Here is a 42,906-nt window from a genome sequence, read left to right on the forward strand (position 1 = left end):
CATGATCAGGTAATACAGAGGCCAGATCCTCAGGATACGCCTGATATAAAAGTTTTTAACGGCAATATGATGCGTTTTCTCATATTCTGCCAACAAAAGAAAGGTGATGAGAAATCCACTGAGAACAAAAAACAATGAAACGCCCTGGTGTCCGATAGATTCAAAAAAGTTGTTCCTGAAAAGATTAGGCATTCCCTGCCAAAGTTTGAATTGCTCCACATGATGCAGAATCACGAAAAAGGCTGCCCAAAAGCGGAGACCATTCAGGCCGGGGAAGTATATTTTTCTGCTTTCCATAAAGTATTTTTGTCGAAGAATAAGGAAGAAAAACCTTTCTCACTTTTCCATGCCTGGAAAGAAGGGGAAAGGATTTTGATTAAAACGGGTCAGACTATTTAGTGACCGGTTTTTCCCATTTATTGGTTTCAAAATTGAATTTCTTGATAATCCTGGCAGGGTTTCCTGCAACCACCGAATAGGGTGGTATATCGCGGGTAACCACACTTCCGGAAGCAATGATGCAATGCGTACCAATGTGCAGTCCCTGGATAATCACTGAATTACCGCCAATCCATACATCGTCATCCACCACCGTTTTATTGGCTGAAACGCCTTGTTCCTTGATTGGGCGAGTAACATCTTCAAAATTGTGCGTGAGTCCGGTGATCTGTGCACCGCTTCCGATGGTTACAAAATTTCCTAATGTGACTGGTCCCACCAGTTTAACCCTTGAGGTAACAGCACAACGGTCACCAATAATGATATCCCCCATCCCATTATTGATGATGGTATAATCTTCGATAATGGTTCTGTATCCAATGGAGAATTTCCTGCTGGGAATCAGGTCGAGCCTGGCTTTCCGGCGAATGATGGAGCCTTTTCCACGTTTGATAATAAATGGATAAACCAGGATCCGGGTCCAGAGGCGCGGACGGGTGGCATAAGGATGGATCATCAAGTAATGGATGATCTTTTTCAATTTTGGGTGACTATCAAGCATCTTAGTATTTTTTAAGTTTTGTAAAATGTCTTTTATTAATGATGGTTTTGATTTTACCTTTTTTTCATGTCCAGCATCTTTTGCAATGCATCGGCAAAAGCTTCGGTGCGGCTTTCCCATGAGTTTTCGGAGGCAAAAGCTACTCTTCCTGCCTGTTTTTCCGGGGTGTCCGATTCCACTTCAAGTTTAATCTTTTCAAAATAGCTTTCTTTATCAGGAGCAACGGAAACCAGTCCACTGAATTCAGGCAGGTGGGCAAAGTCAGTCATGACAACAGGTGTTCCTACCGCCAGGTATTCATTTATTTTCAGTGGGTACACATTTTTATTGAGATGGGTACGGGTATAAGGGATGATTCCCACATGGCTGTTGAACATAATCGCAGGGATTTGTTCAGGAGGTACAGGGGGAAGAAGTTTCACATTAGGATATTTGCTGATGGTATCTGCAGCTGCTTTATTCCTGACAGGTCCCACGAAAATGAATTCATAATCGGGAGCCTTTGTGATACAATATTCGATGATCTCAGTCTCAAACCGCTGATCGATACTTCCGGTGTAACATACCACCTTTGGAAGCCCCGGTTTTGACATCCCGTTTACAGCTTCCCTGAATAACCGGAAATCAACCCCGTTTTTCACAACGAATATATTGGGGTGCAGGCTTGCCTTCTGGGATGCCAGGTTATCGGAGGTTACAATTACACCGTCAGTCTTTCCGATATATTCCGTTTCATATACTTTTCCCCTGGGGCCATTGCGTTTTCCATCAATAGAGTCATAGCAATAGTAAACATTCAGCCTTTCATTTAATTTCCCAGCCAGGAAAAGCCCGTAGAATGGCATGAAAGAAGTAATGGAGATGGCATCCTTCATTTTGAGCCTTTTCATAGCCTTTCTGACAGAAGACGCAATAATGAAGCTATTGATCCTGAGCACCATCCTGAAAAGCTTGTCATTCTTGAAATGGTTGAAAGGAATTACAGGTGGCAGGGTCATTTTAACCACTTTCCCATTTTCATGGGTAGCAATTTCCTTAAGCCGGTCCTGAATTCCCAGGATTTGTTTTACCGGTGCTTTTGTCTTTCCCAGTATGCCGGAAATCAAGTCTTTGATTGTGAAAGCATATTCCACATACAGAATCGTATTCTGCTTGCCGAGTCGTGATAACAACTGCACCGAGGAACGCTGATATTCACCGAACCAGGTTGTATTACTTATACAGACCAGATTTTGTCCTTTAATCATTTTATTTCTTATTAAGTGGGCCAATTTCTTTATAAATATCCAGCACCTCTTCAGCCATTCTTTTCCAGGTGAAATAGCGTGCCCGGGTAAATCCCTTTTCAATGTTTGCTGAGCGCAGCTCCTTGTCGTTCAGCAGGTTAATTATAGCATTAGTAATCTCAGAAGGCTTGAAGGGATTCATGATCACAGCTGCATCACCTGCAATTTCCGGCATGGAGGATGTGTTGGAGGTAATAACAGGGGTGCCGCTGGCCATAGCCTCCAGCATTGGAATCCCGAAGCTCTCCCTGAGTGAAGGATAAAGGAAGAGTTCAGACATGCTGTAGATGGCAGGCAGATCAGTATTTACAACATAACCGGTAAGTTTGATCTGGTCGATTAATGCGGGATTTCCTATTTCTTCCAGGATTTTCCCCAGTTCCGAACGATCATAATCAAGCATGAGAAGCTTGATGTCATTTCCTGCTTTCCTCACAAAACTCGAATAGGCCTGTAAGGTTCCCTTTGTATTCTTCTTGGGGTCAGTATTTCCAAGGAAAAAGAAATATTTGTCAGGAAGGCGGTATTTTTTCTTGACCCTTTCAAGTTCAGCAGGATCGGTAACGGGTTTGAAATGTTCACTTACACCGTTATATACCGCGGTGAGCCTGGAATCCCCTTTCATTCCGAAGAAATCGGCAATGCGGTTCTTTTCGAAGTGGGAAACGGTGATAATTTTTTTGCTACTCTTGACAATCCTTGGGACCACCATCTTTCGGTAAATATTGCCGAATTTCTGGTATGAGGAGCCACTTCCCTGCATAATTTTAATGTAGCTGCTTTCCATGTAGATGATATCATGGAGGGTAACCACCAGCGGGATTCCCGTGAAAACGGGTGCAGTATTACTTGTGCAGTGAAGTATGTCGCAACCGGCTTTCCTGGCTGCCTTTGGAAGGGCGATCTGTTCCCATTGGGGATAGAAGCCACCACTTAGTTTTTCAATCCTGAAGTTGGGAGTTTCCTTGATTACCTGGTCATCTTCATCGGGTTTGACAAAAATGACATATTCGTTTTCATGGTCGATCTGCTGGAGGTTACGAATCAGCTCCAGGGCCACCATATCCATCCCATGCTTTTTACTTCGAAATAAACGTTGTCCTTCAATTCCAATCTTCATATGGGTTGGTATTTAAATATTCCTGACCGGTTTTACAGCACCATGTTTGGTATGGATGAACTGTTTATTTGCTCCTTTAATTTTCAGTAGTGAGAGGAACATCAGCAACATGCCTTTTGGCAGACTCTGCAATGCCCTGAGTGTTTCCGTTGTATAAAAGGAACGGGGGATCGAGAAAACGAAAGCTAGAACGCATAGTCCAGCAGAAATGGCCCATGCAATATTCATCCAGCCGGGAATCCCCAGGAGCAGATTGAGTGCAATGAATACAATTCCGAGGAGTAACATGGCACCCAGGAGTAAAATCCTTGGGGGTTGCATGAACTGGAAGGCTTTATCGAAATAATCAACATTTCCTTTCGTAATGAGGGCTTTGATGGAGGCCGTCATATCCTTTTTGAAGTATAAAATCTGTGCCGAAAGCCAACGGCGGCGCTGATTACTGAATGCTTCTGCTTTCTGGATTTTTTCATCCAGTACAACGGCATCATGAAGGTAATTCACTGTGAAACCTGCTTTCAACATGATCAGTTCCAGTTCTTTGTCAAAGCCTCCCACCGCTTTCACAGTGGCCATCATATCCTTAAAAAATTGGTATTGAAAAGCCATTCCTGAGCCAATAATAGCTGAAGACAGCCCTAATGCCCTATGGCCCTTTCTGAAGATATGGTTATTGATTTCTTCACTAACGGCATCGAGGATGGCAAATGCTGTATCCATATTTTTGGCGGCACGGTGTCCCTGCACAGCCACATAATTATATTCGAAAGAAGCATTGATTTTACTCAGGAAATCCAGGGCCATGAGGTTATCAGCATCCAGGATCACGGCAATCTCATAATCATTGGAGAGTTCTTCCATGGCTTTATTCAGGGCCTTCGACTTGGTGCTTTTCTCAAATTTTACTTCCACCACCTTGATGGGCAAAGTCCTTAATTCAGTCAACGTTTCGGGTTGGAAGGAATCAGCAATGATCACTACATCAAAAAGAGATGAAGGGTAATCTTGTTTGAGTGCAGCCCGAGCCACATCAACAATTACATCATCCTCTTTATAACCGGGAATCAGGACAGCAATTTTCCTCATTTTGGGATTCCTGGAATATTCAGGCTGACGATAGAAAAATCCTGCCACTGCAAATACGAATATATACAGTGTCGAAACCGAGAGTCCTGTTAACAGGATGATTTCAAGGATATATAGGAAAGTTATCATCGAGGGATTCATCAGTTATGGTTTGGAATGATTCATTATAAAAGCGGGTTTGAATGTATATCTCCCGGCAATGGGTTCTGAAGATGCCATGATACGGCCCTGGAATAAGCTGCCAGGTGTTTCATCTCCCCTTTAAAAAGATAGGTAAGGATATTTTTAGGGATGGAGACAAAAGTTTGGAACAACAATGCAATGAAGAATTGGGCTCCGGCCACATTCCTTCGCAGGTATAGCAGACGTGCCCTGTTTATGTAGTAGGTCTTAAAAGGACTTAATTTCCCTGTTGAGATGGATTCTTTATGCATTATGAGGGAATTCCCGACATACCAGAGCTCAAAACCTGCTCTCCGTATCCTGGCTCCCCAGTCAAGTTCTTCATAATAAAGGAAATAACTCTCTGCCATCATCCCAACTTTCCTAATCACTTCCATGGGAACCATCATAGCAGCTCCATGAACAAAAGGTGTCGGACTATCCTTATCATACTGGCCCTTATCCTTTTCACCAAATCCTACCCCTTTACTCCTGATGGTATAAGGGTTTATTGGAGTGAAACCGGAATATTGAATCGTATCCGGTTTGGAATAGAACCTGATTTTAGGGCTTACCCCTCCAATGGATGGATTTGACTCACATTTATCGACAAGAGGTTCAAGAAATCCCGGTTCAACTTCAGTATCATTATTGATGAAAAGTACGTACTTACCTTTAGCAATGCGGGTTCCGATATTATTACCCCCTGCAAAACCAAGGTTCACTTTACTTTGAATGAATTGGATTTCAGGGTAATTCTCAATTATCATAGAAGGATCATCATCGGGAGAAGCATTATCAATCACAATTACCTCGATATTAGGATAGGTGATCTTCCTAAGGGAGGCAAGCAACGCACAGGTGACTTCCGGGTGGTTGAAATTGACTGTAATGATTGAAACCAGTGGGTGATCCATCTTATTAATCTTAGTGGTAAAGTCTTTCATTGGGGAAATCTCCCCCGACTTTCCTTATTCATTGTTTATTAATTACTTTCAGTGAAAACTGTAACTATTTCGTTGCTCACATTTAAGAATTTCGGGTTCTTTAACTCTCCCCAATACCTTATGACTCTTTCAAGGTCTTCGAGGCGTAATGGTTTCGAGATATAATCATCCATACCGGAAACAATGCATTTCTCTTTATCCCCCTGCATAGCATTAGCCGTCATGGCAATGATAACAGGCCCATCATGATTCCAGCGTTCTTTAATTTTTTGGGTAGCCTCATATCCATCCATTTCGGGCATTTGTACATCCATGAAAATGAGGTCATAATGTTTCCTTTTCAATGCATCAATGGCTTCATGGCCATTAGCTACCAGGTCGGTTTTAAAACCCAGCACATCAAACAGGTTACGGATCAGTTTCTGATTAATGAAATTGTCTTCAGCAATCAGTATCCTGAAAGGGTATTGTATGGAGATATTCTTCAGATCTTGTTCGAGGTCCTTATGAGCTGAAATGTGGTTGCTTCCCGGGTTAAGGACTGAAACCAGGATTTCTGCCAGGTGAGAATGTTTCACAGGCTTGTTTAGGTAATAGGAAAAGAGCTGCTGCATTTCCGGGTTCTTTTGATTGATGCCGATAGAAGTCAGCATAATCAAAGGCATCTGGGATTTGGAGTATTTCTTGCTGATCTCTTTTGCAAGCATTTCCCCATCCATTTCCGGCATCTGCATATCGAGCAGGCATGCATCAAATTTGTCGCCTTTGTTTAGTAATGCAAGGGCTTTCGGGCCTGATTCCACAGCTATGGAATCAATATTCCAGTTTTTAAGCTGCTGCTGTAATATTTTCCGGTTTGTGGAATTATCATCTACAATCAACAATTTTTTCCCACTCATCTTCATTAGTTGCTCAACATGGTTATTCTCATCCGGTGGCGGGGTAGTAAAGTAGGTTTTGATGGTGAATCTGAAATCGGAGCCGACACCAGGTTCACTGGTAACCCAGATTTTTCCTTCCATGAGGTGCACCAGGTTGGCAGAAATGGCAAGTCCGAGTCCGGAGCCCCCATATTTGCGGGTTGTAGATGCATCAACCTGGGTGAAGGGCATAAAAAGGGCTTCAATTTTTTCCGCTGGAATCCCAATACCTGTGTCACGAACAGAGAATTCAAGAAATATGGAATCATCGGCATGGTCATCCAGGATTACCTGTACAAGGATTTCTCCCATCTCGGTGAATTTGATGGCATTTCCAATCAGGTTCACAAGGATTTGCCTTAGCCTGAATCCATCCCCAAAAATATAAGGCTGGATATTGGGATCGAGATAATAGATAATCTCAAGCCGTTTCTCGAAAATCTTGGGAGCCATGAGGTCCAGCACATCTTCAATACAACTCCTCAGGTCGAATGCACTTTCTTCCAGCTGCATATGGCCTGATTCAATCTTGGAGAAGTCGAGAATTTCATTGATAAGGTTGAGTAAGCTATCTCCTGATGTCTCAATAGTTTCAACATATTCCCTTTGAGTCTCGGAAAGCTTTGTCTGAAGGAGCAAACTGGTCATTCCAATTACTCCGTTCATTGGTGTACGGATTTCATGACTCATGGAAGCCAGGAAGTTGGATTTAGCCCGGTCAGCTGAGCGAGCCAGTTCCATAGCATCTTTCAGTTCCTGCTGTGCCTGGTAACGCCTGATTGCCCCACCGATACTGTTGGCCAGCATTCCCAGCACAGTTTCTTCTGCAGCATTCCACAGGTGTCCGGAAGAACAATCAGCAAAGCCCGTGAATCCCCATAAGGTGTGTTCATCAGGATCGAGGATAGGTACAATAATAATGGACTTCACCCATTGATGTTCGAATAATTCCTTCAGACTTGCACTGAAATCAGCAGGCACCCCTTTTACTGTCATTCCTTTCTGGAGGACCGGGTAAAGGCTGTCGGCTGCATTTGAGTAATAAATTTCTTCATATTCGGCAGTAACAACTTTGTCCCTGAAATCAGGGTGAACCCAGTCGTAAACACGCCTCACTCTCATGGTCTCCTTCTCGCTGTCGTATACATTTTTGAAGATGAAAATCCTGTCGACATTCGATTTATCTACAACAGCATCAAATGATTTCTGGATGGCTTCTTCCAGTTCAACAATAGTAAGCAGCCTGTAGGACGCTTCTGCCAGCCCCTGCAACAGGTCACTCTGTTTGGTCATTTGCAGTTGAATCATCCGCCTTTCGGCATTTTCAAGTTCAAGTTCCTTTCGCTGCTGATTAAAAGTAATAATCAGGTTAGCGATCTGGTTGAACTCATCATTCTTGCTTTGCAATGAACCGAGCATATATGTATCTCCCCGTTTCAGGGTCTCAGAAATGATCATCAGTGGTCGCCTGATCCAACGGAAAAGAATATAGAAGAATATTACAAGGATGGATAGCAAAAGGATCGCCAGGAAATACATCACAAAATCACTGATCTTATGAATCAATGCCAGCTGTTTATTTGGCTTTTGAAAAACCAGTGTACTGATAGTTACTTTATTATGGTCATGAAGTTTAAGTGAGGTATTGATAGACTTCCCGCTTCCAGTGTTGTCGACTTCATAATCAGCATTTTCCATCATTACGATACAGCCGGTATTCTTCGAGAGTTCAGAAAAAAATCGCTGATCCCATAATTTACTGGCATAAAAATAACCTGCTGCAGGAGTAGTCCTGGCAGTATCCAAAGTAGGATGAATAGTGGCAGCTGAAACTTCAAGAATGCCTTCAGGAATTTTCCGGTAATAATGAATGAAACCTGTTTTCTTCAGATTCTTTATAATCTCTTTCTTCTCCTGGTCATTGCCCAGCATTTCCTTTGGGTAAACACCAAAGCCATAGATAAGCTGGTTTTCTATATTGAAGACGCCAACAGAATGAAGTTTGAAAGAGTTGATAATAGAGGCAATATTATCATTAGCCCATCCTCTGTCAATTTGACTGAGGTGAACGATGATGTCATCCCAGTTGGAATAATCCACAACAATCTGGTGCAATTGATCTGTTTTACCTTCAATCGCATTATTTACGATCATCTCCTGCTGATCCAGGGCTGATCGTATTATCAAGTCATTCTGCCTCATCTGTGTCTCCTTAAAGATCACCAGAGAGCCTATGAAGATGACGAAACACCCGATTACCAGGAAAATGATTTTGTTTCGTAGTGTCATTGTTATCAGAGAGTTATGTGAGTAGCTACTGTTTCCGAGTTGAATATTGAAGGCTAGATAAACGGACCCTTTTTCCTCCATTTATCTGTATTGTCATTTAATTAATTCACTATAAGCGGAAATGTAATAGCCTGATTCGAAGGAATCAGGCTATTATGAAAGGATTTCAGGAATCCGGCAGAATAAATCAACAATTAAAATTTACCGGGTATCCTGTTTTAATTAAAATGAGTAGAATATATACCCTATTGACGTACCGGGCATTATAGGTTAAGTTCCTATTTCTGACCCCCTTCGATAGCGGGAACAGTAGCCGGAACCTCTTCTGCATAGGCAGGATTGAGGATATCAGGATTGGTCATTAATGCCATAGTGATATAGATGCACATACCTGTCGGCATTGCCCCCAGAACAGCATTTCCGTATGAGGCCACCATAATACCCAGCAACCCGCAGACAAATGCTGTTAATTTGGTTCTGAGTATTGGGTCACGTATCCTTACCATGATCAGGTAGGACGATTTTATAACAATATAGAATAAGATGAACAGGTGCAAAACCAGTCCAATCACCCCCTGTTCAGCCCAGATCATAACATACCAGCTATCGGTAGCGGTATTTGAAAGGAATGAATAGGGCATAAATCGCCTGGCTTTGGATCCCGCATGGCCGATACCGCCTCCAAAAGGACGGGTGGCAAGGTAGGTCTTGAGTTTTCGTTGGTTCGACAATCGCAATTGCAGGGATGCATCATTGGGGTCAAAAGCTGTCCGCATTCGCCGGATTTGATCCACATTCTGGCCAATGCTGGTGAATTTGAAGAAAACATAGGCTATACCCAGGAATATCATTACACCAGTAGTAATCGCCACTTTTTTCCTAAGTATGGAATAAAGGAAAAACCCGGCAAACGGAACGGTGATTGCTCCCCTGGTTCCGGAGAGAAACATCCCGTATAAGCCTAATACGGCAACGATAAGATAGAAAATCTTTTTCTTTCGCTCCTTTGTTGATCCAAGTAGTATAAAGAAAACGACAGCTGTGTATGCCTGGTTGGCGCCAAACTGACCTGCATCATTCAGGAAGGAGAATACCCGGAGTTTACCGAATACAAGGTGATTGAGCCCTGCACCTGCATCCAGCCAGGCCTGTTCAAAGCGGTCAACTCCCACATATATCTGCCAGAGACCTTTAGCTGATGCCAATATAGACATCACCCCCCAGAGGTAAAGGAAATAATCCAGTCGCTTATTGGTATTAATAAGCAACAATGCTAAAGGGACCATGAAAATCATATAAAGGGAAACCCCTCTCATACTGGCAAAATAGGCTTCATTACTCTGCAGCTCCGGATTGAAATAGCTCATCAGTCCATAACCACCCCATATTGCTGACAGAACAGTGATATCCCGCCTTGCCGGCGACCAGTCTATCTTATCATAAAACCGGTTGAAAAACAAGGCGATATATGATAATACCAGGACTCCATCCATAATAGTCCCATAGGGTATTCCTTTCACATACCGGTTAAGCCCCATCAGCACAAATCCAAGGAAAACAACGGAATAAAGCCCCAGTTGCGGGTATCTGAAAAACATGAAGAGGTAGAAAAACAAGAAAGGGACAACCAGTAAAATAACGCCTGTTGCAAGTCCTTTATTCGCTATCACCCAGGCCAGGGTGATTACCACGGCAAAATAAATCTTCAGACTGCGCGGGGAGCGCAATACATCTGCCCCTGTAAAAGATTCAAATGGATTTTTGTTACCGTCCATGAAACAAAGGTAGCATTTACGATGAAAATTCCGATAGGCTTACACCTTCATGAATTGCAACCAGGTTTCCTTGATTCTGCCATACATAAGTTTGTAGAAATCAAATCCATAGGTAAAGGTATGACTTAGTTTCAGACTGAGTTCCCTGTCAAGGAAATAATACCCAACCCACACTCCTACCATCGTAAAAATGATAGATGCTACTGCAACGGCTTCAAGTGAATGAAATACGAAGATCGCGATCAGGTCACCGATTACATTTGTGATTACCATCACCATCACCTTAATAAAATTGACCGATGGCTTATTGATACTGTCCAATCCTACACCTGTCATCCGGTCGATGGGTAAGATCAGACCATAAATACACAAGATTCTCATAATGGTAACCGCATTGGCCCCTGTTTGAGGATCCGTCTGGAGATATTGGGAACCACCAAGGATCATTACAAAATATTCAGCAAATACAAAGGCAATGATGCTGCCTACAATGAAAAGATAAGTCAAGGCTCCGGAATAGGTATAGAACAGGCTTCTGACTTCATCCAGTTTATGCTGCATACTGGCTTTCGACATTTTCGGGAAAGCGGTCGCCACAAAGCTTCGTAGCGGAATCTGCTGCAGTTCTGTCAATTTCATCGGGATGCTATACAGAGCCACTGCGGCTGTACCCATAGGGCTCAGACTGATAATGAGGGTATCGGCTGAGCGAAGAAGGTTCGTACCGATGAGGGTAAAAGTGGTGTACTTTCCGAAGTCAAGCAATACCTTATTGGATTGGCGCGTGGCTTTTCCAATATAGCGCAGTCCGTCCCAGGCATTAAATATGCAGACCAGGGAAGTAAGCAGGATAATCCCGATTTGAGCCCAGATCAGCTGCTGAAGTGTGAAATCGAAAAAGAGAAAATTAAGCAGGATCACAAGGAAAAAACCTCCAGAATTCAACATTTTGATGAATAAAATCTTCCCGAATTTCATGTCTGCCTGCATGATCACCAGGGCCGTATTATAGGGCAAATTCAGAAACGCCAGGATAGGATACCATTTGAAAAAAAGACCATACCCGGCTTTTTCAATAGGTCCGGAAAATAGCAGATGGCAAGTCCAGATAATGATGGCAATCCCAATAGTAGCAACCAGTCCGATTACTCCATTGGAGCCGATGTATTGCTTACGCTGGGTATCATCCACTCCCGACAGGTAACGGATAATAGCCGTATTGGTGATACCAAAGCGGAACATTTCGATGAAAGCGGCAGAAGAAACATAAAGTACCCATTGTCCAAACAGGGAGGCCTGGAAGGTTCGTGCCAACAAGGCAAATCCGGCAAATCCGAAAAAGGCAAAGGAAAGGTTTCCTGCCAATGACAGAAAGTTCGGTTCCTTCAACAATTTCTTCATCGCGACTTTCATATCAGGGGCATCCTATGGTTGATAACGCGAAAATAGCTGGAATCTAACCATGTTTTTAAGAAATCTTCTTAACCTGCTCCTTTTTCTCGGAAGATCGCCCATTACGGTTTCTATCACTTCAAATTCTACCCCATTGAGTAAGAACCTGGGTTCAATAGAGGTGAATTTCATAATATTCTCAAGGGCTTCACGGTCAGCATGCGACCAGGAACGATTTGCACGACACACCATTAAAGGTGTATGTACTGAAGCAACCAACCCTACAGGATATGGGTAATAGATGATCGGCGGGATTTCAATGATTACAAAATCAGGTTGGAAGGAAAGATGGATATGATTATACCGCAGGATATCCTGGTAACTTTCTACAGAATAATACTCCTGGTTCACTGCATAATCATAGTACTCTTCGCTATCAAGAAGATCAGTAGCAGGCTTAAGGAAAGGACTGTCATAATCCACCCGGGTATCCGGATAGCCAAGCAGGAAGCCAAGAATTGAAAAACGACTTTTAGTTTTAACATACCCTGACCTGGATTTTTCAGGTGTTATTCCCGGGTACTCCAGCTGCTGCATTTCATTCTCACGTAACGACTCTCTTGAAAAACTCAGTACCAGGACTTTCTTCCCTTGTTTCTTCAGTTTGAATGCCAGGTTTCTGGCCAGTACTGATTTCCCTTCGTTGCTGAGCGGACTGTATAAAAGAATGGTGTGGGGTGTTTCCGGCCTGTTGCTTTCCAGTTTGCTCAGGGTGACCTGCTGTATGATCAGTTCAAGCAATCGGTTTGTGACAAATGGGAAATTGATCTTCCGGGTTTTCAGGTAGATCTTGGGGAACATCCCTGCATATTTAAGATTAATCGCTTTTTCAGCCTTCTTCGGGTTTTTCAGGGTATTGTCGAAATACTCTGTTATGAGGATAATGGCAAATACGAAGATGAAACCGAGCATACCGGCAAGAATGATGAGAATCTTGCGCTTGGTTGGATCGGGTGTAAGTGGGAAATAAGGTGGGTCAACAGCCTTAAGGTTCGATGACAATTGGGCATCCTGATCCTTTAGTTTCGCAAGGTTCAAGCCATGCAATAACTCGAGGAACTCCTGCTCCGAAACATTGATTTCCCTTTCGATGCGTTTCAGGTTGGCACCTGCAGGCGCATAAATGGAATATTGCTTCTGAAACTCTGTAATTCGCTCACTCAGAACAAGCAGACCTGCTTTAGTCTCTTCATAGATGAGGACATTTTTAATCCAATCGGCAAGCAGGGAGGCAATCGGTAATCCATTCGGACTATTATTCAATCCATACAAGTTCCCGACAATGCGTTGAATATCTTCCTTAAGTGTTTCAGCCCTTTTCTTTAATTTGGAAAGTTCCTGTGAATTTATGGGATCTTTAATACTTACAGATTCGATGGCTGCAATTCTCTCATTCACCCTCGACAGATCATTCCGCTTTTCGATGATTCCTGCACTGTTGAGCTGGATTTGCTGCTGCAAGCCCATTTTCTCTTCTATCCTTTTAATGGCTGCATCGGCACCTGCAAGCCTGATCCGCTGGTCGTAGTAATCCACTTCAATATTCTCCTTCACCTGGGCTACGGCCTTACTTTGTTCATAGTAGTTGATAATCTTATTGTCTTCGTTGAATTTAAGCAGCTTATCTTCCGCCATACTCAACCTTCCAAGTGCTTGTTTCACCTGGTATTCAAAATATTTTACTACAGCGTCTGACCTGTTTTCTTTCAGGAGTTTGTAATTCCTGATGCAGGCATCGGTAAGAAAGTACAGGGTCTGCTGACAGATTCCGGGGTCATCGGCCTGGTATTTCACTTTCACAAGATCGCTACTCCCTATACGCAGGGGGGTGATCTTAGAGATCGCTTTAATGGAATAGTGCGGATGAGAGAAATTAAGCAGTTTGAAAATGAAATTCGTATCACTGGTGGTAGCGTATTCAATCAGGTTTTTAACGGTCTGATCATAATCTGCCTTATTGATATGCGGAGGCAATTGAATCCATCCATTATCAGCAGTTAAAGAACTCACTGAAAAGGTATCCCTTGCCAGGAGAGGACTAACCTCCTCCTCAGGTTCCACAACAGTTGTTGAATCGTTTTCTGCCTGGTCGCCATGTCGTTTAGATACCCTGAGCACCTGTCCGACTTCCAGTTGATTTCCCCTGAGATCATTGAATTCTTTCAGTTCTTCAACGGTAATGCCATACCTGCTGGCCAGTGAATAGAGGGTTTCCCCGGGATTGACCTCATGGTAGGAAGCATGCAGAACAGTGGTATCTGTTTGATGCACTTCTGCTTCTACTTCCGGTTCTACTTCCTGAGAAGGCATTATAGTTTGCGAATGCCCGTTTTTAACTACCAGTTTATAGATGTATGCCGGTGTACTCTTCTTCAAAGCTATGAACGACTTCTTGGAGATGTATTTAGGATCGTAATGATCGAGCATAAGGTGCTGGGCCAGAAGCCGAATAGCAACATCCTGCTGGGTTTCACGCGATTTGATAATATTGATCAGGTTATCAAAGGCGGTATTATTTGCAAAATAGCTGAAAGATTTGTCCATTTCGATACCACCACCACTGGCGATACCGGTATAGATTGTAGTCTCGGAGCTAAAAGTAAAGGAAGGTTTCCGGGTAAGGTAAATCACCGCCACTGACAATGCAAGTGGTGTAATCATGAGAATCATGAAGTGCTTCCGTATCAGCCTGATCAGATCAATTACTTTCATCGGTTGTCGGAGCTTTTTTGTTAACCTTAAATTCCATCCCGGTTATTTCTTCAAGAGCCATCTTGGCATTAAGAACATCCATTTTGGCAATTTCGAAGTTCAGTTCTGTACCGATGGTTATTTCAGTAAGCCTGGCATACTCAGAAACAGGAATAATCCCGTTAACGAATTCCTTTTCAGCCATCTGCATATTGATTTGGGCTGTCTCAAGCTGCTTCAGCTTTATCTTAAACAATCTTAATCTTAAAATGAGTTCATTATACCCTTTAATCACTTGTGTCCGGACCTGTTCCCTTTGAAGCTGTGACATTTTTTCAGCTTTCTCCACTTCCATTTGCCCGATTTTGATAGTGTTTCGCCTGTTCACTACATCAATAAGAGGGAGTTTCAGGTAAGCACCAAAACCATAACGAATTTCCGAAGAAGACTGGAGTACATAAATTGGGGTTTCCCCATACTCTGTGGTAGAGGTAAGATGGTCGAAGGTTCCATACCTGGCATCGGTAGTAACCCCAAGATTCCTCATCCAATACCTTTTGTCGGATTTGAGATTGCCTTTCATGATCTCCACATCCAGGTCGCGATAAGCGAGGAAGGGATCAGTGAAACAGGCTGAATCGAGTAAAACGCTTAAGGGAGGGATTTCAATATCGAAATCCTCAATCAGGGTAGTATTTTTATCCTTTTCCTGGGCGTACAATCTGATTTGAAAACTTACCGCCAGGCCTACCAACAATATTGTAAAAAGCTTTAATTTCATGTTTGGGTTTACGAATTTCTTGTACTGATTAAACAGTATCCTTCTGGAACAATGCCGGCACTGTCCTAAGTATCAGCTTTATATCATACCAGAAAGAATAATTTCCATTTACAAAGTGATCTGCATATTCATTGTCTAATCGTTTACGTTCATCTTCTGACATTACACCCCCTCTTCCACGAAGTTCTACTTGCCACAGACCGGTGATACCTGCCGGTGCCAGGAACCTCTTCGACATATCATCCTGGGTAAGTTGTTCAGCTTCATATACCGGGAGAGGCCGGTTACCTACTATTGACATATCACCTTTAATGACATTGATCAACTGTGGCAACTCATCAATACTGGTATTCCTGATGACTTTCCCAACTTTGGTAATTCGAGGGTCATTCACAATTTTGATGAATGCTGACTTCGACTTGGCCACTTCCTTTTTCTGGAAATGATACCAATAGTCGCAAATCTTATGCGGACCGATATGAAGAATGGGTGAACACTGATCTCCATTAGGTAATTTAGTGCACCTTGGACAAGGTAAATTGAAGTTGATATCCGACTGCTGGGAAGCAGTGGCATATTGATTATTATCCTTCGCCAGTTTGCTTAATTCAGAATCAGCACCTACGCGCATGGAACGGAGTTTATAAAAATCAAAAGGTTCCCTGCCAACTCTTTTGGAGGTGTAATACACTTTCCCTCTTGATTCGAGCCTGATAGCTAATACAACCAAAAGCAGGATGGGCATTAAAAAGACAAGGGCAAAAGAAGCTACCAGGATATCGAATAATCTTTTCGATGTTGGCATAACATATTCAACATGTTTATGTTCCCTGACAGGATTTTCAGGGATAGCCTTTTTACGGAAATCAATCAGGAATTGAATCCTGCTGATAAATTGATCAGGTTCAGGCAAGGGATAAACAAAAAAGTCGTCTACCCTATCGGTAAAAGCCTTTCTGAATAATTCATCCTTGAATTCAAATGCTGCAAGGATAAATGGGATCCGGTTAAATCCCGGTTCTTTGCGCAAAAGTGAATGAAATTCCAATCCATCACCTCCTGAAAGAGCCGAATCGCAAATTACAGCATCCGGCAGTCGGTTTTGCTGAAGGTAATTGAAGGCTTCCAACGTATGGACCTTATGAATGATCGAAATACGTGGATCAGCCTTGAGATCACGAAGACTCTGGATTGAACTCCCAAGGTAAAGAATTTTAATTGCCGTTTCCATATAGATCGAAATCAGGTGCTATTTGTGTAATATAGTCAACACATTGCCGGGTTACCATTTTACAGCATAATGAATGGGATGAAGATTCTTCCCGATCAACTCCATTAACTCTTCCGGATTGAAAGGCTTGGCCAGGAAATCCTGTGCTCCAAGCCTGTAACATTTTATCCTTTCCTTACTATTTTCAACACCCGAAAGCATGATAATCGGTGTATGTTTTGTAAATCCCCTCTCCCGTACTTTTTCAATGAAAAGGTATCCATCCATATTGGGCATTTGCAGGTCACAGATAATCAGGTCAGGAAGATTGCCTTCAAGCCATTCCAGTGCTTGTATGCCATCGCTTTTACAAACAATAGTGTATTTCTTCGAAAGAAAATTCTCCAGTAATAGACGGATACTTTGTTCGTCATCAATGATCAGAATCGTGTTTCTCATAGCTTGAAGGATTATTCCGGCACAATAAAATAGGGTCTGTTCCCATTTCATTTATTGCTATTGTCCTAATTGGTAATAGAACATCTTGAAAAAAGCCTGATCAATAGGGGTATAAATCGCAAAAAATATTCAAAAACAGTTAAAATCTGAAAAACTTACAGACTGTTTATACTTCATTAAATAATTTCCACTGCCGGGGAAAAAGGAATTCATCCATAGAAAGAAAGAATTCAAGAATCCAGAATTCAAGAATCCAGAATATGAATATACCTGCAAGGAGTTTGTAGATTTATTTGTGTGGTAGAAGTCACTTATGCTGGTATTATTGACCTATTAATATAGTTGTGGTTTTCCAAAGACTGAAATTTTTGGATTAACATCTCAGTTGCATAAAGCGATTAAATTTTTTTTTGCAAATATTTCAGAGGGATTCAACAAGAATGGAAAGAATGACAAGTTGTGATTTTTCAATATAGCACAAGCCTGCCTTGTCGTCAGGAATAGGAATCTCTTGAAGAATTCAGGTACTATCTGATAGAGGCTGAAGTTCTATAAATATGGTGATAAAACCGGATGCAAAGAAAAATTAGCAGAAGTGAGTAAATTATTAAAGTCTTCTAGTCAAGCCATTCTGGATTCTGGATTCTGAATTCTGAATTCTTCTTGTACTACATCTCAATAATTTTTGACAGTTTCTTATTCTCTAAGAAAATATAGCTTTTATCTCTGTTTCAGCATATATAGCCGGGAATCTCATATTACCTTTCAATCGAACTGTAATGAATTATCATCCGGAATCACGGAATTTGCCTAAAAAAGCAGAAAAAATTGTAAGATCATCTCTCTAAAACTATATTTGTTAAAAGTTAAAGAATTTAACCATGAAAGTAGCAATCGTTGGAAGCGGATATGTCGGTCTGGTAACCGGAACCTGCTTTGCCGAAGTCGGTATTGATGTTATCTGTGTCGATATTGACCAGAAAAAAATTGAAAACCTGAAAAACGGTATCATTCCTATCTATGAACCTGGCCTTGAAGAAATGGTTCACAGGAATATGAAGAAGGGAAGGCTAAACTTCACCACCAGTATAGCCGAAGCCCTGGAAGATACAGAAGTGCTTTTCAGCGCAGTTGGAACACCCCCTGACGAAGACGGTAGTGCCGATCTTCAATATGTGATCAGTGTTGCAAGGGATTGCGGCCGCAATATGAAGGATTACCTGCTGGTGGTCACCAAGAGCACCGTTCCTGTTGGTACCGCTAAAAAAGTGAAACAAGCCATCCAGGAAGAACTGGATAAAAGAGGCGTTTCCCTCGACTTTGACGTTGCTTCCAATCCTGAATTCCTTAAAGAAGGTGCTGCTATCGACGACTTCCTGAAACCTGACCGTATTGTTGTCGGACTGGAATCAGAAAGAGCTGAAGAATTGATGAAGAGCCTTTATAAGCCTTTCACACTCAATGGACATCCTGTTATTTTCATGGATATCGTATCCGCCGAAATGACAAAATATGCCGCCAACTCTATGCTGGCCACCAAGATCAGCTTCATGAACGATATCGCAAATCTCTGCGAAATCGTGGGAGCTGATATCAACATGGTTCGCAGAGGGATCGGATCAGATTCCAGGATCGGGAATAAATTCATCTATCCGGGTATCGGATATGGCGGATCCTGTTTCCCAAAAGACGTGAAAGCCCTGATACATACTGCAGCTGATTATAATTATAACCTTAGGGTACTGAGGGCTGTGGAAGATGTAAACTATGACCAGAAAAGTGTTCTCTTCAACAAGGTCATGAAATACTTTAATGGCGACATCAAAGGCAAAACCATCGGAATGTGGGGATTATCGTTCAAACCACAGACAGATGACATGAGGGAAGCACCTTCGCTTGTCCTGATCGAGAAATTCCTCGAAGCAGGAGCACATGTTAAAGCCTATGATCCTGTGGCCATGCACGAAGCTAAAAGAATCCTTGGCGATACCATCGAATTTAACGACGACCAGTACGAAGCACTCATTGATGCAGATTGCATGGTGATGGTGACCGAATGGCCTGAATTTAAATTCCCCAATCTGAATATCATAAAGAAACTGCTGAAACAGCCTTTAGTATTTGATGGAAGAAACATCTACGATGCAGCTGAAATGAAAAGAAAAGGTTTTACCTACTTCTGCATTGGTGTCGACACTGAAAAATAATAAGAGATCAAATATCAACCCATTTGGTGAAAACCTGGCAGTAACCTAGTGTCTGCCGGGTTTTCACTGTTCAATCAACTCCGAAATTATGATCAGGAAAAAAGTATTGGTAACAGGAGGTGCAGGCTTTGTCGGTTCACACCTTTGCGAACGTTTGCTGAATGAAGGCAACGAGGTTGTTTGTCTCGACAACTATTTCACCGGGCAAAAGCAGAATGTGGTTCACCTGCTTGACCATCCTTATTTTGAACTGATCAGGCATGACGTGACGATGCCCTTTTTTATTGAAGTGGATGAAATCTACAACCTGGCTTGTCCGGCCTCCCCTATCCATTACCAGTATAATGCCATCAAGACCATCAAAACAAGTGTGATGGGTGCCATTAATATGCTGGGACTGGCTAAACGGATCCGCTCAAAGATATTACAAGCCTCTACCAGTGAGGTTTATGGTGACCCCCATGTGCATCCGCAGGTAGAAAGCTACTGGGGAAATGTAAACCCCATCGGGGAACGTGCCTGCTATGACGAAGGCAAACGTGCCGCAGAAACTTTATTTGTGAACTACCACCGGCAAAATAATGTCAGGATCAAAATCATCCGCATTTTTAATACTTATGGCCCCCGAATGCATCCCAACGATGGAAGGGTGGTATCCAATTTCATCGTGCAGGCACTGAAAGGCAACGACATTACTATTTATGGCGATGGCAGCCAAACCCGCAGTTTTCAGTATGTTGACGACCTGGTGGAAGGAATGATCAGGATGATGGGGTCAAGAGAAGAATTTACCGGCCCCGTAAATATTGGAAACCCCGGAGAATTTACCATTCTGCAACTGGCCGAAATGGTGATCCGGCTTACGAAATCCTCTTCCAAAATTGTGCGTATGCCTTTACCTCCCGATGATCCAACCCAGCGCCGACCGGATATCAGCCTGGCGAAAAAGGAACTGGACTGGGAACCCAAAGTCCCGCTTGAACAAGGACTGATCAAAACCATTGAATACTTCGATTCCATCATCTGAAAACCTAACCTTCGATGAATATACTGGTTACCGGTTCCAAAGGACAGCTTGGCAATGAAATAAGGGAGATGGCTCCCCTCTTTCCTCAGTATCATTTCCTGTTTACCGATGTGGAAGAACTTGATATTACTGATGAAGCAGCTGTAATTCAGATGTTTGCCGATGCCAAACCGGACTTCCTGATAAATTGTGCGGCATATACGGCAGTTGATAAAGCTGAAACAGACAGGGAGACCGCCTTCAGGATCAATGCTAAAGCCCCGGGAATCCTGGCTGGTGCATGCAACAAAACAGGTTGCATCCTCATTCATATTTCAACTGATTATGTGTTCGATGGCAAAACATGGAGCCCTATTTCAGAAAATGCACCCACAAATCCTGTTTCAGCTTATGCCCAAAGTAAATTTGAAGGAGAAGAAAATATACGGTTAAATGCTTCCAAAGCCCTGATCATCAGAACTTCCTGGCTTTATTCAGCCTTTGGGAACAACTTCGTGAAAACGATCATAAAATATGGCACTGAACGAGGGAAGCTGAATGTGGTTTATGACCAGACCGGCACCCCTACCTATGCCCATGACCTAGCAGCGGCTATCCTGCAGATCCTCCCATCACTGGATCAACTCCAGGGTACTGAGATTTTTCATTACTCCAATGAAGGGGTATGCAGCTGGTATGATTTTGCAGTAGCTATCGTAAGACACACCGCGATTGCATGCCGGATTTCACCTATTGAAACCAAAGATTACCCACTTCCCGCAGTAAGGCCCTGCTATTCAGTTCTTAATAAGGAGAAAATCAGGAACAGGTTTTCAATTGATATCCCTTACTGGGAAGATAGCCTGTTGAAATGCCTCGTTCGACTGGGATATCCTGACTCATCACATTCATAGATTTATAGAAACCGGACACAGGAGGTGAAGCCATTTCAGTGCCGCTAATAACATCAATTTTTTTGATATGATTGACAAGGAAGCTTTCAAGGAAAACATGAAGTACTTTGATAAGGAAATCGTACTTCAAGTCATAGATATATTTCTCGATGGATACAAAGATCGGTTAACGAATCTGCAAACGAATATAAAAGATATTGATTTTCATGGCATTGACAATAATGCTCATAGTCTGAAAGGGGAAGTAGCCTATATGTCGCAGGAACTGGCAGAAATGGCCAGGAAGCTTGAGTACAAAGGAAAAGAGCAGGACAGCGAAGGCCTGCAGGAATTGTTTGAATCACTCGAAAAAGGATGTGCAGAGTTCTCTGTTGAGCTCAGTGAGATGCGATCAGAATTCGTTTAACAATTTTCTCAGGCATTCACCCAGGATTGAATTTCCTCTAACCTCAAGGAGGGGATCTCCAGTTTTAGCTTCTTTCTCAGTCCACTCAATTCATGAAGTGTGCACATGAGTTTAAACACAATAGACACAATAGTTCACAATAGAAAGGCACAATAGGCAATACAAGGAAATCCCTATTGTGTTCTATGTGCCTATTGTGGTTAGGTGATGCGGGCTAACACAATAGACACAAAGTTCACAATTGAATGGCACAATAGGCAATACAAGGAAATCCCTATTGTGTTCTATGTGCCTATTGTGGTTCAAAAAAATTGTGGTGTGCACATGAGCTTAAACACAATAGACACAATAGTTCACAATTGAAAGGCACAATAGGCAATAAGGCGTCCGATATGGGACCTAATAAAATACCTTAAATAACCCTTTGTTACTAAGGTTTGTTAAAGAATAAAGTTGGTTTTTGGATTCATAGCAATCTGTTTCCAATTAGGAAGAAATTGCAACCGCACTAATTGTCAGAAGTCAGGAGTAATAACATACTCAGGCATTCACCCAGGCTTGAATTTCCTCCAACTTTAAAGAAGGAATTTCCAGTTTCAGTTTCTTGCGCAGCCCACTCAATTCATGAAGTAATTTATTGGGATTTGCTGCTTTTACCTCTTCAGGTGATTTGAAGCCTGCTTTCCTTACAACAGGAACCCATTCGGCGGGTATTCCCAATGCCATAAAATCTTCATCAGATGCCAGGTTAACGGCAATTTTCTTTTCCGGACGCATCTGGGGGAAAAAGAGTACATCCTGGATTGAAGCCTGGTTGGTCATGAGCATGGCAAGCCTGTCGATTCCAATTCCAATACCTGCTGTTGGCGGCATACCATATTCCAGTGCACGAAGGAAGTCATAATCGATAAACATGGCCTCATTATCACCCCTTTCCATCAGTTTGATCTGGTCCTCGAACCGTTCACGCTGATCAATCGGGTCATTTAACTCACTATAAGCATTGGCAATCTCTTTCCCATTGATCATAAGTTCGAAACGCTCCACCAATCCGGCCTTTGACCTGTGTTTCTTGGTAAGAGGGCTCATTTCAGTTGGATAATCGATGATAAAGGTGGGCTGTACATAATGATGCTCAGCCTTTTCACCGAAAATGGCATCAACAATCTTTCCTTTGCCCATAGTAGCATCTGCTTCGATGCCCAGTTTGCTGCAAACATCCCTTAAAGCTGTTTCATCCATGGCCGAAATGTCGAAGCCGGTATGCTCATGAATGGCGTCGTATATAGAAATACGTTTAAAAGGAGCCTTGAAGCTAATGGTTTTGTCACCCACAGGGATTTCGGTAGTTCCATGCAGTCCGAGGGCTATTTTCTCCAGCATCTGCTCGGTTTGTTCCATCATCCAGAAATAATCACGATAAGCAACATAAAATTCCAGGATGGTAAATTCCGGGTTATGGGTACGGTCCATGCCTTCATTCCTGAAATCACGACTGAATTCATACACCCAGTCGAAGCCTCCCACGATCAGCCTTTTGAGATATAACTCATTGGCAATGCGAAGGTATAAAGGGATATCCAATGCATTATGATGGGTAATGAAGGGACGGGCGGCGGCTCCACCGGGAATACTCTGGAGTACAGGGGTATCCACTTCCAGGGCTCCTTGCTGATTCAGGAAATCCCTGATAATATTGATCATGCGGGTCCTCTTCACAAAAACATCCTTCACCGCAGGATTAACGATCAGGTCAACATAGCGCTGCCGGTATTTGAATTCAGGATCAGTGACTGCATCAAATGTCTGCCCTTCTGCCTCTTTTACAATAGGCAGTGGTTTGACTGATTTACTCAGCAATTTCAGGCCTTTCACATGAATGGAGATTTCCCCCATCTGGGTGATGAAAACATAACCGGTAACACCTATGATGTCGCCTATATCCATCAAACGCTTGAAGATGGTATTATAAAGGGTTTTATCTTCTTCAAGGCAGATGTCATCCCTTTTGATGTAAAGCTGGATTCGTCCGGTTGCATCCTGAAGATCCACGAATGAAGCAGCTCCCATGATCCTGCGGGTCATGATCCTTCCGGCCAGGCTCACTTCCTGGTATTGGGAAGTATCTGACTGGAAATGCTCGAGTATCTCTTTAGCAGTAGCATTAACTGCGTAACTTTCTGCCGGATAGGGATCTACCCCAAGTTTATAAAGTTCCTGTAATGAATTGCGTCTGAATAATTCCTGTTCACTGAGTTCCAATGCCATTTTTCAAATTTTTTGCAAAGATAGACATCTGGAGCAGATTACATAAGCGGTTTCATTTTGCATTCCGCAAGTTGACCAACGATTCGGAAATTCAAGAGCAATGTGAAGAGATTGTTGAACTGAGGGATAGAACCTTGATCACCAAGATATAAGCTTCCAACAACCTAATTTCACAGGATAGTTAACTGAATTTTTCTTCCTAGCCCGATTTCAAAGATTTTAAATAGAGTTGATAACTGGATATCAGCTTTCCCATTTTCTAACCTGGATATATAACTTTTCTTAGTACCAATTCTTTCTGCTAATTGTTCCTGAGTGATCTTAGCTTCCTTTCTTGCTTCTTTTAGCATTTCGCAGATTACAAAATAATTTGCATTAGCCTCAAAATCATCTCTAAGAGTAGTTCCAATTTTACCATATTTTATATCAAGCAGTTCATCAAATGATCTGGCTTTTTTTATTTCGTCTTTTTTCATTGTCCAATGAGTTAAAGTATTCTTTTTTTAGCCTGGAAGCTTTCTCTATTTCTGATTTGGGAGTTTTCCTGGATTTTTTCTGAAATCCATTGAATAAGACAACAATATTCTCTTGATCAAAACAGCAAAATATTCTGTAGATGTTTGAAGAATATTCAACTCGTATTTCATAAAGGCCATCTGTGTCTTCAATTTGACACAAAAATTTACGAGAAATTTTCCCGACCTGTTTTATGACATTTAATACATATTCGATCTTTTCCTGTACACGAACTGACTGTCCTAAATAAAAATCAATAAAATGAGAACCGTAGAAAATGATCTTTCTTTCTGTAGATTCCATAGAGCAAAGTTAACTTAAAAGTTAATATTTTCAAAATTTTATATTTCCCTATTCCTGGCAGAAAGAAGAAATTTCAGCCGGTTGGTTTTTCAAGCTCCACAATAATCAATGTCACTTTCTTCAGAAAAAGTTCCATCAGAAAAAGAACCAAAAAGTCCAATTTCTTTAACCGAATAGTCTCTATAAAGAGTGGGTTTGAGCTCTTTAAGTTTAATTAATATGTCATTCTTCGAAATCATGATTCAAAGATAAGAAATATATAGATGGCCAACAAAATTGACTTTGATGCATTATATCTGACTTCATCCTGAAGAAAATTACTATGCATTTATACCGTTGCTGAATCATTTTGCGAAACTATGCGCCCCGGTATAACTTTTTTGATGTATTCCCTCAAATATTCAGGATTACGAAAACATAAATAGGAATCCTTATTCAACAATTAGTTCAGAACCCGAATGCTCTAATGCTATTACTTCTTATTTTTGGTCTTGAAAACTATTATGGATGAACCTATTCCCGAAACCGGGCATTCAGCGTTTTCGCAAATACCGCACTGTACTTGTGATCCTGCTGTTCCTGCCTGTCATTTTTATCAATATCCGGTCGAACCACGACTGGGGCGACGACTTCGCCCAATATATCCACCAGGCTGAAAATATAATTAAAGGAATCCCTCAGTCCCAAACCGGGTATGTATACAGCCAGGAAAACTATATCGGACCCACTGCTTATCCCTCCGGCTTTCCCATTCTGCTTGCACCGGTTTATGCCATTTTTGGTAATTCCATGCAGGCTTTTATCTTTTATATTTCCCTTTTTTACCTGGCATTAGCTTTTGCAGTTAACTGGTTCTATAAAAAGCATTTTTCACCACTGGCAGCCATCGTCCTTGCTTTTATACTCATTTATAATCCCCAGTTACTCCTTTTCAAACAGGAAGTAATGTCGGATTTGCCCTTCACTCTTTTCCTGGTGCTGGCATTTTGTTTTTATCCTGAAGTGAAACCCGGGAAAACGAGATCTCTTGTATTGTTTGGAATCCTCACCGGGTTCATCATCATGATCAGATCGGTAGGATTTGTGCTGGTTATGGCTATTGCCGCCGACCAGCTAGTCACCATCCTCCGGAAACGGAGCCAGGCTAAGATCAATCATGAACCTACTCCCCCCTTGCTGAAATCGATGGGATTTCCCCTTTTATTGGTCATGATACCTGTTTTCTTCTATTTCCTGGTTAACTCCCTGATTTTCAGAATTCCCTCAAGCGGAAGCCTGATGGATTACCTCTATTTCTATTATTCAGGTAATTTCCTCTTAACCATCCCCGACAACCTGGAACAGTATGTTGAAGTTTTCAGGTATATGTACACACCTGTTACCGGCGGATTCAGGTTCCTTTCACTGATCCTTGGTTCAGCCTTCCTTACCATGGCATTACTGGGTTTTATCCGGAAGATTTCTACACGACTAGAGGTTTTCGATTACTTCTTTGTCTTTTATATTTTTATCCTTCTCGTTTTCCCGAATAATTATTCTGCCTACCGATTACTTATACCGGTGGGTTTCCTGCTATTATTCTATGCCGCCCAGGGCTTCAAGTCCATCCGGCTGGCTTTCTTCCTGAGCGGGAAAAACAGGGTGAGTTTGCTGGGCCTGCTGATCCTGGCAATGTTCATTCCCGGAATCATTAATGTTACTGCAGGTAAAAATACCATGATGGAAGGGCCTCAGCAGGAAGATGCTGTAGCTGCGTTTAAGTTTATCTCCGGAAATGTGGCGGATTCTTCTGTGATCGTTTTCTTTAAACCCAGGGCTTTAGCCTTGTATACCGGTAAGCAGGGCCTTGCGGATCCTTTCACCGAAGATCCAACTGAAATACATATTCAACTTGTAAAAGCAAGTGCTGATTATATCCTGATCCATGAAGAACTCACCAGGGAATCCATGAAAAGATATACCCGGCTGCTGAAATCAAGAGCTCAACTGGTCTGGAAGAATAAAGGATACCGCCTGCTGAAGATCAACCCTCCAAATCCTGCAGAACAGTACTGAGGATATGATGCGACTTCATCTCCCCGAATGCTGGCAGATGCAGACGGAAATATTCAAGCACCCTTTCAAGCAGAAACATCCTGCTTGCATGATCAAAATAAGGAAAAGGGGTTTCGGGGTCGGTACTTAAAAGCTCCGACAGATACTTACTATACGGGGAAGCAATGTAATACGGATGGTCCGGACACTGACTGCTGAATTCTCCTTCCTGCATATCGAAAAACCCCTCCGCTTCCGAGAAATTGTTCTGCGGTTCAAAGCCAAGGAATCCGGCCAGTCTGAGTGAAAAAAGAATGGGGTATAAAGCGGTTTGCTGACTGCCTGAATCAAGTTCTTCTATGGACTGACTGATGAAAGCAAATAGCTTCTTATCCGGCATTTCACCTCGTATCGACCGGTATAGCAACTCATTCATGAATAACAATACTGAACTCCTGGCAATATCACCTGCTATCACATTGAACTGACGGTGAATGGAGACTTCCTTTATCAGGCGCAGACCCGCATTTTCCTTACCATAAGACACAATATCGAGCACAGAAAGGGGCCCGAACAGGTTCTTCTTGATCTTCGCTCCTTTTTTCCTAACTCCTTTAACGATATAGGACTGGAGCCCGAATTGTTCTGTAAAAGCCTTAACAATAAGGCTTGTCTCAGAATAATCGGCCTGGTAAAGGACAATTCCTGTGGTGGAAATGAGCATTTCCGGGAGTAAGTGTTAGCACTTATTTATTAATAAACAGGATCTTCGCCACCGATTTCTTGGAACCATCGGCATTGGTGATAAATACAATGTAAACCCCAGTCCTGACGCGGTCGCCATCAAGGTCTTTGCCATCCCATACCACGCGTCCGCCTTCTGCCATCGTCTCCCAAACCAGGTTCCCACCCATATCTGTGATTTTTACATTCGATTCAGAAACAAGGTTAGTGATTGCAATAGGGCCGGTATAATCTTCCCGCACAGGGTTTGGATAAACATAAACCGAATCAAGCTCTGCAGCAGGCGGTTGGGAGGCATCCTTATAAGATACAATGCCATTGGCTGTGCCAAAAAACACTTCCCCATCAGAAGCTACCTTAATACCAGTGATGGAATTGGAAAGGAGCGGGCTGTTTTCTTCTGTAAAATGATAAATTTCTTTTGAGCCATCCGCTGACATCAGGAAAACCCCTGATTTATCAGTACCCAGCCACTTTTCATTATTCCCGTTGATCGCAATGGCTGTTACTGCTTCAGTTTCCAACAGCGGATGCAAAAAGCCCTCTTCTTCCACCTGTATGATCTGGGCATCATAATTCCCCCCTTCAAAAACATTCTCCGGGGAATAGATTACCGCTACACCCTGGTCACTACCGATCCAGAGTTGCCCATCCATATCCACGGCAAGGCTGGCAATACCATTTCCCGGCAAATCACCGTTACCAGGGGCATTGGTGAGTTTACGCACCTGGTCGTCGGCTGCGTTGTCAAGGGTATTATTATCATTAAATACAATCAGTGAAAGGTCGCGCACCTGCATCCATTTCTGGTTGGAATGGTCGATAGTAACAGCTCCTACATCTATCCCCGTGCCATAAGTGCCCAGATTAAAGGATTTCCACTGTCCATCAGCTTTCTTTACTGAAAGGATATTTGCAGCAGTTGAATTGGTTACCCAAAGATTCTGGTTTCCATCGAAAGCAGCTCCTCCAACAAAAATCATATCTGATGCATTGATTGAATACTGAAGAGAACTGTTCTCCGGGGTAAATGAATTGACAATAGCTCCATCATTGACCTCCAGGAAGCCATAGCCCCAACTGCCTATATAAGCATGATTGTCATCCTGTGGATCAGCAGCAATACTGATCAGATCCCTCATTTCCCCAAGAGAAGGGGTGTTGGCCATGTTAAAGGAACTCCAGCTCTCATCTTCAAAGGTATAATATTGAGCAGCCGAATAAAGATTCCCGAAAGAGGCATTTCTTCCACCGGGCACGGCCCATAAAGTTGTACCCGAAATTCCCATTGCAGCCACCTGCGAATTGATCGGGCCATTGATAAGATATTGCTGCCCTGTAAAGGTTTCATCGATTTTCCATAAGCCTTTATCATTATCTGCAATCCATAAATCCCCGTTTTCATCATAACGGGCATCGTTCGGACGGATATTCCCGGGATTGTAGGAATAATAACTGCTTTCAGGGGAACCATCAGACTTAAAGACATCAACCGTCAGATAATTACACACCAGCAACCGGTCGTTGGAAACAAGCATACTGGTGCGGTTGGAGTGATTGGTCGGATTGAAATATTCCCAGCCTGACTCCTTCTTTACATATAATGAATCCTTATCCCAGACCATCTTTGTGGAATTGGCATAAATCCTTCCACCGAAAGCGGCGATAAGGTTATAATTATTATCCGGAGCAGGCAGTCCGCTTTCCTTTACCCAATTGTCGAAATAAGCCAGGTTTGTTGATGCATCAGCAGAATAAATCCCCTTCTCGGTTGCGGCATAGAATCGATTATCATCGCCTTTTGTCAGTGCATTCACATTGATTTGTGTCCCCAGCGGACCAATCAGGTAGGTATCATGAATCTCTTCCCTTTCAATATCCAGCACAACAATGCCAAATCCACAGGACAAATAAGCATACTTCCCGGAAATTAAAATCTTGTTGATGGTTTTATTCCCCAAAATTGGTTTGCGTTTGATATCAGGAATATTGATCACCACTTCATCTTTGATCAGGTCAACATTAGTGTTGGAATATGCGATAACCAGTGTATTCTCTTCATTACTATAAGCAATGCAGCTGATTCCGACATCTGATAATCCGTTTACCTTATTCCTCCTGCCGATGCTGTTATCAGTTTTGTCAAAATAATAAATACTGCTGGCTGTTGCTGCATAAATACGGTCATCACCAGTAGCAACACTGATGGCTTTATAATAGGGAAGGTGGTCGCGCCACTGCCCGATACCTATGACTTGCGCCTGAAGCAGGCTGCTAAAAAAAGAAAAAATAAGGGCAAGCAGCACTATATGGGTTCTGTAATTCATTCGGATGATTATTGAGCAAGGTTGATCTTATGATGAAAAACGGTTTGATTCATGAGCAATGAATCTATAAAGGAACGTTCAGGGAATAAAAAGTTGTATCATCTTTACAATATTACAATAAAAAAGAATAATGGAAAATGAATGTCAGCCTTCAGGCCCAGGATCAATTGATGCTTACCAATCGTCTCAATATATTTTCTTTTTTTTGTTATTCAGGTAAGGGTATTTTCACTTTCCTGTGTATGATAAGTATTCGTTGACTAAATAATCCTATGAAAAACGCTCTTTTAAAAGAAATCGCACTCAGTGAAGCCGGGCTGATTTTTAACCCGGTAACCGGTGAATCCTTCACGGTAAACCCTATTGGAATCAGTATACTAAACCTCCTGAAACAAGGAAAGGATCTGGATACGATCTGCCAGTTGCTGCTGGAAGAGTATAATGTTGAAGCTGCCATCGTTGAACGCGATGTGATGGATTTCATCAGTCTGTTGAAACAATTTCAATTAACCGGGCAGGATGAAAAGGAAAATTAATATAGCTGTCACAGGGCTTAATGCCATTGATAGTCCGGGGCCGGGTGTACCTGTAATACGGGGTTTGCTTGAGGCTAAATCCTTTGATGCCCATGTTATCGGGCTTGCTTATGAATCATTGGAGCCCGGAGTTTATATGAACAACCATGCCCATCGTTCTTACCTTATTCCCTACCCCACTGATGGCATTGATGCATTGCGGGACCGGCTCCTGTATATTCACAGCAAAGAGATGATTGATGTGATTATCCCGAATTTTGATGCAGAGCTTTTCTCCTTTATGAAACTGGAACCTGAACTCAGGCAGGCAGGGATTCATATGTGCCTCCCGACTTTTGACCAGTTTGAAGAGCGGCAAAAGGTCAATCTCACCGATTTTGGTAAGAAATACAATATCCCTGTACCTGAAGGTATTGCTGTTTCTTCTGTCAGGGAACTCGAAAAAACCTGTAAAGACCTAAAATACCCTGTTATGGTCAAGGGCAGGTATTATGAAGCATTCGCTGCCTACAATTTTGAACAGGCAAAGGGGTATTTCGCTAAGATCAGCTCAAAATGGGGACTTCCCATCGTGGTACAACAGTTTGTAAGAGGTACAGAACTGAATGTAATTGGCCTGGGTGACGGACAAGGAAACACCCTGGCTGCTGTCGCCATGCGCAAACAGTACATCACGGATAAAGGAAAAGCATGGGCCGGAATTACCATCAATGATCCTGCCTTGATTCAGATGACCCGCCATTTCATCACTTCCACACATTGGAGAGGGGCTTTTGAACTTGAGATTATGAAATCAGAAGATGGGAAATACTACCTGATGGAGATAAATCCCAGGATCCCGGCATGGGTTTACCTGGCCATTGCAACCGGACAAAATATCCCGGAATCAATTGTTAACCTGGCGATGGGAAATGAAGTAAAAGCCTTCGATACCTATGAAGTGGGGAAAATGTTTATCCGATACTCCTATGATATGATTGTCGACCGATCCAACTTTGAAAAATTCTCAGTGTTCGGTGAGTTGACTCCATGATGGTGATCCTTTTTCATTTGATGTTTAAACAGATTCAATAATATAAATACATTCTGCAAGTGGTTACACCTGGCTATGTACCACTTAATAAAGCAGAACCATTCAATCTCATACCCTCTATGACTAAAAAAGCTTATGAACGCCCGTTGATAAAGAAACTGGAAACGGGTATGCCGGGAAAATTCGGCTTACGAAATGACCTGGCACCTACTACCCATATCGATGAGGTAGCCGTGAAGGACTTAATGGAAAAATTCGGTTCCCCTCTTTTTGTAATGAGTGAACGAACCATTGTCCAAACGCTGAATAAGGCTAAAAGGGCCTTTAATACCCGTTATCCCAGGGTGCAGTTTGCCTGGTCATATAAAACCAATTACATGGATGCCATATGCAGGATTTTCCACCGGGAAGGTGCCTGGGCAGAGGTAGTTTCAGGTTTTGAATATGAGAAAGCATTAAGGAATGGTGTGGATGGGAAGAAAATCATTTTCAACGGACCTGAAAAATCAAGGCCTGACCTGGAAAAAGCCATTCGCAATGATTCTCTGATCCACATCGATCACCTGGATGAATTGTATGAACTGGTAGAAATAGCCGGCGAATTGAATGTGAAACCCAGGGTAGCTATCCGAATTAACATGGATACAGGGATTTATCCCCAGTGGGACCGGTTTGGCTTCAATCTCGAAAATGGACAGGCCTGGGATGCCATTAATAAGATCATGCATTCCGGTAAAATGGAGCTGGTGGGCTTACATTGCCATATCGGAACTTTTATCCTTAGTCCGGGAGCTTACGGAATCGCAGCAACCAAACTGTCGCAACTGGCGGTGGATATCAGGACAAAATATAATGTTACCGTAAAGTACCTCGACCTGGGAGGAGGGTTTGCCTCAAAAAATACCCTGAAAGGTTCTTATCTGCCCGGGCCTGATATCAATCCGGGATTTGATGACTATGCCGAAGCCATTGCTACAAGTCTGCATAACTCCGGCTTTGAAACGCATGAACTTCCTTTGCTGATCCTGGAAACAGGCAGGGCATTGATTGATGAAGCCGGTTACCTGCTCACCACGGTATTAGGCAATAAACGCCTGGCTTCCGGAGGCCGCTCAACCATCATTGATGCCGGAGTAAACCTGCTATTCACCTCTTTCTGGTACGACCATAAAGTTGCACCGGCTCAATCATTTTCACTTTACAGGGAAGAAACCCTCATTTGTGGTCCTCTATGTATGAATATTGATGTGATCAGGAATGCCATAAGTCTGCCTCTTTTAAACAAAGGTGATCGTTTAGTGATTTTCAATACCGGGGCTTATAATATGACCCAGTGGATGCAATTCATCACCATGCGCCCGGCTATTGTTCTCATCCGAACCAATGGAGAAGTCCACCAGATCAGGAGAAAAGAGGAGATCGAAACCCTGACAAATTCCGAAATTGTTCCCGAGTTTCTCTTGTAGAAACACCTCCAAAAGGATACATTATGTTTTTTAAAACTTGAGGTCGTATGTTTTCTTTGCATAATTTTAGTATCTTCACCACCGAAAATAACAGGAAGGGCTTCCTCTTATGTTCGACCGGGCATAATTTATTGTCGTCCGGTTGCATGGAAATCCGGCCTGTTGCCATGCAACTTTTAACCCAATTTCACCTCTATGATCCACTATTCAGACTTTGCCATCATCGAAGGGCTAAGGCTCCATAGTGATTATATTATTAAATATGTCTACAAGGAATTCTTCCCTTCCATCAGGTATTTAATTAAAACAAATGCAGGCCTGGAAGAAGATGCAGAAGACATATTTCAGGAAGCCCTCTACATTGTCCTGAAAAAAATCCAGGAGGAAGATTTCGAACTTAGTTCATCATTTCTTACATACCTCTACTCCATCAGTAAAAATTTATGGTTGCAGCGCCTGAAACGCAAAAGGCTCATGGAAAACAACCATGAAGAACTCGTAAGGCACTTCTCTTCACCCCATCATAGCTCAGAAAAATTTATTGAGGATGAAGAAAAGTATGATGTATTCATGAAACAATTTGAAAACCTGAGCGACGATTGCAAAAAACTCCTTCATCTGTTCCTGGGCAAAATGTCCCTCAAGGAAATAGCAGAGGAAATGGGCTACAAATCTGAGTTTTATGCCAAAACAAAAAAATATCTCTGTAAGGAAGCGCTCAAACGCATGGTTGAAAATGACCCTGCGATCCGGGCATTACTTTGATATTTTTAGCTTCTCAATCTCTTATTATCCTCTTCTTACAAAAGTAAATCAAACCGTCCCTTCAGTATTATGGGATTCATATCTCTTTTGTGAGGACTGGGATAAGCATAATAGCTGTCTGAATAAATATTTCCAGCAATCAATATCCAGGGCTTTTTTTCCGTACACCTTAAAATCCTATCCTCTTGAATAGCCTTAGCTCCAGGGTTCAGGGCATAAGCGACGGCCTGCTGAACAGCTACTCCATGGTTTTTTTCTCTAAAAACCGGGTATTCGCGATCATTCTTCTGCTTGTTTCATTTGTAGATCCACATGCAGGATTGAGCGGACTCATTGCTATTCTTACCTCTAATATGAGTGCTTACCTGATTGGGCTGAATAAGCAAAATATCCTTTCCGGCGTTTATGGATTTAACTCATTGCTGGTAGGGCTTGGAATGGGCGTTTATTTCAGTTTCTCCCTGCAGTTCTTTATACTGCTGGTATTTGCTTCCCTTTTAACCCTGTTTCTTACCTTGCTTTTCGAGGGTGTGATCGGCAAATATGGACTTCCATTTCTAACCCTTTCCTTTCTCATCACTTTCTGGCTGGTGATGCTTGCCGCCAGGAGATATGCAGGGCTCAGTATCAGTGAAAGGGGCATCTTTACCTACAATGAATTCTATCTCAGGGGAGGGAGTTACCTCCTGGGGGCTCATAACTGGCTGAATGAGCTGAGTCTCCCCTTTGCGCTCTCCACTTACTTTAAATCCCTTTCCGCGATCTTCTTTCAATACCATCTTTTCCCCGGTATTCTTATCGCCATAGGGTTACTTTATTATTCCCGGATTGCTTTTTCCCTTTCCCTGCTTGGTTTTTATTCGGCCTACCTTTTTATCACTTCATTGGTGCCGACCTTAATGAGCTCAATTATACCTTTATAGGCTTCAATTTCATCCTCACCGCTATTGCTATCGGTGGATTTTTCATTATCTCTTCGCCCCTCTCCTATTTATGGGTGATCCTGCTTACCCCGGTCATTTCAATTCTGCTCTCCAGCTCCGCTGAATTATTGGCTTATTTTCAGCTTTCAACTTATTCTTTTCCTTTCAACCTGGTGGTACTGGTCTTTCTTTATATGTTGAAATTCAGGGAAAAAGCCGATAAAAAACTGGAACTGGTGCTTTTTCAGGAGTTCTCCCCTGAACGGAATTTATACAGCCAGCAAAACAACAAAACCCGCTTCCTGGGGAATTTGTTCTTCCCGGTGAAACTGCCCTTTATGGGTGAATGGATTGTAACACAGGGACACTCAGGGGAACACACCCATAAAGAATCCTGGAAGCATGCCTGGGACTTTGAAATCTGTGATGAAAATGGGAATACCTATGCAGAGAAAGGCAATGTTCTCACCGATTATTTTAGTTACAATAAACCGGTTGTAGCCCCTGCCGATGGCTGGATTGAAGAAATTATCGACAATGTGGACGACAATGATCCAAGGGCTTTTAACCTCAGGCAAAATTGGGGAAATACAGTGGTAATCCGTCACTTCGACGGACTATATTCAAAAATGAGCCACCTTCGGAAAGGTAGCCTTAAAGTGGAAAAAGGAAGTTTTGTAAAAAAGGTGATAAGATAGCATTATGTGGAAATTCCGGGCGATCACCCCAACCACATATCCATTTCCAAATGCAGGCCACACCATATATCGGTTCTGCAACTCTCGATTTTCCCATTGGCAGGTACATCCTGCATCATGATCATCGTTTCGAACTCATCAGCTGGGGAAAGCCTGAGAATGGGCAACTTATTTCAAACATCGATAATAATAACAGCCTGTCAGCTGCCTTCAATTTTATCCCCGGGCAACAAATCTCCTTCTCTGTCAGGGAAGAAAACAAAGATCCTTACATCCTTTATTGGAATGTAGAAATCGACTTATACAATTATACCTACCTTCATTGTCATACTACAGGATCAAAAGCCTATTTCCGCAATGACCCTGATCTGCATTGCTTTACATGGTTCCATGGGGATAAAAATCCCTTTTATACGCATTTTACCTTGGAGCTTACAAAATTGCCAAAGGCTATTACCCTGGCTTAATTATAAAGGATGAATACCCTTTATTTAATATGCGGAAAGGATTGCGAAAAGTATTGCAGGATTTTGTGGCTCCTTTCCACTTGTTTGTCCATTCAGAGTACATAATGGAATACATTTCCATGGAGGATGAACTGGGACAAACCGGGATCACTCTTCAATCATCTATGTTGGAACGTACCTCTTTGAAAACCAGGGAACTTGCCGAATTCTCCTTCTTTGTGGATCATGAGAGAATTGAAAGATTCGTGTTAAAACAAGATGGAAGAGTTATCACTGCTTCGATTCCTGAAAATACTGAAAGCTTACCCATATGAAATGGACCGCAACTTTCATCACAGCCTTCTGCCTGCTAGCATATTCAGGGGTTTTCGCACAGGTAAAAAGAACCTCAGTTTGGTACGATAGCATTACTTATGCCAATTATCTGAACCAGGATTGGAAAGCACTCTCCCGCTCATGGAAAAGATGCGATACGGCATAATTACGACTATTATTACCTCAGGATGCGAATGGCTACGGCTGATTTTAACCTTGGGAAGTACCGGACTGCCATCGGGCATTATGACAAGGCTTCTGGTTTCAATTCGTCAGATAATAGCGGTAAGTTGATGAAATACTACAGCTACCTCAATCTCGGAGATAATGAACATGCTCAGCTGCTGGCTTCGTCATTTACCCCTCAGATGAAGAAGGATATTGACATCCGGCCCCCTCATTTCCCGCAATGGCTGTATCTCGAATCCGGATTTAGTCCCGACCCCGGGCAGGGGGGATACCTGATGGGCACAGATAGTATTTATGGTGAGCAGGACCTGAACAGGAATCTTAACTATTACCACCTGGGAAGCAAATTCATGGTTAAGCCCAATCTATATGCTTATGTCGGCTTGACTTTTATGAATATCCGGAAAGAGAAGCGATATGAATATGCAACAACAGGCATTCATCGCGATTCTGTCACTGCCGAGTCATACGGGTCGGCCTATTATTATTCATTCCCTAAACTGATCAATGATACCGCCTTTCAGTATAAGCTCAGGCAAAACGATTTATACTTTTCCCTGGAATATCTTCCCAATGAATACTGGAAAGTGATTCCATCCGTGCATCTGCTCCAGGTTCGCTCAAGGAATTTTCAGTCTGTTTACAATGTCACCACTAAATCGGATACCGCCTGGTACCAGACATTGGACAATTCCTGGCATCTTTTCGATTATAATTCCGATGAGTATTCGTTTATCTCAAGTGATACAACATTCAATAATTTTGTGGCCGCTTTAAATATCAGCAGGGATTGGCAAAACTTTTCCTTTGGGATCCAGGGCAGCATTTCAAACTTTAACGAGAAAAAACAATCTCAATTAGGTGGATCCATTAAATGGTATCCCTTGGGAAATTCTGATCTTTTTGTCTCATTTTCTGCAATTTCACTTAATTCAAAAAAAGAAAAACGAATGGTATATGAACCTGCCATTGGGTTCAGATTATTAAAGAATCTATGGCTTTCAGGTTTTGTAACAAAAGGAAATCTTAGCTTATACAATGAAGGAAACGGGGCAATGGTTTATAACCAGAGTGACCCGGTGGTTTTCAGGACGGGTGCCAATGCATTTCTTCCGGTTGGAAATCATCTTGAATTCTTTGGTTCTTACCGTTTTTTGAAGAAGGAATATTCGTCCACACATATTACAGCTGTTGAAAACCTTCAGCAGGAAACAGTTCTGACAACGGTAAGCACCACCCAAAACTATAAACAACACAATTTCTCCGCTGGAATAAAATGGAAACTATGAAAAAGAGAATTCCCATGCTTTTATTAGTCTTAGGTTTGAATTTCATCACTCTTACAGGCTTTACACAAGATTATAAAATACTTCAGGATGCATTTTCGAGCAGTTACAGCCTTGAAACAGCCGGTAAATACACAGCTGCTATCGAGGTTTTGGAGAAACAATATGATGCCTCTTCCTATGAAATCAACCTCAGGTTGGGATGGCTGCATTATCTTACAGGTCAATTTGTTGAATCAATAAACTATTACAACAAGTCTATCCAGCTCATGCCTCTTTCTGTTGAAGCTCGGTTTGGATATGTTTATCCTGCTTCTGCACTCGGTAATTGGGATCAGGTGGTTGCCAAGTATATGGAAATTCTCAGGATTGATCCTTCCAATTATACCGCCAATTACCGTCTGGGTGCCATTTATTACACCCGGAAAGAATATGGCACTGCTTATAAGTATTTTGAGAAGCTTGTGAACTGGTTTCCTTTTGATTATGATGTACTTCATATGTATGCATGGACTAACTACCAAATGGGAAAGCTCCGGGAGGCAAAAGTCCTGTTTCATAAAGCGTTGCTGAATCACCCGAATGATGCCTCTTGCCTTGAGGGGCTGGGGCTTATTAAATGATTTACAGAATGAAAAATGAAAAATGCAAATTGCAAATAGCAAATAGCAAAATGTAAAATGCCTTAAAAATCAAAAAAAAGGAACGCGGATCCGCGTGGCGGACAGTTACACGGGATTGAAACGGATAAAAATAAATCAAAGCAAATAGCAAATCCACTGTGTAAAATCGTCAATAAGGATTCGTGTGCATTCGTGGATAAATAAAAATGAGCAAATGGCTTCCATCGGGCTTTGAATGGTTGATGTTCCCGAAAAATAACTAATATTGTTCCGGAAAACCTTCTGACAATTGAATTCATTCCTTGATCATTACTTTTCTTCCCAAAGAATTCGGTTTCACACCAGGGAAATCAATATTGGCGGACTTCTTTTAGGAGGGACTAATCCGATCCGGATTCAGTCGATGACCAATACTGATACCAATGATATTGAAAATACTGTAAATCAATGTATCCGCCTGGCTAATGCAGGATGTGAACTTATCAGGATTACAGCCCAGGGGGAACGGGAAGCACAAAACCTGGCGCTCATCAAAAAAGAACTCAGGTCGAGAGGATACCAGGTTCCATTGATTGCAGATATTCATTTCAATCCGAAAGCCGCTGAAATTGCAGCAGGAATTGTAGAGAAAGTACGCATCAATCCTGGAAATTACAGCGATAAGAACATTTCAGGGAAGTACGCCTTTACAGAACAGGAGTATGCCATTGAATTAGAGCGTATTGCAGAAAAAATCAACCCTTTGCTTACTATTTGTAAGCAGAATGGAACGGCTATCCGCATTGGTTCCAATCATGGTTCTCTCAGCAACCGCATCATCAACAGATATGGTGACACTCCGGAAGGCATGGTTGAATCAGCCCTTGAATTCGCCAGGATTTGCAGGATGCAGGGATTTCAAAACCTTGTACTGTCCATGAAATCCAGCAATGTGAAGGTTATGATCTATGCAACCCGTTTGTTAGCGCAAAGGATGATGGCTGAGAACATGGATTTCCCGATTCACCTGGGTGTTACTGAAGCCGGGGATGGAGAAGATGGCATCCTGAAATCTGCGGTTGGGATCGGGGCCCTTTTGGAGGATGGAATTGGTGACACGCTGCGTGTTTCCCTCACTGGCGACCCAATGAAAGAAATCCCTGTTGCCAGGATGATCGCTGCAAGATATAATTTTGATCAGAGCATTAATGCCCGTTTTGAGCAACCCTTGCTTTCATCTGAAAAACCTTTATTCATCATTCCAGATTACAGTCCCGATTTTAATGGTGAAATCCCGATCGATCCTTTTACCTTTCAGAAAAGGGAAAGTCATTCCAGTGGCCCGCTTGGTGGCAGTCAACTTACACAGGTGCTTACCCGGCGGAATGAAAGGCTGTATATTCAGCATGAAACCCACGAAACTGGTATTGAATTGGACCAAAATATCCTCCCGGGAATTTTCCGGCCTTCTGGTGGGATGAGGCAAATGAGAGGTGATTTTTGTAATGCTATTCTAAATAAAAACAATGCCCCTTCAATCATTTCATGGTATTATAAAGGTACTGACCCCCTGGAATTCATGGTCAATGCCTCCATTGATGTGGGTAGTTTGCTGATTGACGGATTTGGAGAGGCTATCTGCCTGGATGCACCCGGCCTCCCTGATGATTTGCAGGCTTCTGTTGCCTTCGGAATACTGCAGGCTACCCGTACCCGCATCACCCGCACGGAGTATATCTCCTGCCCTTCCTGTGGCCGCACCTTATTTGATATTGAATCGACCCTTGAAAAAGTGAAATCAGCAACTTCTCACCTGGTAGGTCTGAAGATTGCAGTGATGGGATGCATCGTCAACGGCCCCGGTGAAATGGCCGATGCCGACTTCGGATATGTAGGTGCCGGAAAGGGGAAAGTATCTCTTTATAAAGGTAAGGAGGTGGTAAGGAAAGGGATACCGGAGGAATCTGCTGTGGATGAACTAATCAAGTTGATCCGATCAGATAGCAGGTTTGCCTGATCTGATTTGAGCACTTCAAATCCCCCTTACTAAAATAATGGCTTTACAATATTAAAATTGACAGTTCCTTCGTGATTGATTATCTTTGCTTGCTTATCAACTATTTCTAGTTTATCTTTTCTTTTTAGTTTCACCTATCCATCCTATTTTAAATATATCCGAAATTATTATGAAAGCTTCCAAATTCCAATTCAATGATTCTGAATACATTAAAGTTGAGTTCCCTTATGATCCTGAAATCATAAAGTTGATAAAACAAATTGATGGTGTAAAATGGAATCCATCATTAAAAGCCTGGTTAATCCCTTATGATAATGAAGCTTATAATAAGCTTATTAAATTATTTCCTGATATTCAGATTATTAAATCGCAGCTTATTCAACATAAGCCTGCTACTGTTGAAAATTCAGGGAACGCAATTGATAATCCTGTAAGTATTGAGGTAATCGGACGGAAAATCCTTATTCAGGTCAGGAAAAACGAAGTTGATATACAATTCTTGAGATCATTGAGATTTAGCAAATGGAATCAGAGTATTTTCAGATGGGAGATTCCGGATTACCCTGGCAACCTGGATCTTTTAAATGATTATTTTGGTAAAAGAATTATTAGCCTTGTTATTCATTCATCACACACGGTAAATGGACCTAATGGTCAGCGTGAGGCAGGCAGAGATGAATTGCTGATATTCAAAACATTAACAGGCAGATTAAAACTTATTTTTGGATTTAATAAGGCTTTGACAGCCAAAATCAAGCAATATCCTTATCATAGTTGGAATGCTAAAAACAAATGGTGGACTATCCCCTATTCAGATCATTATCTTGAAGAGCTCAAATCAATAGCAGAAGAGTTTGGACTGAAAGTTAACTATGAAGAGGAAATCCATGGAGAAAAGGGTGTTAACAGGGTATCGCCTTATGACGTGCCCAATTACCGATATGCTCCCGAGGAATACATCCTGAAACTCACCGAGATGCGTTACAGCGATCACACTATACGGACATACAAAGCATTATTTGAGGAGTTTATGAATTTCTACCATACGCTGGATATTAAGCAAATTGATGAGCATCAAATTATTGCCTTTTTAAGGTACCTGGTAATGGAAAGAAAAGTATCAATATCCTATCAAAATCAGGCTATTAATGCAATTAAGTATTACTATGAGAAAGTCTTAGGTGGAAAGAGAAAGTTTTATTTTATTGACCGACCGAAGAAGGAGAAAACACTTCCTACTGTTCTTAATGAAGAAGAAATACTGCGGCTACTAAGGACTGTTGAAAACAAAAAACATAAGACCATTCTAATGCTCGCCTACTCTTCAGGATTACGTTTAGGTGAGATCATAAGGTTAAAGTTGACGGACATTGACAGACAACGTATGCAAATCCGCATAGAACAGTCAAAGGGGAAAAAAGACCGGTATACAAAACTATCAGCGAAATTCTTAAAGACTTTGGATGAATATCTGGAAGAATACAATCCCAAAGAATATATGATTGAAGGAGCAAAAGGGGAAGATTACTCACCGAGGAGTATACAGACAATGATCAAAACCATAGCTTCAAAAGCCAATATTTCGAAGAGGGTTACTATGCACACATTACGTCACACCTTTGCAACCCATAGCCTGGAAAATGGCGTGGATTTACGGTATATTCAGTCGATGATGGGGCACGAAAGCAGCAAAACTACCGAGGTATACACTCATATAACTACCAGGGGATTTGATCAAATACATAGTCCGATGGATAATTTAGATGTATAAGGTATGAATATGATAGAATATTTAGTATATTCGGCCTTAATATGGTGCATATTTAAAAATGAAACTTATCATTATACTTTGGTTAAAAAGATTTGCGAAAAATAATTTGTTTGGAATATATTCATAGTACTGAATCTAGTCAGCTACCGACTGTTGACGCATTGAAAACCTGGCAAGAATCATTAAAATTTGGAAATTCGTAACTTTTAAGTTACTTTTGTGACATCATTCAGCTCATGGACAAAATCCGGGAAATCGTAGCCTATAAAAACTACTTCGAGGACTTTTTGACTGAACAACCTATTAAAGTTCAGGATAAAATATTCAAAATTCTAGAAGCTATTGAGACACTGGAAAGAATTCCGACTACTTACCTAAAGCAGATTACAGGAACCAATGGACTTTATGAGGCACGGATTCAATTAGGATCGGACATTTGGCGTGTCTTTTGTTTTTTCGACAGCGGGAAACTGGTAATACTTTTAAATGGTTTCCAGAAGAAGAAACAAAAAACACCAGGACAAGAAATTACGAAGGCTAAAAAATTAATGAATGAATACTATGAAAACAAAAAGCAACAATAGCGAAACCTCTTCGTGGTCGGAAATCAAAGACCGTGTTTACGGAAAAGCTGGTACTGAAAGACGCGATAATCTTGAGAGAGAGGCTGAATCCTTCAAAATTGGACTTCTGCTAAAGAAAGCCCGTGAATCCCGACACATGACACAGGAAGAACTAGGACAAATTATTGATAAGAAAAGAGAGTATATTTCCCGCGTAGAAAATAATGGCAGCAACATAACTCTAAGCACTTTATTTGATATTGTCGAAAAAGGGCTTGGCGGGAAAGTCAATATATCTATAGAAGTCTGATTGACTAATATTTACGAATCTTTATATGCCTAATCCGCCTCACGCATAAGTAAAATATATCT

At 42.0% G+C, this 42,906-nt stretch carries 38 protein-coding genes and 2 pseudogenes (1 of these 40 cut by a window edge); 21 read left to right on the forward strand and 19 right to left on the reverse strand.

Features of this window, described 5'->3' with window-relative positions; all coding sequences use genetic code 11:
- From IPH84_12015 to IPH84_12075, 13 genes are all read right to left on the reverse strand, one after another.
- On the reverse strand, positions 1-297 hold the beginning of the coding sequence (locus IPH84_12015) for an acyltransferase (protein MBK7173933.1). The gene continues 945 nt to the left of window position 1, outside the view; 297 of the gene's 1,242 nt are visible here — the first part of the coding sequence; the start codon lies at positions 295-297; the stop codon falls past the left edge of the window.
- A 94-nt stretch (positions 298-391) separates the two neighbouring features.
- On the reverse strand, positions 392-1,000 hold the full coding sequence (locus IPH84_12020; GenBank protein ID MBK7173934.1) for an acyltransferase: 609 nt from the start codon (positions 998-1,000) through the stop codon (positions 392-394).
- 53 nt (positions 1,001-1,053) lie between these two features.
- Positions 1,054-2,247 carry a glycosyltransferase gene (locus tag IPH84_12025; protein ID MBK7173935.1) on the reverse strand — a complete coding sequence of 398 codons (1,194 nt, stop codon included), beginning with the start codon at positions 2,245-2,247 and terminating at the stop codon, positions 1,054-1,056.
- Position 2,248: 1 nt separating this feature from the next.
- On the reverse strand, positions 2,249-3,406 hold the full coding sequence (locus tag IPH84_12030; protein MBK7173936.1) for a glycosyltransferase family 4 protein: 1,158 nt from the start codon (positions 3,404-3,406) through the stop codon (positions 2,249-2,251).
- A 12-nt stretch (positions 3,407-3,418) separates the two neighbouring features.
- A complete protein-coding gene (locus tag IPH84_12035; protein MBK7173937.1) occupies positions 3,419-4,621 on the reverse strand; it encodes a glycosyltransferase family 2 protein in 1,203 nt (400 codons plus the stop codon).
- A gap of 35 nt (positions 4,622-4,656) precedes the next feature.
- On the reverse strand, positions 4,657-5,580 hold the full coding sequence (locus IPH84_12040) for a glycosyltransferase family 2 protein (protein ID MBK7173938.1): 924 nt from the start codon (positions 5,578-5,580) through the stop codon (positions 4,657-4,659).
- Positions 5,581-5,639: 59 nt separating this feature from the next.
- Positions 5,640-8,810: a response regulator gene (locus tag IPH84_12045; GenBank protein ID MBK7173939.1), complete on the reverse strand. Its 3,171-nt coding sequence runs from the start codon at positions 8,808-8,810 to the stop codon at positions 5,640-5,642.
- 278 nt (positions 8,811-9,088) lie between these two features.
- Positions 9,089-10,585: an O-antigen ligase family protein gene (locus IPH84_12050; protein MBK7173940.1), complete on the reverse strand. Its 1,497-nt coding sequence runs from the start codon at positions 10,583-10,585 to the stop codon at positions 9,089-9,091.
- A 39-nt stretch (positions 10,586-10,624) separates the two neighbouring features.
- Complete coding sequence (locus tag IPH84_12055; protein MBK7173941.1) at positions 10,625-11,998, reverse strand: hypothetical protein; 1,374 nt, start codon at positions 11,996-11,998, stop codon at positions 10,625-10,627.
- Positions 11,999-12,010: 12 nt separating this feature from the next.
- Positions 12,011-14,749, reverse strand: coding sequence for a LysM peptidoglycan-binding domain-containing protein (locus IPH84_12060; protein MBK7173942.1), 2,739 nt, complete (start codon positions 14,747-14,749; stop codon positions 12,011-12,013).
- On the reverse strand, positions 14,736-15,509 hold the full coding sequence (locus IPH84_12065; GenBank protein MBK7173943.1) for a TolC family protein: 774 nt from the start codon (positions 15,507-15,509) through the stop codon (positions 14,736-14,738). Before IPH84_12065 ends, IPH84_12060 begins: the two co-directional genes overlap by 14 nt.
- Positions 15,510-15,537: 28 nt before the next feature.
- On the reverse strand, positions 15,538-16,740 hold the full coding sequence (locus IPH84_12070) for a sugar transferase (protein ID MBK7173944.1): 1,203 nt from the start codon (positions 16,738-16,740) through the stop codon (positions 15,538-15,540).
- Between the two features lie 51 nt (positions 16,741-16,791).
- Complete coding sequence (locus IPH84_12075; GenBank protein ID MBK7173945.1) at positions 16,792-17,178, reverse strand: response regulator; 387 nt, start codon at positions 17,176-17,178, stop codon at positions 16,792-16,794.
- Positions 17,179-17,542: 364 nt separating this feature from the next.
- On the opposite strand from IPH84_12075, the gene IPH84_12080 reads away from it, so the two are divergent.
- The 5 genes from IPH84_12080 to IPH84_12100 all read left to right on the forward strand — a co-directional run bounded on the left by IPH84_12080 (position 17,543) and on the right by IPH84_12100 (position 21,711).
- Positions 17,543-17,641: a hypothetical protein gene (locus IPH84_12080; GenBank protein ID MBK7173946.1), complete on the forward strand. Its 99-nt coding sequence runs from the start codon at positions 17,543-17,545 to the stop codon at positions 17,639-17,641.
- Between the two features lie 418 nt (positions 17,642-18,059).
- Positions 18,060-19,385, forward strand: a complete 1,326-nt coding sequence (locus tag IPH84_12085; protein ID MBK7173947.1) for a UDP-glucose/GDP-mannose dehydrogenase family protein — start codon at positions 18,060-18,062, stop codon at positions 19,383-19,385.
- Positions 19,386-19,473: 88 nt separating this feature from the next.
- Positions 19,474-20,412, forward strand: a complete 939-nt coding sequence (locus IPH84_12090; protein MBK7173948.1) for an SDR family oxidoreductase — start codon at positions 19,474-19,476, stop codon at positions 20,410-20,412.
- A 14-nt stretch (positions 20,413-20,426) separates the two neighbouring features.
- Positions 20,427-21,305 carry a dTDP-4-dehydrorhamnose reductase gene (gene rfbD, locus IPH84_12095; GenBank protein MBK7173949.1) on the forward strand — a complete coding sequence of 293 codons (879 nt, stop codon included), beginning with the start codon at positions 20,427-20,429 and terminating at the stop codon, positions 21,303-21,305.
- Positions 21,306-21,372: 67 nt separating this feature from the next.
- A complete protein-coding gene (locus IPH84_12100; protein ID MBK7173950.1) occupies positions 21,373-21,711 on the forward strand; it encodes an Hpt domain-containing protein in 339 nt (112 codons plus the stop codon).
- 540 nt (positions 21,712-22,251) lie between these two features.
- On the opposite strand, the gene lysS is transcribed toward IPH84_12100, so the two are convergent.
- From lysS to IPH84_12120, 4 genes and pseudogenes are all read right to left on the reverse strand, one after another.
- Positions 22,252-23,979, reverse strand: coding sequence for a lysine--tRNA ligase (gene lysS / locus IPH84_12105; GenBank protein ID MBK7173951.1), 1,728 nt, complete (start codon positions 23,977-23,979; stop codon positions 22,252-22,254).
- 170 nt (positions 23,980-24,149) lie between these two features.
- Positions 24,150-24,455 (reverse strand): helix-turn-helix transcriptional regulator, encoded by a 306-nt coding sequence (locus IPH84_12110; protein ID MBK7173952.1) that lies wholly within the window; start codon positions 24,453-24,455, stop codon positions 24,150-24,152.
- Entirely contained in the window at positions 24,418-24,798 is a 381-nt protein-coding gene (locus IPH84_12115; protein MBK7173953.1) for a type II toxin-antitoxin system RelE/ParE family toxin, read from the reverse strand. The genes IPH84_12110 and IPH84_12115 overlap by 38 nt, the downstream gene beginning before the upstream one ends.
- 73 nt (positions 24,799-24,871) lie before the next feature.
- Positions 24,872-25,037: pseudogene (locus tag IPH84_12120) on the reverse strand (nucleotidyltransferase domain-containing protein).
- 268 nt (positions 25,038-25,305) lie between these two features.
- Here IPH84_12120 and IPH84_12125 point away from each other — a divergent pair.
- Complete coding sequence (locus IPH84_12125) at positions 25,306-26,853, forward strand: glycosyltransferase family 39 protein (GenBank protein ID MBK7173954.1); 1,548 nt, start codon at positions 25,306-25,308, stop codon at positions 26,851-26,853.
- Here IPH84_12125 and recO read toward each other — a convergent pair.
- Both recO and IPH84_12135 read right to left on the reverse strand, forming a co-directional pair.
- Positions 26,822-27,556 (reverse strand): DNA repair protein RecO, encoded by a 735-nt coding sequence (gene recO, locus IPH84_12130; GenBank protein MBK7173955.1) that lies wholly within the window; start codon positions 27,554-27,556, stop codon positions 26,822-26,824. The two genes, IPH84_12125 and recO, sit on opposite strands and share 32 nt — an antisense overlap.
- Positions 27,557-27,578: 22 nt before the next feature.
- The gene (locus IPH84_12135; GenBank protein ID MBK7173956.1) at positions 27,579-29,903 is read right to left on the reverse strand and encodes a T9SS type A sorting domain-containing protein; all 2,325 of its coding nucleotides are present in this window, start codon (positions 29,901-29,903) and stop codon (positions 27,579-27,581) included.
- A gap of 272 nt (positions 29,904-30,175) precedes the next feature.
- Between IPH84_12135 and IPH84_12140 the strand changes: the two genes are divergently transcribed.
- The 15 genes and pseudogenes from IPH84_12140 to IPH84_12210 all read left to right on the forward strand — a co-directional run bounded on the left by IPH84_12140 (position 30,176) and on the right by IPH84_12210 (position 42,844).
- A complete protein-coding gene (locus IPH84_12140; protein MBK7173957.1) occupies positions 30,176-30,439 on the forward strand; it encodes a PqqD family protein in 264 nt (87 codons plus the stop codon).
- On the forward strand, positions 30,423-31,472 hold the full coding sequence (locus IPH84_12145) for an ATP-grasp domain-containing protein (GenBank protein ID MBK7173958.1): 1,050 nt from the start codon (positions 30,423-30,425) through the stop codon (positions 31,470-31,472). Before IPH84_12140 ends, IPH84_12145 begins: the two co-directional genes overlap by 17 nt.
- A gap of 119 nt (positions 31,473-31,591) precedes the next feature.
- Entirely contained in the window at positions 31,592-32,938 is a 1,347-nt protein-coding gene (locus IPH84_12150; protein ID MBK7173959.1) for a diaminopimelate decarboxylase, read from the forward strand.
- Positions 32,939-33,133: 195 nt separating this feature from the next.
- Positions 33,134-33,703: a sigma-70 family RNA polymerase sigma factor gene (locus IPH84_12155; protein ID MBK7173960.1), complete on the forward strand. Its 570-nt coding sequence runs from the start codon at positions 33,134-33,136 to the stop codon at positions 33,701-33,703.
- 185 nt (positions 33,704-33,888) lie between these two features.
- Positions 33,889-34,626, forward strand: a complete 738-nt coding sequence (locus IPH84_12160; GenBank protein MBK7173961.1) for an urea transporter — start codon at positions 33,889-33,891, stop codon at positions 34,624-34,626.
- Positions 34,587-35,324, forward strand: a complete 738-nt coding sequence (locus IPH84_12165; protein ID MBK7173962.1) for an urea transporter — start codon at positions 34,587-34,589, stop codon at positions 35,322-35,324. Before IPH84_12160 ends, IPH84_12165 begins: the two co-directional genes overlap by 40 nt.
- A gap of 50 nt (positions 35,325-35,374) precedes the next feature.
- On the forward strand, positions 35,375-35,791 hold the full coding sequence (locus tag IPH84_12170; protein ID MBK7173963.1) for a hypothetical protein: 417 nt from the start codon (positions 35,375-35,377) through the stop codon (positions 35,789-35,791).
- A gap of 41 nt (positions 35,792-35,832) precedes the next feature.
- Positions 35,833-36,105 (forward strand): hypothetical protein, encoded by a 273-nt coding sequence (locus IPH84_12175; protein ID MBK7173964.1) that lies wholly within the window; start codon positions 35,833-35,835, stop codon positions 36,103-36,105.
- Positions 36,102-36,272, forward strand: coding sequence for a hypothetical protein (locus IPH84_12180; protein MBK7173965.1), 171 nt, complete (start codon positions 36,102-36,104; stop codon positions 36,270-36,272). The genes IPH84_12175 and IPH84_12180 overlap by 4 nt, the downstream gene beginning before the upstream one ends.
- 28 nt (positions 36,273-36,300) lie before the next feature.
- A complete protein-coding gene (locus tag IPH84_12185) occupies positions 36,301-37,584 on the forward strand; it encodes a hypothetical protein (protein ID MBK7173966.1) in 1,284 nt (427 codons plus the stop codon).
- Between the two features lie 14 nt (positions 37,585-37,598).
- Positions 37,599-38,204: a tetratricopeptide repeat protein gene (locus IPH84_12190; protein MBK7173967.1), complete on the forward strand. Its 606-nt coding sequence runs from the start codon at positions 37,599-37,601 to the stop codon at positions 38,202-38,204.
- Between the two features lie 346 nt (positions 38,205-38,550).
- Positions 38,551-40,200, forward strand: a pseudogene (gene ispG / locus IPH84_12195) ((E)-4-hydroxy-3-methylbut-2-enyl-diphosphate synthase).
- Between the two features lie 169 nt (positions 40,201-40,369).
- A complete protein-coding gene (locus IPH84_12200; GenBank protein MBK7173968.1) occupies positions 40,370-41,971 on the forward strand; it encodes a site-specific integrase in 1,602 nt (533 codons plus the stop codon).
- Positions 41,972-42,207: 236 nt separating this feature from the next.
- Entirely contained in the window at positions 42,208-42,555 is a 348-nt protein-coding gene (locus IPH84_12205) for a type II toxin-antitoxin system RelE/ParE family toxin (GenBank protein ID MBK7173969.1), read from the forward strand.
- Positions 42,533-42,844, forward strand: coding sequence for a helix-turn-helix transcriptional regulator (locus IPH84_12210; protein ID MBK7173970.1), 312 nt, complete (start codon positions 42,533-42,535; stop codon positions 42,842-42,844). Before IPH84_12205 ends, IPH84_12210 begins: the two co-directional genes overlap by 23 nt.
- The last annotated feature ends 62 nt before the right edge of the window (positions 42,845-42,906 follow it).

This window comes from Bacteroidales bacterium, assembly GCA_016707785.1.
GTDB lineage: Bacteria > Bacteroidota > Bacteroidia > Bacteroidales > UBA4417 > UBA4417.

What these genes read in the sequence shown, in the direction of transcription:
- IPH84_12020 (MBK7173934.1), bottom strand. Translation starts at nt 1,000, where the DNA reads ATGCTTGATAGTCACCCAAAATTGAAAAAGATCATCCATTACTTGATG.
- IPH84_12025 (MBK7173935.1), bottom strand. Translation starts at nt 2,247, where the DNA reads ATGATTAAAGGACAAAATCTGGTCTGTATAAGTAATACAACCTGGTTC.
- IPH84_12030 (MBK7173936.1), bottom strand. Translation starts at nt 3,406, where the DNA reads ATGAAGATTGGAATTGAAGGACAACGTTTATTTCGAAGTAAAAAGCAT.
- IPH84_12035 (MBK7173937.1), bottom strand. Translation starts at nt 4,621, where the DNA reads ATGATAACTTTCCTATATATCCTTGAAATCATCCTGTTAACAGGACTC.
- IPH84_12045 (MBK7173939.1), bottom strand. Translation starts at nt 8,810, where the DNA reads ATGACACTACGAAACAAAATCATTTTCCTGGTAATCGGGTGTTTCGTC.
- IPH84_12050 (MBK7173940.1), bottom strand. Translation starts at nt 10,585, where the DNA reads ATGGACGGTAACAAAAATCCATTTGAATCTTTTACAGGGGCAGATGTA.
- IPH84_12055 (MBK7173941.1), bottom strand. Translation starts at nt 11,998, where the DNA reads ATGAAAGTCGCGATGAAGAAATTGTTGAAGGAACCGAACTTTCTGTCA.
- IPH84_12060 (MBK7173942.1), bottom strand. Translation starts at nt 14,749, where the DNA reads ATGAAAGTAATTGATCTGATCAGGCTGATACGGAAGCACTTCATGATT.
- IPH84_12065 (MBK7173943.1), bottom strand. Translation starts at nt 15,509, where the DNA reads ATGAAATTAAAGCTTTTTACAATATTGTTGGTAGGCCTGGCGGTAAGT.
- IPH84_12070 (MBK7173944.1), bottom strand. Translation starts at nt 16,740, where the DNA reads ATGGAAACGGCAATTAAAATTCTTTACCTTGGGAGTTCAATCCAGAGT.
- IPH84_12075 (MBK7173945.1), bottom strand. Translation starts at nt 17,178, where the DNA reads ATGAGAAACACGATTCTGATCATTGATGACGAACAAAGTATCCGTCTA.
- IPH84_12085 (MBK7173947.1), top strand. Translation starts at nt 18,060, where the DNA reads ATGAAAGTAGCAATCGTTGGAAGCGGATATGTCGGTCTGGTAACCGGA.
- IPH84_12090 (MBK7173948.1), top strand. Translation starts at nt 19,474, where the DNA reads ATGATCAGGAAAAAAGTATTGGTAACAGGAGGTGCAGGCTTTGTCGGT.
- rfbD (MBK7173949.1), top strand. Translation starts at nt 20,427, where the DNA reads ATGAATATACTGGTTACCGGTTCCAAAGGACAGCTTGGCAATGAAATA.
- IPH84_12100 (MBK7173950.1), top strand. Translation starts at nt 21,373, where the DNA reads ATGATTGACAAGGAAGCTTTCAAGGAAAACATGAAGTACTTTGATAAG.
- lysS (MBK7173951.1), bottom strand. Translation starts at nt 23,979, where the DNA reads ATGGCATTGGAACTCAGTGAACAGGAATTATTCAGACGCAATTCATTA.
- IPH84_12110 (MBK7173952.1), bottom strand. Translation starts at nt 24,455, where the DNA reads ATGAAAAAAGACGAAATAAAAAAAGCCAGATCATTTGATGAACTGCTT.
- IPH84_12115 (MBK7173953.1), bottom strand. Translation starts at nt 24,798, where the DNA reads ATGGAATCTACAGAAAGAAAGATCATTTTCTACGGTTCTCATTTTATT.
- IPH84_12125 (MBK7173954.1), top strand. Translation starts at nt 25,306, where the DNA reads ATGAACCTATTCCCGAAACCGGGCATTCAGCGTTTTCGCAAATACCGC.
- recO (MBK7173955.1), bottom strand. Translation starts at nt 27,556, where the DNA reads ATGCTCATTTCCACCACAGGAATTGTCCTTTACCAGGCCGATTATTCT.
- IPH84_12135 (MBK7173956.1), bottom strand. Translation starts at nt 29,903, where the DNA reads ATGAATTACAGAACCCATATAGTGCTGCTTGCCCTTATTTTTTCTTTT.
- IPH84_12140 (MBK7173957.1), top strand. Translation starts at nt 30,176, where the DNA reads ATGAAAAACGCTCTTTTAAAAGAAATCGCACTCAGTGAAGCCGGGCTG.
- IPH84_12145 (MBK7173958.1), top strand. Translation starts at nt 30,423, where the DNA reads ATGAAAAGGAAAATTAATATAGCTGTCACAGGGCTTAATGCCATTGAT.
- IPH84_12150 (MBK7173959.1), top strand. Translation starts at nt 31,592, where the DNA reads ATGACTAAAAAAGCTTATGAACGCCCGTTGATAAAGAAACTGGAAACG.
- IPH84_12155 (MBK7173960.1), top strand. Translation starts at nt 33,134, where the DNA reads ATGATCCACTATTCAGACTTTGCCATCATCGAAGGGCTAAGGCTCCAT.
- IPH84_12170 (MBK7173963.1), top strand. Translation starts at nt 35,375, where the DNA reads ATGCAGGCCACACCATATATCGGTTCTGCAACTCTCGATTTTCCCATT.
- IPH84_12180 (MBK7173965.1), top strand. Translation starts at nt 36,102, where the DNA reads ATGAAATGGACCGCAACTTTCATCACAGCCTTCTGCCTGCTAGCATAT.
- IPH84_12185 (MBK7173966.1), top strand. Translation starts at nt 36,301, where the DNA reads ATGGCTACGGCTGATTTTAACCTTGGGAAGTACCGGACTGCCATCGGG.
- IPH84_12190 (MBK7173967.1), top strand. Translation starts at nt 37,599, where the DNA reads ATGCTTTTATTAGTCTTAGGTTTGAATTTCATCACTCTTACAGGCTTT.
- IPH84_12200 (MBK7173968.1), top strand. Translation starts at nt 40,370, where the DNA reads ATGAAAGCTTCCAAATTCCAATTCAATGATTCTGAATACATTAAAGTT.
- IPH84_12205 (MBK7173969.1), top strand. Translation starts at nt 42,208, where the DNA reads ATGGACAAAATCCGGGAAATCGTAGCCTATAAAAACTACTTCGAGGAC.
- IPH84_12210 (MBK7173970.1), top strand. Translation starts at nt 42,533, where the DNA reads ATGAAAACAAAAAGCAACAATAGCGAAACCTCTTCGTGGTCGGAAATC.